This window comes from Leptothoe spongobia TAU-MAC 1115 (assembly GCF_018739885.1).
In the GTDB taxonomy this organism is placed as follows: Bacteria; Cyanobacteriota; Cyanobacteriia; order Phormidesmidales; family Phormidesmidaceae; genus Leptothoe; species Leptothoe spongobia.
In genome coordinates this window covers 1-57,671 of sequence record NZ_JADOES010000031.1, presented here as the reverse complement: position 1 = coordinate 57,671, position 57,671 = coordinate 1, and the positions used below count along the sequence as shown (strand labels likewise).

Below are 57,671 nucleotides of genomic sequence, written 5' to 3'. Positions count from 1 at the left end.
GGCTTCTTTGAATTCAAGCTGTTCGGTTTCTGCTGGGGCCAGTAGCCATTGATTGAGGATTTCTAGGGTGATCATGCGGCCATGACCTCCTTAGTGGTTTTTGTTGCTTGGGTAAGGATATCTGTGGTGAGTGCGCCTGTGAAGGCTTTTTGGAGGATGGATTGTTTGAGTTCGTTGAGAGCAACGAGTTTTTTATGATAGATAGTTTCGAGGCGTTGGGTTTCGAATACAAATGCATCCAGTTTTTTAACAATCGATTGTTGTATAGAAATTTCTGGAAGAGCTACAGGCAGATTCTGCACAATTCCCTTATTAATTTTCTTCATTGTAGGATTAGCTCCATTCGCACTGTTGGTAATTAATTCTCGAAACGCACGAGTACGAAAGTGCCAATAGATAAACTCCATCTTGCCCTTATGCTCAGGCTTAAAATCCCCAATTTTCAACTCAATCGCCACTAAACACCGCAACCGCCGATGAAACAACAGCAAGTCAATAAAATACTCCTGCCCACCCACCTCGAACCGATACTGGTTACCAATAAACGCAAACGCTCCACCCAGCTCAGACAAAAAAGCCCGCAGGTTCCGCACCAACGCCAGCTCTAACTCCCGCTCCGAATGCTCATCCGCCAGTTCCAGAAAGTCAAACGTATAGTTATCTTTGACCGCCAAAGCGGCCTGAGCCTTGATATCATCTGGCACCGTAGCATCAAAATTCGTCTGATTTAGCAGATACTTCTCATAGCTCTTATTATCCACCTGATGCTGCAGCACCGCCTTGGTCCAGCCATAGCGAGCCGTTGCCCGCAGGTAAAACTCCCGCTCTAGATCATCCTTGCAACGACTGAAAATCATCAGGTTTTTCGTCCAGCTAATTTCTGCAACCAGCGGTTGCAGATTTGGCCGATCAGCATAGGAATTATAGAACTCCCGCATATTCCAAAGATTTCGGGCCGAAAACCCATTGCGCCCCGGAAACTCAGCCTGTAAATCCTGTGCTAACGTTTCCACCACTGACTTCCCCCAACCCAGAGCCTGCTGCTTCTGATGGATCAGCTCCCCAATTTCCCAATACAGCTCCACCAGCTCACGGTTTACACTCCGTAGCACCTGCAAATGCCGCTCACGAATGCGCTGCTTCACCTCATGCAAAAAGCTGCCATAGTCCTGGGGCGTCATCTCACTCACAACAGTCTTCCAATCCCCGTCTTCCGCAGAAAATCAATCGTTTTGCCGACACATGGTGCACATCTCCCACAGTAAAAATCCCCGGAACTCCCCTTATCTAAACCACAAATAGAAACTTGCTCTGGTAGTCCAACAACTCCCAGAGCAAGTACATCATAACTAATTCAAACCGTCCTACTCAGCCCCAGTAATCTCTTCCTCAATATATTCCTTCCCAATCCGTTGATACTCTGCCAACGTAAACGAATCAACCTGAATCGCATCTAGTTGCGCCTTCTCTGCAGTTGCCGCCAGGTCAGATTCTGCGCCTGTAATCACCCCAGCCCGCAAGGCCGCTTCCACTCGACCCACAGGCGGCACAATATTCAACTTCCCATTACGAAACGCAGCCTTAATCTTCTTAAACACCGGCATCGCTACGATAGATAGCTGATACGCACGCTCCAGCCGTCCCAATGCCTGTTCCGCATCCGTCGGCACATGCAACCCTGCCGTCAGATGGACCCGACCATCCGGCGTTTGCAACAAACGAGCCACCTCATGACCCTGAACATCCGTCGGCACCACACCAATCGGATTCAACCGGAACCAGGGTAGGGTGGCATGCCGCAACAACCATCCCAAAACAGGAACATCAAAGTTCAACAACAAGCCTTCCAAAGCTCCCTGCACCTGGCTCAAACTGTGATTCATCGCCCAGTGAACTAGGGGCAAATCCTCCTCCCGACGCCCCTCTGCCTCAAACCGCCTCAGCGTCGACGTTGCCAGATACATCCAGGACAGCATGTCCGCAAAGCGCCCGGTGATTTTCTCATGGCGCTTCAGACGACCACCATAGGTGAGCATCGCCAAATCCGACAGAGCTGCAAACGTCGCAGAGGCCCAGGCCAGTTTCTGATAATAGCGAGCTGTTTCTCCACGTACCGGCACTTTCGCCAACCGACCATGGGTCCAACCCAAAACCTTCGCACGGGAGAGATTGCGCAGAATCAGTCCCACATGTCGCCAAAACGCATGGTCAAAGGCTTCAATATTGTTATCTTCTAACGCAGCAATTTCATCCACAATATAGCCATGGCAGCGGATTGCTCCCTGGCCATAGATAATCAAACTGCGGGTGAGAATATTCGCCCCTTCAACGGTAATGGGAATAGGTGTTGCTGTGTAAATATTCGCCAACAGATTCCGAGGACCACGACATATACCAGCCCCGCCGAGAATATCCATGCCGTCATTAATAATTTGACGGGACAGCTCGGTAAATTGATACTTGGCAATGGCGGACACCACTGCAGGCTGTTCCCCCTGATCAACGGCTCCACAGGTATACAAACGCGCTGCATCCATCAGATAGGTGAGACCACCAATGCGTGCCAGGGGTTCTTCCACACCTTCAAATTTGCCGATAGATAAGCCAAACTGCTCTCGCACAACACTGTAGGCACTGGTTACACGAGAGACTAGTTTTGCTACACCAGTCGCAGTAGCTGGGAAGCTGACGCCACGACCAGCCGCAAGGCTTTGCATCAGCATAGTCCAACCCTCTCCAGCTCGTTCTACACCGCCAATAATCTGACTAGCAGACAGAACCACATTTCGACCCGCTATAGGAGAGTTATAGAAGGGCACACCCATAGGATCGTGACGGCGACCGAGTTGAACACCGGGGATATCGGCAGGTACAAGCACACAGGTGATGCCCACATCTGTACCCTTGCCCAGGTAATTGTCAGGGTCATGGAGGCGTACGGCTAGACCGATAAGCGTTGCGATCGCACCCAACGTAATATAGCGCTTCTGCCAATTTAACCTGAGATACAGCTCACCGTCCTTACCCTTAAACACCGTCCCACTGGACTGCAAACTCGCCGCATCCGAACCCGCTGTCGGTTCCGTCAGAGCAAAGCAAGGCATCTCCTCACCAGTCGCCAGCTTAGGCAGATAGCGCTGCTTTTGCTCGGCAGTCCCATAGCGCAGCAATAACTTGGCTGGCCCTAAGGAGTTCGTCACCCCCACCGTGGCCGTATGGGTAAAGGAGCGCGATGCTAGCTTAGTCATCACCGCACTGTAGGCCGTATTCGAAAAACCCCGACCGCCATACTCAGACGGAATCATCATGCCAAAAAAGCGTTCCTGCCGCAGATAGGCCCACACATCTGGGGGCAGATCCTTACGCTGATGAATCTCCCAGTCCGTGGCCATACGACACACCTGTTCCACCGGACCATCTACAAAGGTTTGCTCATCCTGGGTCAGGATGGGGTAGGGCTCTGCCAAAATCCGCTTAAAGTTAGGCTTACCGGAAAACAGCTCACCATCCACCCAAACGGTACCTGCCTCGATGGCCGCCCGCTCTGTGTCTGAAATGGCTGGCAACAAGTTGAACCACTGAATTGTCTTAACAATGGGAGCCGTAATCACCACCTGGCGAATAAACGGCACATTGAAAACAAATGCGATCAGGCCAAATAGTCCCCATAGCCAAATAGGGGCCTGGATTACACCCAACACCAAGGCTCCATAGGCAAACCAAGCCATCATCGGAACATTAACGTAGGCTAAAGCGACAAATAATCCAAAGAACCCAAGTATCAAACCAACGGTCAAGAGAGCCATAATATCTACCCCTTTGGTCACAACTGGACTAGGGCATGTAAAGTGTTGTTTTTAGAATCTCTTGGTGATTAGCAGCCTTAGTATTAAGGAGCATCAAGGAGAATCTTTAATCTTCTTAAAGACAGCTAACGTTAGATAACTGTTTTACGTCCTTTGATAAGCCTAGTCTCGTTATGTCACTCTGCATGAATTAGAGCAACAAATTTTCAAACACACCGGCAGCCCCCATACCGCCCCCAACGCACATGGTGACCATGCCGTAACGGATTCGGCGTCGTTTCATCTCATGGAGCAATGTGGCGGTCAGTTTGGCTCCACTACAGCCGAGGGGATGTCCAAGTGCGATCGCACCCCCATTCACATTGACAATATCCTGGTTGAATCCGAGCTTACGCATCACCGCCAGACTTTGGGCAGCAAACGCTTCATTCAGCTCAATTAACCCAATATCATCCAGACTCAGCCCCACCTGCTTGAGCACTTTAGGCACCGCTTCCACAGGACCAATCCCCATAATCTGAGGTGGCACACCAGCTACGGCAAAGCCGAGTAAGCGGGCCATGGGAGTCAGGTTTAGCTCCCGCACCATAGCTTCGCCCATGAGAATGGTGGCCGCCGCCCCGTCTGACATTTGGGAGGAGTTGCCAGCAGTCACGCTACCGCCTCGCCGGAAGACGGGGGGCAGCGCAGCTAAGGCTTCCAAACTGGTATCAGCCCTGGGGCCTTCATCTATCTGGAATCGGGTTTCATGGGTCTGGGTATCACCATCTTTGTAAACGGTATCGGTGACGGTGAGGGGAATGATTTCGTCGGTGAAGTGACCATTTTTGATGGCATTGAGGGCGTTGTGGTGCGATCGCAACGCAAACGTATCTTGATCCACCCGCGAAATGTCAAACTGCTCCGCCACATTCTCCGCTGTGAGTCCCATGGAGGTATACACCTGGGGCATCTCTGCCATCATCCCTGGGTTAGGACTCCACCGATCCCCCCCCATCGGGATCAAACTCATCGACTCCACTCCCCCAGCCACCATCACATCCGCCTGACCTAGGCTAACCGCCTGGTGAGCCATAGCAATCGTTTGTAAACCAGACGAACATAGCCGATTCACCGTCATCCCTGGCACCGAAGATGGCAACCCAGCCCGATGGGCAATCACCCGTCCCAGGTTATACCCCTGCTCCGCCTCCGGCATGGCACAACCCATAATCACATCTTCAATATGATCCAGGCTCAACCCAGGTAACCGCTCCATCGCCCCCCGGACAACCACAGCCCCCATGTCGTCAGGCCGCATATGACGTAGCATCCCTCGCGGCGCTTTGCCAACAGCTGTCCGCACACTCGCAACAATATAAGCACTTTGGTAGGTATTTCGCATAATGTTCTCCTTGCATACGCAAAACAGAGGGTGGGCAATGCGCACCCGTTTTCAGGATCAATTCCGCAACGGTTTCTTGGTTTTCAACAAATGCATGATTCTCTCTTGTGTCTTCTGTTGTTGCAACAACGGCAAGAACACCTCCTGCTCTAACCGCAACAAATACTCCTCTGACACTCTTGACGGAGCCGTCAAATCCCCCCCCGTCATCACATAGGCCAACCGTCCAGCCAGGAATCGATCATATTCACTCGCAAAGCCTCCCTGCTGCATGGTATAAGCCATATGGTCAAGCACCGCCCGCCCCTGTTGTCCCAATACCCAAAAACTGTCACGGGCAGGTGGTCGATAACCAACCCGGTCTAAACATAGCACCTCTTCCTTAGCCACATACAACCGCTGATCATTATTCATCACAACATGAGTATGGGCAGGCAAAAAGCCTAACTCCATCGCCTCATAGGCACTACCAGCGACCGTTGCCGTCGCCACTGTCTGAAAGGCATTATTCAAAAAGGGCTGAATATGTTGAGCCATTCCACTCAAAGCCTTTTGAGCCGCTAATTTTGCCATACGAGTCGTCCCTGTTGCACCAGGAATCAACCCTACACTCAATTCCACCAACCCAATGTAACTCTCAGCAGCAGCCACCACATGGGGACAGGCCATGACTAACTCACACCCCCCTCCTAAAGCTCGCCCTTGCACCGCCGCCACAATCGGTTTATGGAAGTAACGAATACGCTGCAACAGCGTTTGGAACTTCACCAATAAATCAGCAATTAACTGCCAGTTACCAGTCTGAGCTGCCGTCCCCATCTCGACCAGGTTGGCACCACCACAGAAATGATCGCTGCCGTTACCAATCACCAAGCCTCGATACTGATCGGTTTGAGTCAATATATCGAGCACTGTTTGCAGCCCATCTACGACGGTGGTACTCAGCGTATTGCCCTTAGAACGAAACTCATATAGAACAACACCATCCCCCATATCAAACAATGCTGCTTCTGGATTCTCCCAAATCTTGTTATTCGCAGTTTTTATTAGAGGCACATGAATTTCGTCATCAGCCTGTTCTACGATTTGTTCTCCCATGGGTCCAAGCACAGACTCAGCCATCAGCAAATTACTAGGAACACCATGCTGACTACGGTAAAAATGCCCTTCCCCTGTAGCCGCCATCTCGCTAATCCACTCAGGTACTGTTAAATTAGCAGCCTGCATATCGTAAAGCACCTGATGGAAACCAATGGCATCCCACATTTCAAAGGGTCCAAGCTGCCAGCCAAACCCCCAACGCATAGCCCGATCAACATCTACAGGGCTATCAGCAATTTCTGGTAAACGGCAAGCACTGTAGCTCAATAAAGCCAAAGTAGTCTGGCGAAAAAATTCACCTGCTCTATCAGGCAATTTGTATAACATCCGCAGGCGGTCTATTAGCTTAGGCAACTGTACAATATTTTCTAGTCCAGGTAAGTCAAGCCTTCGAGGCACTTCATAGACAAAAGTTTTAGGATTCACCGAGAGAATCTCTTTACCCACCTTCTTATAAAATCCTTGCCCCGCTTTAGCCCCTCGTGAGCCCGTCTCTACTAGGCTCCTGAGCAACTGAGGCAATTTGAACATCTGCCGTTGCTCGTCCTGGGGAATGGCCGGATAGATATTCTCTGCCACATGTAGTAACGTATCTAAACCCACTAAATCCGCTGTTCTAAACGTAGCTGATTTTGGATGACCGACTAATGTCCCTGTGAGCATATCAATTTCTTCAATGGAATAACCATCATTAGTGAGCGCATGAACTCCTAAAAAAGTGGCAAACAAACCGATGCGATTTGCAATAAAATTAGGCGTATCTTTAGCAACCACTACCCCCTTACCTAAATAGTTACGACCAAACCATGCCATACGTTTGATAACGTTGGGATCAGTCTCTGTCATGGGAATAAGTTCCAACAGCTTCAGATAACGAGGAGGATTAAAGAAGTGAGTCCCCAAAAATCGCCGTCGAAAGTCTACGGAGCGCCCCTCGGCAATCTGAGCAATAGGTAAACCACTTGTATTTGTAGAAATCACAGCATCTGGACGCACTACTTGTTCCAAACGAGTCATCAACTGTTGCTTAATGTCCAATCGCTCAACCACAGCCTCAATCACCCAATCCACCCGACTTAAGCGAGCAAAATGCTCATGATAGTTACCTAGCTCAATCCGGTGGGCCATCTCAGGCGTGAACAAAATGGGTGGCGACAATTTCTTTGCCTTCTTAAAAGCACCGGCTACCACCGAATTTTTATTGCCCTCAGAAGCAGGCAAATCCATCAGTAGCACCTGCAAACCCGCATTTGCTAAATGAGCCGCAATCTGAGTTCCCATAATGCCAGCACCAAGAACAGCAGCTGTTTTGAAAGGAATAAAAGCCATAATGGATCTCCTTTAGGAACGGGAAAAACAATGGAGGATACTATCGAGAGTAGAGGGGCAGGGGAGAGGGGCAGGGGAGAGGAGGAGAGGAGGAGAATAGAGGTATCACCGCAGCTCGTAAGTTGGGTTACGCTCACCAAACCTCAACTCCTCCTCCCAAAAATCAAGCAATATTGGCCGAACGATCATGGTGAAACAACACCCTCAAACGCTCCCATATCCGCCACCTATGATGAAACTTCCTGGGTGACGAATTCTGTGCATTTGCCTCACGATATAGTTCATCAATCTCCTGGGCATACAACCGATAGAGACGCTCGCGCCTAACTCCAGTAACACTCTTGGACTCCACCAGCACAAAGCGCTTAATCATTGACCAATGAGACAAATGAGTATTCACTTGATCAATGAGAGTTTGGCATTGCCTAATTCGATCATTCTTCTCATCACTTCCATCTACCACAGGCACAATCAAAACACCACAAAACTTCTGTCCAGGCCCCACTAGCAAAGCCTGCTGCACCAAAGGCGACCGCTCCAACTGTTTCTCAATCGGACCTGGAGCAACATACTTACCTGTCGACAACTTAAACAAGCCCTTCTTACAACCACGAAGCGTCAGCAGCCCATCAACTGAAAACTCTCCTAAATCCCCCGTATGGAACCAACCATCGGCGTCAATCACTGCATCCGTCGCCGCCGGATTGTGATGATAGCCCTCCATGGTATAGACACTTTTCACCAATACCTCACCATCGGCGGCCAGACGCATTTCCACCCCTGGAATCGGTGCTCCCACCGTGCCTGATCGCAGCCAGCGATCGCGCGTATAACTGAGCACAGAACTCGTTTCCGTGAGACCATAGCCCTGCCTGACCGGAATCCCAAGAGCATTAAAAAAGGTCATCACCTCAGGACGAAGGGCTGCACCACCAGAGAGTAAATAACGAATATTCCCACCAAAAGCTTGATGTAAATTTCGAAACACACCCTGACCTAACACCCAACGCTGTAGTCGATACCAACGCCAATTTTCACAGCTGGCTTGATAAAGGTGAGCCCAATGCCATCCCCAACTCAGCCAGAGATGCTGCCAGCCAGAAGACTGCTGCCGCACACTGTTAATCCGCTCATACACTTTCTCTAGTAGACGCGGTACAGTAATAAAAATAGTGGGCTTAACCATGGCTAAATGTCGAAAAACCCGTTTAGGCGAAGAGAAATAAATGTCATGACCAAACCCAAAGTGGCCGTAAAGAAACGTTCTCGCAAAAATATGATTCAACGGTAGAAACGACAGGGCAACTTCTGAGCCTCCCGGCACCAAGCCAGGCATACTAGTAAAGGCAGCCCAAATATTCCCTGTCAAGCTCCTATGACTCAGCATTGCGCCTTTAGCAACGCCAGTAGCATCAGCTGTATAAACAATCGTCGCTAAAGCATCTGGATAAATAGCATCCTTTAAATCCTGAATCACCTCTGGAGCATGATGACGGCAGCCCTGGCAACGAAGATTTTCCAATGTTGTAATGACCTTATCTTGAGCCCATGACTCAACCCAATCAGGGGTAAGAGACTGATCCACAACAACAATCAGCCTCACCTGATGAAGAGAGTCACAGACATGCTTTAAAGTGCTCCAGTTAGACACCACTAAGGCACACACATCAGAATCTTTAACAATCCAGCTAATGGCATCGACAGACTGACCACCATCAATGGGTACAGTCACCCACCCAGCAAGGAGGCTACCCATATCGGCCAAAGCCCAGTAAATATCATTATCTAGCAACAGGCCAATCCGCCTCGATCCAAGAGAACTCGCAGAACCATTGACCTCCTGAGCTCTTAACCCCAAGGCAAACTCTTCTGTAGCAGTTCGAAACTCTTGATAAGAGTACTTCACCCAACCATGGGAAGACCAGTGGTGTAGAGCCGGAGAATCACTATAGGCACAGCCCATATCCAACAAATCAGGAATTGTATAATGAAGATTTACTGAGCCTTGTGCTGCTGGAGCAACATACAATGCACAGCAGTGACGACATTGATCAACCATTAACTTTAGAGAGAAATATATCTCTCCCCTTAAATACGTTAGGGCTATGCTCAAGCACAAACAATCGCCCAAAAGGCTCTATAAACCTGCCCAAAATAAGAGGAGCGGATAAGGACAGGCCTTCGAGCCATAAAATCTAGACTTTAATTAAAAACAGTCACAAAAACATAATCTACACACAGTCAAGCGCCTCCTACTCAGAAAAGCACATGATGCCGTTACTGATTTAGAGGATAAATCGATCTGTTAGAAATGCTATATAGCAGAAGTTTACAGATGAAACTATGCCAAGAATCAGTAGCGTCTACATGAAACAGGCTTAAAAGCAAAGCCCATCAAACCATGAAGTCAACAACCACTTACTAGACTATGGGCACAAAAAACCAGGCAAAACGACAAAAAACAGCCTAACAAATAGTAACTTCACAGCCACTCTTCCAGCTAATCAACTAAGCAATAGAACAGTCAGAAATTAAGTATCTGCAGAGTAGCTTAGCTGGGGGTAGTTGTATTCTCGAATACATCCATTATAGTGGGATCGCCTATTAGCCAGGAGTTCTCTTAATATGGCTGTAATATTCGTAGTCAATAAACAGCTTCACTGAGTACCATCGATCAAAAATAATATATTTACTAACCCACTATTCTTGATCACTCTATATTGTCTTGACAGATATTTTTACCTCCTATTTAGAGGTATCGCTATGATCACTATTCCCCCGCATAAAATATCAATTGCTATTGATATTGTCCCTCAACCAAGCATTAACATCAGTCATGATTTCCGCCTGATTACTCTCGTTATATAACTCATGATAAGCTCCGCTATAACCAATAAATTTCTTCTGACCTAGGGGTAAATTTTCGAAAAATTTGTGACTCACAGCATGGTCGGCAACCTGATCAGCAGTCCCATGCAACATTAGAATAGGTAGTGTTAAATGGGATTGCTCGGCATAGAGTGATTGCACCGTTTTAAGAAATTCTGTTGCTAAGCGGGCTGTCCCCTTTTGGTGCCGGAGCGCATCATGGGCATAGGCAAGGACCACCGATCGATCTCGCGATGGCAAAATATGCTTAAGTCCTAAGGATAGAGAAAACCGGGGCCAACCGAGGGATAATGCCCGACCAATCTTTAATCGCAAATCAGTCCTAGCATGCGTGCCCAAAGGCAGTGATGCTGCCACAATACCCGCAATTGCTGGATAAGCTGGCTGACTCGGTTCTGACGCATTAAGTTCGACATTATGGAAGCCCCCATGAAGAACATAGTCCAGTGCAATAATGCCACCCAAGCTATGGCTCAGCAAAACGCAAGGCACTGTCGGGTGTTGCTTTTGGACCATAGCAGCAAAGTAAGCTAAGTCATGGCGATAGTCTGCCCAGCGATTAATATAGCCACGTTGCCCTGGCGATCGTCCGTGGCCTCGCAGATCATAGCCGTAGAGAGCATAGCCCTCTGGAATCAAGGCTTTGACAACATTCTGAAATAGACCGCTGTGCCCCCCTAACCCGTGCACTAAAATAATGGTCGCCTTGACAGTGGATGTGGGCAACCAGCTTTGGTAATAAAGGCTTAATCCATCAGCAGCTGTAAACATGCCATCTTGATGCTGAACAGTAATAGTGTGCCATTTCAGTCGAGCCAGCCGCTGTTGAAAGTTATCCAAAACCGGATGTAGCGCATGATTAGATTTCGCACTGATCAGGGTCAAATCATAGGGTAATTGGCTAATAGTCTGTGCATAGGCAGAGAAGCCTCCAGACGTAGAAGCTGCTGCATGTAAATACTGGTCAAAGAACAACACACTCAGTCCGCATAGATAACTATCAATAATCGGTGGAGATAATTTTAGACTGGGTAAATCTGTCTGTCTTGTCAATTGCAGCGTAGATAATAATGTCCGCATATCATGGACATGGGATTTTCCTCGAATCACGGCTAAAAAGCGTTCTTGGCTAGCAATTTTAGGAAACAGCTGCATGGGTTCTAATGCCATGGGTGCGGTTTTATCGCTACTGCCAGTCGCAATGACCGTCGGGATAGTCACTGCAGCTAATCCATCAGGTCCAAACAGACCGCTACCAATGGGGTCCACTGTAAAAATAGCGTGAATTCGTGAATCGTATAGCGGAGTCACCTGAGGTGGCAACGAGAGAGCACGACATTGCAGCAGCAATGAGACATTCAAACTGTCTGAGAGTCGCTCACAACGTTGGGCCAAACCTTCAAAGTCAATGGTGGCACCAGCTAAGGCTAAGGCTGTATAACCACCAAATGACTCCCCTAGAATCCCAACTTCGGTTAAATTGAGCTGATCATTATAGTCACGCGTATTTAACCGTTCTAACTTATCTAATAGGGCACTAATGTCACGGGGACGATCCAGGAACTCCTGGAGAGAGAAAATTTCGTCTACAGTGCCTGATAACAAATTATGAACTTGATGGGTATCACTACCTGGATGCTGAGGGACCGCCACCAGATACCCATGGGACACCAGATGCTTGGCATAGTGATCCACGGTCTGGGGATTAGCCGCTAAACCATGGGAAATAACCACAACAGGCACAGGTGCTGATATTTCTCCCAGGGGTTCGTAAAGAAAAACCTGAAAGGGTTGAGCCGATCTGCGCTGAAGATGCAACACCCTTTGGCGAATTCCCCAAGGCCCTGGAAGGCGAGGATCGACACGAGGAACAACTTGATCTACAGCTTCCTCCTGCATCAGCGCAGTCAGCAAACTCATTAATTCATCAGTTGTATGCAATAGCAGATCTATTTGCTGCGCTGTTGCTAATAAACGGTCAGTCCGTAAGTTACCCGCTATCTGATATAACAAACTCATAATCGAGAGCTGATCAGCTCCCGTAATTTTTTTCACAAGAGCTTGCCGACCAGCCACATCATTAGGCAACTCAATTAGCTGCTCTAGCCTTTGTAATAAGAGCTCACCAATATCAGTCCGCAGCAATCGTTGTAAGGTCTGGGCATCTAGTCTGACTTGGGTTTGCAAAACCTCACGGCAGTGGGTTTGAGCCCTTGTATCTTGACCATTGAGATATAGTTCACAGGTCTTCCGAGCAAGCTGAGGCAACTGTCTTCGCTGCCACAGGTGAGCCACTCGCTGCTGCAACACATGTTGAACGGTAGAGGAAAAAAAGGTCATAGGGAACCTCACAGACAAGAATACTTGCCCGCTCCTCTCCTAGGTTGATCATGCCGCAAATAAACCTAAATCCAGCCAAAACGATAGGGACTTTAATATAGTGTGGCTACATTAACTAGACATATATGGCCTCTAACAATGTCATGTTTTGTTCACATCATGTACGTATTTTTTGACCATGCATCCGGTTATGAGCAAACGCTTTGAATGAGACTGATCATCCGATGAAACATCCGCAAAATCAGACTACAAGCCGTTTGTCAATCAACCAAAGGGTGTAAATACGACTTAGCTATGGTGACTGGTCCCGTTTGAGCACGTCAGCTTTATGGCTGAAAACAGCACGCTGAACGCTTGCTTCATGAAAGTGGAATCCATAAACTACAAACAGGTGTGTTGTATCTAAATGTTACTGAATGAGCGTTTTTCCAAATACCATAGGTGCTTCTCATACAAGCGAAGAATATTGTGAGCAGCTGGTCACTGTAGGCCATTATTTAAAGACCATCCGAACACGACAAGGGTTATCACTCCAGCAAGTGGCTCAACAGACTCATATTCAACCCAATCAGCTACGAGCGATAGAAGCTGGAAACTGGATGAAGTTACCAGAAGCAATCTACGTAAAAGGTTTCTTGAAAAAGTACGCTCAATCACTAGGGCTAGATGGTAAAGCTATTGCAGATAAAGTCTGGGTAAAACCTGCAGCATTCAATCCACAATGGCTCAATAAGTCAGACTTTTGTGCCCGTGAGCCAGTAGCTGGACCATCCCTCAGGACTTGGTGGGCTATAAAAGCTTAAGCTGACTCCTTTGGCATAGTTTGAGCACCCACTGGCGAAATCGTATTCTCTGCTGCTGCCTCATCGACAGAAATTTCTGCCACATCAGACTCAGGCACCGCAGTAGACTCAACTGCAACAGACTCATAAACTGATAAATCAAACCAAAATGTAGTGCCGACACCAACTTCACTGACTAGACACATTTGACTGTTGTGCTTGTCAATAATATTTTTCACAATCGATAGGCCTAAACCGGTACCTTCTAACGTGTGCACGCGGTTTTCAACTCGATAAAAGCGATCAAAGATTGCGTCTTGATCTTCAGGGGCAATCCCAATACCTGTGTCTGAAATTTCAATGCGAACATTGCCTGCAAAGTCTGGGTGGTCCCCTGCCGAGGGAGCTCGATAGGCACGAATGGCCACACAGCCTCCTGCCAAGGAAAATTTCAGACCATTACCCACCAAATTACCAAATACCTGCAGCATCAAATCGTAGTTACCTACGACTGGGGGTAATCCCTCTTCAATATCTTGAATCAGCTCAATGCCTTTATCTTTTGCATTGAGCTGGTAGGTACGCAAAATTTGCTCAATGGGTTGATGAATATCCAATGCGGAGAACTGATAACGTCGATTCGACTCCAATCGGGAGAGATCCAACACATCGTTGACTAGGCGTGTGAGGCGATCAGTCTCATTATTAGCTGTTTCCAAAAACTCTTGGCGTTCCCGTTCTGACAAATCGTCGCCATACTCATACAGGGTTTCAATAAACGATTTGATATTAAATAATGGTGTCCGAAGCTCGTGGGAAATATTGCTAATGAACTGACTTTTGGCAGCATTAAGAGCGACTTCTCGAGTAATATCTTGAACCGTCAGAGCAATCCCTTTGACAGTTTCACCTGACTGGTCCAATACCGAGTTCAGTAATAGACGAATGGTGCGGCTGGTTGGTTCGATCAGGGTAATGCGAAACTCTTGACTGTCAGATGAATCTCCCTTTGCAGCCTGATAGAGAGGGCGAGTCATTTGGACCCTCACCTCCGTGGGCAAATGTTGCAATACATTACCTTCGGGGGGTAGCTTGGCATCCCAACCAAAAATACGACTTGCAGCAGTATTTGCCAACACCACTTCCATATTGGCATCAATCAAAATCGCGCCATCGGCAATGGTAGAAACAAGACGCTCTAGTTTGGCCTTCTCTGCCGTCAGCTCTTCAATATTTTGTTCCTCATAGCGCTCTAAACGCTCTGCCATATAGTTAAAGCTCTGGATCAGTTCACCCAGCTCATCACCACCACGAGATAAGTCAATGCGCTGCTTAAAGTTACCGGCAGCAATATTTTTCACCCCGGTCAAAAGTTCTTTAATCGGTTGCGTAATGGTGAGGGCATTGAATACTGCCCCTAAAATAACCATCACCCAAATACACACAAATACAGCAATAGTGACATCACGGGTTAGATGAGAAGAAGCCACAACCGTAGGATTCGGGTTAATCCCTAAGGCCAAAACACCGAGATAATTACCTTTAGATTTTAAAGGGACAAAGACATCCGTCACTTCGCCCGCTGGTGTCAGGTGTTGTCGTATCATCGGTAGGTCAACACTCTTCACATAGTTCTCAGGCAGCTGCATGCGGCGGCTCAGGGTGAGAGAACTTTTGACAGCCGAATCAGAGTAAGGAATTCCAAAAAAGATATAGCCCTCTTGATTGGCGTAGAGCATGTAACGAATACTCGACGTACTCTCCATAAAACGTCGAGAAAATAGAGCCAGCTCATCCAACTGCTGTGACTCTACCAGGGGTGCCGTATTTGCGGCTAATAGCAACCCTAAATCACGACCAAAGCGGGTGTCATTCAGACGAGCATCCAGTTGTATTGTATTGACTGCCCAAAACGTCAGGCTGCTCATAATCAGAGAAACAACCAGCGTTGCCGCCGCCATTAAACGAGTCTGGAGGGTAAAGTCTTTCCACCAGTCTGCGATTAGTGTGCGAATTTTTTGAAACAGTTCAACCATTCAACCTAGATAGACCTCTCAAAGCTATTGTGACATGAATCCCACAATGGGCAATGGAGTCGATTAGAGGTCACAGCGAACAAGCAGGTGCAGAGAGTTCTAAGTTATGAACCTTGCATGCTGTCTATCAATTAGGGCAACAGTATATACAATCAACCACTCAAAGCTAAGCATGCAAAATTCAAAATTGCGCTCTAACTCTATGCCCAATATCCTTACGGTAATAGGCATTTTCAAACTGAATGGCGTCAACTCCACGGTAAGCATTTGCGATCGCATCTTCAAACCCTGCCCCCAAAGCTGTCACCCCTAACACCCGACCGCCAGTGGACTTCACCACACCTTTTTCCAGCTGTGTCCCAGCATGAAATACCATAGCTCCGGTATTGGTAGCGACATCCACCCCCTTAATCACCATACCCTTGGGATATTTGCCAGGATAACCCTCAGCCGCCATCACCACACAGGCCGCATAACCTGACTTCCACTCAAACGGAGGTAATGTATCCAGACGCTGCTCACAACAAGCCAGCATGATTTTATCCAAGGGTGTATCCAACAAGGGCAACACCACCTGAGTCTCAGGATCGCCAAAGCGACAGTTAAACTCAATCACCTTCGGTTCACCGTCGGGTGTAATCATCAGCCCAGCATAGATCACCCCCCGATAGTCGATACCCCGTTTTCGTAAGGTTTGAACCGTTGGCTCTAACACGTCGGTTTGGATCCGGTCCAATAGCTCTGGAGGCAATACCGGCGTTGGAGCATAGGCTCCCATCCCACCTGTATTGGGACCAGTATCGCCTTCCCCCACTTGCTTATGGTCTTGGGCAGGCATCAGGGGACGAATGGTAATACCGTCGGTGACTGCCAGCACAGAGGCCTCCTGCCCGGTGAGAAATTCTTCAATCACGACCTGACTACCCGCAGCACCAAACTGCCCACCAAAAATAGCTGCGATCGCTTCCTTAGCTTCCTCCAGGGTCATGGCAACGGTCACCCCCTTACCAGCCGCCAAACCATCAGCCTTAATAACAATCGGAGCCCCTTGCTCTTCTACATAGGCAGTCGCAGCCTCACCGTTATCAAAGACAGCGCTCGCCGCTGTTGGGATACTGGCTTCCTGCATCAGGGCCTTAGCCCAAGCTTTACTGGACTCTAACTGCGCTCCGGCTTGATCGGGACCAAAGACCGTAATCCCTTCAGCCCTTAACCCATCAGCCACACCGTCCGCCAAGGGCTGCTCTGGGCCAATCGCGACCAGCCCCATATTCTGAACTAGGGCAAACCTAGCAATGCCTTCTACATCGTCAACAGACATGGCCAAGTTACTACATCCCGGCAGGGTAGCTGTGCCCCCATTTCCTGGAATGCACACCACCGCAGTCACGTTAGGTGACTGTAACAATGTCCATGCCATAGCGTGCTCGCGCCCACCACTACCAATCACAATGGCCTTCACAGTGTTCTAATTCCTGACAAAATTAAGGGGCTTCATTTTCCCATGTCATGGGTGCATTAGGGAAAAGTTGTAATGTTCTATAGGCAATAGCTATTTGAATCAATAGCCATTTATTCATTCGTTTCTTGGGTTGTATCTGCTTTATTATCGTCGCTTTTATCACCATCAGATGCTAATAACTCAGCGGCTGTAATCCCCTCTGTACTGTTACCAAAGCGCCAGAGCACAGCTGCGGCTTCGGCTCGGGTAACGCCCTTCTCAGGTTGAAATAATGTAGTATAGCCCAGAGCTCTGCGGATATTGGCAAACTCCCCATTACCATGATCGGCTAAGACAGCTTTGAGGGCAGCAGGTTCAATTTTTCCAGCATCCTGAAATCCCCAAGCTTCGATCACAGCCTTCCCTGTGGCATCTGGCAAAGTTGAGCGAGTGTCAAGGGGAACTTTCCATAGGATCAGATCCTTACGAGTTAAAGGAGCATCCGGTCGAAACTTCACAGCTGTAGAACTGCCATTTAAAGAACTGGGAATAATCCCGGCCTCCGCTAGACCCTGAATCGCCGAAAAATCAATATTGGTCACCCCAACATCCTGGAACGCGGGCTTACTACTTTCTACTGCTGGACGAATTTTTTTGGCACGCTGATCGCTATAGAAATGATTATTCACCGCTATCAACCAACGGGCATATTCCCGACGAGTAATAATTTCATTTGGCAAAAACTCGTTGGGGTTACGTTCGACATTATCATCCGCTTTAACATCGATCAGCATCAATACATCCAGTAGAACCAAGTCCTCGATATATTGCTGCAGCTCCTCAGGTGCTTCGCCAATATCGGTATAGCTCGCTTGGGTAAATGTAGGAGTGGCAAGTTCCTCGGCCTCCAGGGATTCTGTTTCGTTCGTAGCTTCTGGCTCATCGGCAACTGACGTGCTAGAAGACGTGGCCGTAGAAGCCACGTCTGGCGTACTGGCCGTTTTGCTATTGGCCGTTTCCTCATCCAATAACCGTGGATCGGGCTCTAGATTTTTTTCCAGAGATGTCCCCCAGGGGCTGCCTTCGCAACTGGCCAGCATCAAGCACAGAATAAAACTGAAGGATTTGACGACATGCTGACGAGGAGGGTACTGCATTCAACTACGTCCTATCAAAGCTGCGTTACCACGCTAGCGTATATGATCAAAGACGCCCCAGGCTAGGCAGTACGTTTCCCTGAGTTCAGTCTATGGCTCGTCCACTGATTATTGACTGTGATCCTGGTGTGGATGATGCGATCGCACTTCTGCTTGCCCTAGCTCATCCCACCGAGCTAAATATTCTTGGCATCACCACCGTCGCAGGCAACGTGCCCCTAGACTACACCAGCCAAAACGCCCTCAAAATATGTGCTTTAGCAAATGCGGATATCCCTGTTTATGCAGGCTGTCCCCGGCCCATACTCCGGGAGTTATCCACCGCAGCTGATATTCACGGAGCCACTGGTCTACAAGGCACCGCACTCCCTGAGCCAGCGCAGCCACTAATGGTGCAACATGCTGTTGCATTTTTAATCGACACCCTGCAACAAGCCACTGAACCGATCACGCTGGCCACCCTCGGTCCCTTAACCAACATCGCCGTTGCCCTCATCCAAGCTCCTCAAATCGCCGATAAAATTGACACCATTATCGCCATGGGCGGTGCCATCACCCATGGCAATATGACCCCTGCCGCCGAATTCAACATCTACGTTGACCCCCATGCGGCCCAGGTCGTATTTGCATCAGGCATTCCCATCAAACTAATTACCCTCGATACCACCCATCAAGTCCTGACCACTGCTAAGCATTTAGAAGCATTTAGACATCTCAACACCCCTGTTGGCACTGCCGCCGCCAACCTGCTTGCCCACTACGGTGCCCCAGACAAAGAACGCTACGGCATGGATGGCGCTCCACTTCACGACCCTTGTGTCATCGCCTATCTCCTCAAACCAGAGCTATTTACCTTTAAACCCACCTACACCACCATCGAAACCACCAGCCCAGCCAATCTTGGGCGAACTATTATCGACTGGTGGAACCGCACCGGCAAGACACCCAACGTAGACGTAGCAGCATCCGTGCATACTCCAGGTATATACGACCTATTAACCGAGTCGTTAGCCACCCTGTAACCCCCACTCACCAATCACCATTTCCCCCAATCCTTGAGCAAGTCCGCTACTTTACTGCACAGGCCAACAACGATTGCTAAAATGCCATCAAGCCGCCTGGTAGAGTAATGACCTACACCACCCAGCAACTTATCGACATCCTCGATCAAGAACTCAAAGCCGCCTGGCGTGGAGAACGAGTATTATTATCAACCGATGATCGCTTAGCAAATCCAGTAGTTTCTAAAGCTATTGGGGCAGATAAACTCAGCAAAGTCTTTGCCTTTAAAGACTTTCGCGATCAAATCCATCAGTACCAACGAGAACATAATGTTTCGGGCCTTGTCTGGCATCCCTGCAGCTTTAAAGGCCAGACCATTCGACTCCCCGAAGTGCATCCGGATCTCACTGCCATACCTGCAGACAAAGCTACGCTCGCTGCCGCCAAATCAAGCATTATCCAATTCTGGCATGATTCCATCGCAGGATTACGACTGTGGGCAGCAGGACACGATCCTGTGGAACTAGATGCTGCCACCGTTGAAGCCTATATAAAAGAAACAGAATGGGCTGATATCAGTGCCACTCGTACCGAGTTATACCTAGGTCTATGCTGGGGCAACCCCAAAGATTGCTACTGCGGCTGGGCTTATCCAGAATCAGGCTGTCATCGTATTATTGCCGCCGCCGCCGAGCCTAGTGCAATCAAGGTATAGACAAAGCAACAGTTTATAGATTCCATCCTAAAGTTCTAATGTTATTGAAATTAAGGGTATCAATACCCTGACTCTGCAAATAAAAGGCAGCCTTTAAATCGTCTGTCAGCACTAAATATGAATCCTTGGCTAAATATGAATCCTTGGCTAAAGATGCAATGCCACAATCTGTTAAACCATATTTGTAGAAAGGCCAGTCTTGAATAGCAACCTCAGTACTTGGAATATAGGTTTCCTGCAACACCTTTATATGCCCAGCAAAAAGGTCGTAGCATTGCGAACGTTCTGGTTCAAACAACTGATTAATAAAGCTACTGACTTCAGTCAAAATATTAGGTGTGGTCGCAATTCTTTCAAAAGATTGCAGCAATCGTACAAGTAAATCGTAGTCCTCAGGAATAAATTGCTCAGTACGATTAAATCGTGTGATGCGTTGACGATTTATAGTTCCTACGTAATACAGCAAAAGAATATTGGTATCAACCAGTATCCCCTTCCGGGCATAACGTTCGAGCAATTGCTGAACTTCAGAAATCATAACTGGCGAATTTTAATCGATTCCACCTCTCCGCTGTCGGCATTTACCTTAAGAACTTTATATTCTCTTGTCAAAAGTTGCTGACCAAATAAACCACGATTATCGGGTAAGCCTAATTTAATTTGATTAATAGCAGCCACATCTTTATTATCCGTTGGCTTGTCATAACCTAGAGTAATTAACCAAAAGTTTCTGTCATCTGAGACTTCAGCTTCCTCAAGGCGTATGTTGTCTAACGGTCCACCCAATAAATCCTCAATAGATTGAATATATTTTTGCGCTGTTACCGTAGCACCACGAATATCAATCATAAGAACTTAGCGATATTCACATGAACTGTATTCTCATCATACCTTGAGCAAAAAAGGGAGGCCCTTTCGGGACCTCCCTTTTAAACTTATTCAGCACTTATTCAGTGCCAAACTTATTAAATTAGTAGCGGTAGCCACCACCAGAACCGGGCTTGTGAACGATGAAGCTAAGGATTTGGCACTGCTTCACGTTGTCAAATCCAACTACACGGATAAAGCAGTCGGGATACTCAGAGCGGCAAGCCTGGACTTCGTCCAATACTTCACGGGTGGACTTAGCTGCAAACATAGGCAGCTTCCACATGGTCCAGTAGTAAGTTGTAGGATCAGAATCCTCATTGAACTCAACAGCAGGGAAATAGCCTTGCTCGAGAACGTACTGGATCTGACGCTCGATTTGAGCATCGCTTAGAGGAGGTAAGTAAGAAAGCGTTTCGTAACGACGCTCTTTAGGCAGAGTTTTCATAATCTACTCGTCAGTATTGGTTTACAAGATTATTCAGACTGAGAATCTCTATCATCTGTATCAGCTCCACTCCGCAGCTCTTCAGAACTCATTTGAGTCATCCGCTCCAAATGTTGCTTGCGGTGTTCGATGTTTGCTTGCTGAATACCCGTCACCACCATTTCAGGAAGAAATTCAGTCACTTCTTCTGCCAGGTGTTGACGAACAGTCATGACCCGGAGAGCTAGATCGGCCTGCTCTTGCATCAGTGCAGCAATAAAGGCTTCTCCATCCTGCAATTTTTCTCGGGTTGCAAACTCGTTAAACCAGTAAGACCGAGGTAAGTCGGTCTCCTTTAACTGCCCCATGACCACACGAACCGCTTGATAGGTTAGATAGCTTGTCAGCGTCTTGGCCGTATCCTTTGCAATTCGCTTTAGGTCCATAGGTCAGCTCAATGCATCTGATGCATTAAAGCAGGTTCAAACAGCTGATGCAGTAACCAGGGCAGCAGTTTCTGATGACATGGCCAAATGTATTGGCAATCACAATCATCTCACTGCCCCAGCTATGAAGATTAGATAGTATCCATGGTCTCGAATTCGAACTTGATTTCCTTCCAAAGTTCGCAAGCTGCAGCCAGCTCAGGAGACCACTTACAAGCTTCACGAATGATGTCGCCACCTTCGCGAGCCAAGTTACGGCCTTCGTTACGAGCTTGCACACAAGCTTCAAGAGCAACACGGTTAGCAGTTGCACCAGGAGCGTTACCCCAGGGGTGACCCAAAGTACCACCACCAAACTGTAGAACGGAGTCGTCGCCGAAGATTTCAACGAGGGCAGGCATATGCCATACGTGAATACCACCGGAAGCAACAGCCATGACGCCGCCCATGGCAGCCCAGTCTTGGGTAAAGTAAATACCGCGAGACTTGTCTTGCTCTACATAGTTCTCACGTAGTAGGTCTACGAAACCAAGAGTACCAGCGCGGTCACCCTCAAGCTTACCGACAACAGTACCGGTGTGAATGTGGTCACCACCAGACATACGTAGACACTTAGCCAATACGCGGAAGTGAATACCGTGGTTCTTCTGACGGTCGATTACTGCGTGCATCGCACGGTGGATGTGAAGCAGGACACCATTATCACGACACCAGTGAGACAGAGTGGTGTTAGCGGTGAAACCAGCTGTCAAGAAGTCGTGCATGACGATGGGCTGATCGAGTTCCTTAGCGTACTCGGCCCGCTTGATCATTTCTTCACAGGTGGAAGCAGTCACGTTTAGGTAGTGACCCTTGATTTCGCCAGTCTCTGCTTGAGCCTTAGTAATTGCATCAGCACAGAACAAGAAGCGATCGCGCCAGCGCTGGAAAGGCTGAGAGTTGATGTTCTCGTCATCCTTAGTGAAGTCAAGACCACCCCGTAGGCACTCATAAACTGCACGGCCATAGTTCTTAGCGGACAGACCAAGCTTAGGCTTAATGGTGCAACCCAACATGGGACGACCATACTTGTTAAGCTTGTCACGCTCAACCTGAATACCGTGGGGAGGACCCTGGAAGGTCTTGAGGTATGCAACGGGAATCCGTAAGTCTTCCAGACGCAGAGCACGCAGGGCCTTAAAGCCAAATACGTTACCTACCAGAGAAGTTAGTAGGTTAGTTACGGAACCTTCCTCAAAAAGATCTAGAGGATAAGCAACATAGCAGATGTACTGATTATCTTCGCCGGGTACGGGCTCAATGTCGTAGCAACGACCTTTATACCGATCCATGTCGGTCAAAAGGTCAGTCCATACGGTAGTCCAAGTACCTGTAGAAGATTCTGCTGCAACGGCTGCTGCACACTCTTCAGGAGGCACCCCAGGCTGAGGCGTCATCCGGAAAGCGGCCAGAATATCGGTATCTTTAGGCGTGTAATCAGGAGTGTAATAGGTAAGTTTGTAATCCTTTACACCTGCACTGTAACCAACCTTCGACTGCGTCGACGTCTGAGAGTAAGACATATCTCCCTTCCTGTGAATCAAATTAGATGGCTTAGAACTGTTGCAACGCCTGAAGGGGGCAGCCTAACGAATGCCCACCAAACCAAATCCAAGTTGAAACTTGTCGTTTCTTCCACGACAAAACGACAGCTTTGGACGTGGACAAGGTATTAGTCCCTAAGGCGGCTAAGTTCAAAAATGGTATCGAGCAGCAGACACTGCTAGACAGCCAAATTGACTGTTCTCCTTATTTCCTAGACAGATAACTACTGCCTAATGCTTTAAGAATACTATCAGCGATTTGATAAGTTGAATTTTGGAAGTTCTGTATAGATTCATAACTTTTATTTATGAATCTAAGTACAGTACCATTAAGTTTTCGAAATATGAGGTCACTAATGCAACATGTAGGGGTTTGCTGCTTGTGAGACTTTTAGATAGCACCTTTTCGACAAAATTACTATCCCATAGTTGTTGAGAAAGTCTTTTATCTCCTAATAAAAATTTTAGATTTACTAATGAATGACAGAGTGATTGCGCTTGATTTATCTTGACACAAGCACTTGGGCACGCTATCTAAAGCATCAAGCTACCTGCTGCTGCCGCAGGAGAAATAGACTCATAGCCTATATGGAGACGTCACTGTGATTTCTGCTAAGCCATTGATTAAACTGACCTTAGGCGCAACACTCTTATGGAGTGCCGGGATATCAGCTAGCGCTCAAGAATCAAACAGTACGCCTATTTATACAGATCCGCCCCCAAGAGTTGTTCCCCTCCCTTCTGATCGACCTAATCAAGTCAGTCCTTTAGCCAACGACTTTCAGGTAGGGGCACTGCAGCCAGACTATACAGGCAGTCTTTGGGTGGGGTCTCATCAAGGCTTAGCCCGCATCAATCCAGCAACTGGCACCATTCAGTCTCGGATCAATGTGCCGAATCGCTTTATCGATGCCATGGTCCAAGATAAAGTAGGTCGCATTTGGTTAGGCACGTATAACGGTCTGGTCAGGGTCGATCCACGGATCAATCAGATCACGGCCCAAAATTTCCGCCTACCCTCCAATCGAGTATTGGATATGGCACTGGATGATCGTGGCTTTTTGTGGGTAGGTACCGATCAAGGGTTAGCTATGATTAGTCCTGATCGCGGTCTCTTGATGACCACACTGCAGGAGCTACCAGGTATCAGTGCCAACGCCTTAGCCCTTGACCAGTCTGGTCAGCTATGGGTGGGCACCCTAACAGGATTAGTCCAAGTAAATACAGCCAATGCGTTTATCCTCAATCGCGTATCCAATGTGCCAGGTCGCTCCATTGAATCCATGGCAACTGGGCCGCAGGGTCAACTATGGGTGGGGACATCTCAAGGACTGTTTGTCTTTGATGCAGATACAGGCGCACTACTACGCTCTGTCACGGCAATGCGAGGGAAAAGTGTCACAGATATCGCATTTGATAAAACTCAAAGTCTATGGGTGGGCACAGAGAGTGGATTATTTAAACTCAATCCCTATAACGGTGCCATCGTGAGTCAAGTACCGAACTTGCCCTCATCCCATGTGCTATCGATCGCCACCGATGTGAGCGATAAACTCTGGATTGGCACCACAGAAGGACTAGCTTGGATGAGTTTGACCACAGGCAGAACATTTGCCCATGAGGCATTTGCCAGTCAAAGGGTCCCTCAACAATAAAGCTAGCGGCCTCACACTACCCACAAGAGAAAATTGTTGTCCCCGCGAAATAGTCTATTTGTGGCCTAATTGTAAAAGAGGTGGTTGAATCACCCACTCTTGAAAACTGACTATAGTGCGTGACAGCTATGACCGTAACGGTTTCTCAGATAATCCGTTGGAAACAAGAGAGGCGACCCATAGCGGTGCTGACTGCCTGGGATTATCTCTCTGCACAACTTGTGGATACTGCCGGTGTGGATATTGCCTTAGTGGGTGATTCGCTGGCGATGACAGTGCTGGGGTACGACACGACAGTACCGTTAACCTTGGATGCAATCATGCACCATGCCAAAGCGGTACGACGTGGGATATCCGACGCCATGATGGTGGTAGATTTACCATTTTTAAGCTACCAAGTGAGTTCGGAACAAGCCTTGGTGAATGCTGGAAAAGTCATGAAGGAAACAGGAGCCCAAGCCGTGAAACTGGAAGGCGGTCATCCGGCAATGGTGGCAACGGTGGCTCGTCTGACTCAAGTTGGCATTCCAGTGATGGGACATGTGGGACTAACGCCTCAATCCGTCCACCAGTTTGGGGGCTTTCGGAAGCAGGGCCAGACAGAGGAAGACGCTGAGCAAATCCGACAAGGTGCCTTAGCTCTAGAAAGAGCTGGAGCCTTTGCGATCGTACTGGAACATATTCCAATTACCCTGGCTAAAACAATCACCCAGGAACTGGCCATTCCCACTATTGGCATTGGGGCCGGACCACATTGTGATGGACAGGTGCTAGTCACCTCTGACTTATGGGGCATGTCTGACTGGCAGCCACCCTTTGCAAAGCCCCTGGTAGACTTGCGATCGCAAGCCATTCAAGCCGTCCAACAATTTTGTGACCAAGTTCGTCAAACCGACTGAGTCACCCTGCCCATGGCCAGCAGTTCACAAATACCGCTAAGCTGGTATCGCTAAGCTGGCTATGGAACCTGGCATGAGCTAGTTCAGTCAGATACTCAAAACTTCCCCAGACCTGAGAATTCTTGGGTGAACCTCTATATAAACCTTGTCCACGTCCAGAACTAGAGTTTTTCCGTAGAAGAATCTAAAGGTTTCAACTTGGACGTGGTTTCAGTAACTTCTAAATTGACTTATCTATGGCTAAACTATCCGCTGAACTTCAGCGCTATTTTTTAGATGCTCCGTCGCTGACACCCACACCCCATGAAACAGCAGCGGCTGAAGTTTCCACCACCACCAGCGGCGATGTCACGCTGAATGAACTACTTACCTTGAGTGGGGAACGTACGTTTGGCTTTTTGTTTGTCTTACTGTCATTACCCTCAGCCTTGCCCATCCCGGCACCTGGCTATTCTATTCCCTTCGGCATTGTCATGTTATTGCTGGCAGTGCAGTTGATCATTGGTCGTGAAAAGCCTTGGTTACCGAAAGGCTGGATGGCAAAAGGATTTGAACGGACTAAAGTAGCCGGGTTTATTACAAAAGGATTGCCCTGGCTACAAAAAATTGAGGCGGTGTCCCGACCACGATTATCGATAATTTGCACCAGCCCGGTGGGGCGGTTGGTCTTGGGCCTTGCGATCGCACTAATGTCTACCTGCATGCTGATTCCGATTCCAGGCACCAATACCCTGCCAGCCATTGCCATTTTCGTGATCGGCTTTGGCCTGTTGGATGATGACGGGGCCATTAGCCTAGCCGGTCTGACCATTTGCACCCTAGCCATCGGCCTGGTCGGCTCCATCATATTCTTAGGGGCCGAAGCCGTTGACCAAGGCAAAGACTGGATCAAGGGAATGATTTTTGGTCAGTAAGCCAAGTTCGAAGGAAACCACAAAGGAGCAACTATATACCTCCCCTCCTGGGAGGAGCTCCGGGGTGGGTAACTACATCAGCTCAGGAAACTCATACACCACCACTCCTGAGCCAGGACGATTGGTGACGTCAGCATAGCCAGACCTCACCATGGTTTTCAATTCTGATTCAATCGTCTCAAACGATTGCCCAGTCTCCATCACAGCCTGGGTAACCGTGATCTGACCACCATGCAACTCAGCTAAACGCAGTAGCTGCACCATCAGACTATCTTTGCGCACCTCAGTTGCCACAGCAGGCTGCGCATCAAACTTAGATGGCCGTCCCCCAGATAACTGCCACTGTCGTCGCTCAGCCATGTCAGAGATCAAAACCAGATCAACCAGCTGACCAACACCAAATAAGCCATAGGTAAAGAGCCAGATCACTCCTGACACATATTTACCGTTATAAAGCCGGTGCAGCCCACCCATGCCCAATAAAATTCCGAACCACAGAAGATAGCTCGCTTTTTTACGTTCTTGAACTTGTGGTGGCGCGATCGCAGACATGGCTCAACCAAATTGGGTTCTATTCTTCTAGCTTACAAAAGGAAAACTGAGAGCGTCCATAAAGATACGGTCGGGTTGACCGAACCAAGATGTGTAGGGGCAGTTGGTCAGAAACTAGAAAGTGGTAACTCGCTCCATGACCAACCTACTTATTCCTGCCGCAGTCTTTCCCACAACTCCCTAGCCTCTTCTTCGCTCATGTCTAAGCGATCGCGAGAGTTTTCCCAAAATTGCTCCCACCAATCATCGGGCTCAGTATGGTGACCGTCATACTCGGTTGGACGTCCTTGACGACCGTCTAGTACCAAGCTGCCAACATAGTCAGCATCATCATAGACTTGCTGGATTTGTTCATGGATTTCGCGCATGTCATCAGCGGACACCACACCATTGCTCGTGGCTTTGTAAAACTGCACCGTGACCCGAATCGGGAAGTCTGGATCCCGTTCAATTTCCAGGTTATCGATTTCAGTAAAAGGGCCTTCGACTTCGCCATGGCCAATGACAGCAGCCTCAACATCACTGCGCTGCAAAGCACCAAACTCCGCATCATCAAAGGGTGCAGCTTCCGCAACTACAGCCATCGGAGCTTCAGGCAAAAAGGGTTGTTTTTGCTTGAGGGGGACCTGAATCAGCATGACTAGATTCAAGCCAGCCTTTTCTGCTTCGGTATTTGCAGGACGATCATCCGAGGCTTGAGGCTCACCGCTAGACTCCACTTGAAAATCACTCAGACGTTGCCCCGTGAGGCTAGTCCGCTCACCATTTTGATTAAAAAATAGACGCTGTCCCCAGGTGTGACCCGCATCAAACCCATCCCGCTGATTGTCAATAATGGTGGCACTGGTCCCTTCACGGGTGACCAACAGAGTAAGGACAGCAGGATCACCGGGATAGGACTGGTAGTTAAAGAGTACGGGGTTAAACGTCGCCTCATCTCCCTGGGGAATTGGCAAAAACGCAGCCTGGGCACTCACCAGTACATGGCTATCACGATCCGCCAGCAGTGATTTTTCGGACCCTTTCCACGAATCTGGCTCGCTCAGGTAGCTACGCAAATCTCCCAGCACATCCTTTAAGGACACTCGCCCCAGATCATCGCCATTTTCATTCCCTGTCAGCACATAAAACTGATCCATGGGCACATCCCCCGTCAAATCAGAAAAATTGGGATGGCGGATCACGGGCATCAAATGGAGTGAATATTCGCCAGTGACTGGGTCTTGTTGTTGTACCTGAATGGTCATGTCGCTGATATTAGGACCCACGGCAGAATTATCGTAACGACCCGTGTCTTCCCAAGTCACATCCAGAATATCCAAACCCCATCGATCAGCCAAGGTTTGGCTACCTTGATCATAAATCATCGACTGGGTGCGTTCGATCACCTGACGATAATCCTCAAACTGCCGTCGGCGCACAATCCGAGGCACGTCCTCAGCTGCCGCTGAGACCTCCTCAGCTGTTGCTGAGACTTCCGCAGCCGCAGCCGAGACATCGGACAGTGGCCCATCAGACGGATCAGACGACAAATTAGCTTCTGCCTGATAGGTCAACCCCATCAGTGCCATTGCCCCAAATCCTAATAACCACAACCGTCTAGCCATTGATCGATTTCCTTTTGAACATTAATCCCAGAATAGACAGAGATACAGCAAGATAGAGGCGAGTTACAAAAATTGAAACTGCACACAGTAAGAGCTTCGACGGCGCTCAGCCCTCGAGGATCGACCAGTTCTCTATCAACCATTCCAAATCTTCTACATTAGAAACTGGGTACCTGACGGGCAATAATTACTAAGCGATCTTCCTTCGACAAAATCAGATCGGCAGGAGGATTCACCAGGGTCGTACGTTCTCCCTTTTTCATCGACTCAATGGCCAATAACAAGGCATCGGATTGTTGCTTTAAATGTTGCGCTAAGGTCCAATAGTGTTGACCCACCCAGGTAGTAGGCACCTGCACCTCATAAATTTGATTGCCACTTTGCACCGTCAACAACTCAGCTAGGGCTTCCACGGAACCTTGATTACGAGTAGAAGTGGCAATCAGATGGCTAGCCACTTCTTCTGTGACGATCACATCATCCACCCCGGCTAGTTTGAGTTGGACATCATTACGGCGATCCAGTAACTGGGCACAGGTGTAAATCGAAGGATTGATTTTTTCGATGGTGAGCGCGGCTAGTACTGTACGGGCATCACGATCCTGGTCTGTGCGGGGGTGAGTGGCATCTGCCAATAAAATTGCCCGTGAGGCACAGTTAATACCAATCGTTTCAAGAATATCGATTTTGGTGTAATCCTCTGAGTAAAAATACAGCTGTGATCGATTGAGATGTTTGAGTTCCTGGGACGGTTCGTCAGTGTCTTCGGCCACAATCACAACAGCACAATGCTTCATGTCGCCATCGGCTAACAGTTCTTCAACAATTAGGTGGCCACCGCGATTCCAACCACAAATCACAATATGGTCCTGGAGTTCATCAATTTCTAAGGCTTTGAAGTCCATAAAGGTTTCTAGTTTGCGCATCATTACGGCTGACACAACACCAGTAAACACGGCGAAGGTGGTCAGTCCGCCCATCATTACCATGAGAGCAATTAATCGACCGATATCGGTTTGAGGATCTCCCCCAATCGGCTCTCCAGCTACTAAGGATAAAAAGCTCCACCACATGGAATCTCGCAGGGAGTGAATCCGGGGATTAGACGGCGCTTCAAATAAATAGGTGGCCAAACCGCCGGTGAGGACAATCAGTCCAATCACCATAAAGACGCCGATTTGCATGCCGAGGCTGGTTGCGATCGCACTCGACAAGCGCCCCAAACTACGATTCAGCAAAATCCCAGCCCGCAGCAATCGCAAAATCCGCAGTAATCGCAATAGCCGAAAAGCCGTGATCATCGGCATCACCGCCAGGATATCCAGCCAATAATTACGCCAAAAGCGACGTTTTTTACGGGCTACCCAATAGCGCAGAGTGAGTTCACAAATGAAAACACTGGTCAGCCCAACTTGTAAATGGCGAACCCACAAGATAGTCAGACCTCGGGTTTCCAACACCACCTCGATAACCACCAGCATTACCGACAATAAAATCAGCACTACTAAGGCAATTTCAGTCTGAGGAGCATGCAAAAAGCGATCAATGCGCTCTTTGAAACGCAGGGTACGGGGAGCGCCCACAGTCATGGATATCGGCCAGCTAGGTGAATGGCATTCAGCATACCTGAGGGACTACAAACTTCAATGATTCAATAGTGTACTCGGGTATCAATATTAAGCCGGAAAATCCTGACTGGGTAAGGAGTCAGGAGCCAGGAGCCAGTAAGACACTGAATTCTGACTCCTGAATTCTGTAGGGCTTTGCCCTTCTCGCAGAGTATTCTGCCCTTGGGAAAACGTTCCGCTTTCAGTTGATATCCGTGTACTCGACCATTAGCTAATTTCTGACAGATGGATAGCCCCCGATCTAACCACTTGTCCAATCCCAGCAACGGTTTCACTGCATATATACCGCAAGTCAACCATATTAATAAGACGACCACAATGATGATTTCAGAGCAGCAAGTCGTTATGCTTAAGGCCTAAGCATCTTTACGCAATCGCTCGCTAGTGAAACTATCGTTAAGGTCGCTGATTGCTATTCCTCTGATCACCCAGGTCGTTGTCGTCACAGCGGCCACTGGTTGGCTAGCCTATCGCAACAACCAACAAGCAATTCAGGAACTTGCATACCAGATTCTCGTTGAAACTGGAGACCACTTTGAGCATGAGTTACAGCATCACACTACGATTCCAACCCTGATTACCCAAGAAAATCTGGATACCCTCGAATTACAACTTTTGGACCCGACCAATCTAGAAGGCTGGTTTCCCTATCTGTACCGGCAAATTCAGCGTTTCCCAGAGATTACATACATTTACTACGGTAATACCCAGGGTCAATATGTAGAAATTAATAGGCTTCCAGATGGCGATTTAGAATTTGCCCTCAAAGCTGATCCCCTTGATGAGCGCGTCAAAATTTATCCCATCAGTGACAATGGCCGGGTGCTACCAGCGGAGCCCAAACATCCCTATGATCCTCGTGAGCGCCCCTGGTACAACGTTGCATTAGACCATCAACAAGCTCGTTGGACAAACGTATATGACTTTAATGATCCATCACCTACATATGGCCTCAGCTTTGTGCGGCCATATATCAGCGATGATAAGCTCCAAGGGGTCTTGGGTGCAGATTTTACCCTGAGAGCATTAGAGACATTTTTGACCAACGAACAACCTAGTCGCTCCAGCGTATCGTTTCTGGTGAATGCCGATGGCAAAATTCTTGCCAGTTCCGAGGGGTCCTCTTCATTTAAGCAACCACAAGACTCAGCATCTCCTCAACAGAATAGACAGCAAGCTCTGGTTAGCATAGCTGTGGAACAGGTCCTCCACAAACTAGAGAGTGACGAAAGCCTGACCAGAGAACAACAATTTAAATTTCGGGTCCAAACAGAAAATTATTGGGTGCAAATCACGCCCTTCTCCGATAGCTATGGTCTAAAGTGGTTTGGTGTTTCCTTACTGCCCGAAGCCGATTTTACAAGTCAAATTCGCACCAATAATCGTAATACACTTTTACTCTGCCTTTTGGCCATGGGAGTTGCCAGTGGAGTTAGCCTAGTGATTGCTCGAATCATTAGCAACCCCATGGGGCATCTAGGATTAGCGACTCAGGAAATTACCCGAAACCGTGCTCCGCAATGTATTTTACCCTCTCCTATCCATGAGCTAAATCTATTAATTGATAGCTTTAATCAGATGGAAGAGAATTTAGCTGAATCGAGAGCACAATTAGAAGCTTACTCTCAATGCCTAGAAGAGTTGGTCGAGCAACGCACCCAGTCCCTACGTCAATCAGAAGCGACATTTGCCACAACTTTTCAAGCCAGCCCCAACGCGATCTCTTTAAGCACACTCAACGAAGGGCGATATATCAAAATCAATGAACGTTTTGTTGAGCTGATTGGCATACCGAGAGAAGCAGTAATCGGGCGTACGAGCACAGAGCTAGGAATCTGGGTTGAACCTCAGACTCGTGCAATCTTCCAAAGAGAACTAGAAAATCAAACGCTACGCAACCAAGAATGGTCTTTTCGAAAACCCTCGGGAGAAATCATCACAGTCCTGATCTCGGCAGCAATCATTCACTTTAAAACGGAAACCTGTATTCTTCTGATTGCCAATGACATTGGTGAACGTATCGCTGCACAGACTCGGCTTAGACAAAGCGAAGAACGATGGCAATTGGCTCTAAAAGGAAATAATGACGGAATTTGGGACTGGAATCTAACCACTAATGAGATCTTTTATTCAGCCCGGTGGAAAGAGATTTTAGGCTATGAAGAGTCTGAGATTAGCCCTAATAGAGATGAATGGAAAAGTCGTCTACATCCCGAGGATCGAGAACGGGTTTTGCAAGCCACAGCAGCCCACTTACATCAAGAAACTCCATACTTTACTGAAGAGTATCGCCTACGCTGCAAAAATGGGGAGTACATCTGGATTCTGGACCGAGGTCAGGCACTATGGGACAACGAGGGCAAGGCAATTAGAATGACTGGGTCCCACACAGATATTAGCGATCGCAAATATATAGAAGAAAACCTACGTCGTAGTCAAGCAACTATTCAACAACAGGAACAATTTTTACGCAGTATTTATAATAGTGTAGCTACTGGCATTTTTGTTGTGAGCGTACTGGATGATAGAAAATTTCGATATATTGACTCCAATGCAACAGCTGAGCACATGGCTGGCACCAGCAGACATGCACTGGCTAATGCGACTCCCGAAGATCTTTTCTCACCAGAAACCGCTGCCGAGGTTATCAACAAATATCAATATTGTGTAGACCGTGGTGAAACCCTCACGTTTGAAGAGAATCTACTGATCAACAATCAGTCCACCTGGTGGCTGACGACGCTGAACCCTTTAGAAGATAGTCAAGGTCAGATATATCGAATTATCGGAACTACGTTTAATATTACCCAACGCAGAAATGCAGAGGAAGCGCTTGCCCAACAGGTTAAAAGCGAAAAGCTATTGACCAGTCTCACCCATCAAATACGCCAAAGCCTCGATACACAGAAAACCTATGAAACCACCGTTGATCAGATTGGTCTCGAATTTGGGGTAAGCCGTTGTTGTTTGCTGATTTATAGCGAACAGCCAAAGCCTCACATAGATACCGTTGCCGAATATCTGATTCCTGACTATAGGTCTCGCGGGGATACTGAGGTACCCATTCTAAATAACGCCCACATTCGGGCAGTCCTCTCGCAAGACTTTGCCCTAGTTACCCATGATGTTACTGAGGCTCCCTTACTGGAAGCGGTCTTACCTCTTTTAGACCAGATGCAGATCAAATCTATGATGACGATCCGCACCTCATACCAGGGACAACCCAATGGTGTGATTGAAATCCATCAGTGCGATCGCAAACGCATCTGGCTCCCTTGGGAAATTGAGCTGCTCGAATCTGTCGCGGCCCAAGTCGGCATTGCCATTGCCCAAGCGCGCCTACTAGAACAAGAACATACACAACGCGAAGCCCTCGTCCGTCAAAATATTGCCCTAGAAACAGCCATCCAAGCCGCCGAACAAGCGAGTCGTGTCAAAGGGCAATTCCTCGCCAACATGAGTCACGAACTACGCACCCCCCTCAACGCTATTTTAGGCTTTGCCCAAATTATGCAGCGTACCCTCCAAAATGACCCCCAACGCTTCCAACAAGAGTCTGCAGAACATCTTCAAATTATTCAAAACAGCAGCGACCACCTGCTAACTCTGATTAACGACATCCTAGATATGTCCAAAATCGAAGCTGGACAAATAAACGTCAACCTTCAGCCCTTCAATCTCCACAACCTGCTCCAGGCAATCGAAGCGATGTTTCACGCTAGAGCTCTCGAAAAATCCCTCACCCTCAAATGCAAGCGCGCTCCAGAGGTACCAAAATATATCCAAACAGATGAAGCAAAGCTCCGCCAAATCCTCATCAACCTTGTGGATAATGCCATTAAGTTTACACACCGTGGCTCTATCACCATCAGAGTCTGGGGCCAACAAGATCTTCAGATGGCAGTAGAAGATACTGGCCAAGGTATTCACCCCGAGGAACTAGACTATCTGTTTGACGCCTTTTATCAAGCCGAGGCCGGTCGTCAGACCCAGGGCGGCACTGGTCTAGGTCTAGCCATCAGTCAAACCTATGTCAAGCTCCTGGGAGGGAATCTATCCGTCAATAGTAGCCTTACCCAAGGCAGTGTCTTTCAATTCACGATTCCGATCACGGTGATCGAGCACCCCAACAACAGTATGAATGAATCCTATTTAACTGTTGTGCGCCTAGCCTCCGATCAACCAAACTATCGAATTTTAGTCGTCGAAGACAAATGGGCCAGTCGTACACTACTCATGAAACTCCTAGAATCCACAGGCTTTAACGTCCGTGGGGCAGCCAATGGTAAAGATGCCCTAGAAATTTGGGAGACATGGCAACCCCACCTGATTTGGATGGATATGCGGATGCCTGTGATGGATGGATATGAAGCGACCCAACGGATCCGATCCCATACCCGAGGACAAGCAACAGCCATTATTGCCCTCACGGCCAGCGCCCTAGAAAGTGAGAAACAAATAGTCCTATCCGCAGGTTGTGATGACTTTATCCGAAAACCCTTGCAAGACAAGATTATCTTTGAAAAACTACAGCAACACCTTGGAGTCAAATATATTTATGCACAGCAGACTAGTAGTCCTTTTCACACATCCGACCATTTACCACAAATCACGCCTGCACAACTCTCCAGGCAGCCTCAAGCTTGGTTACAACAGCTCAACTCAGCCGCCAGTCTGGCAGATGCCGAATGGGTCTCTCAATTAATTAACGAGCTACCACTGTCAGACAAGACTCTGGCCAAAGCCCTGACAAAGCTAGTCAAAGGATATCGCTGTGACCTGATTGCAGAATTGTCCACCCTATCTATCAAACAACAAAAGTCCTAGGATGATCATTAAGGAATGCATAGGACATGACCGTTGGACGACTCATTCCTAACGATCGAGTCTACCCCCCAGTACACCACCTAAATTTCATCCCTTTTCCTTGATTCTGAGCATAATGAGCACACCATCAGATACATTCAAAAATATCGCCCTCTTCGGAGACATCTTGGTTGTAGACGATGTGCCGCCAAATCTTGATTTTTTATCTACAGTGCTAGCGCAACAAGGATATAAAGTTCGGAGTGCTATCAATGGTGAAGTAGCCCTCAAAATTGCCAAAGCAGCCCAACCTGATCTCATTCTTCTCGACATCAAAATGCCAGGCATGGATGGCTATGAGGTTTGTCGTCTACTAAAAGCAAGTCCACTCACCCAAGAAATCCCAGTCATTTTTCTCAGTGCGCTGGATGAAACCAATGACAAGGTCAAAGCATTTGGGATGGGAGGTGTAGACTACATCCCTAAACCGTTCCAAGCAGAGGAACTCTTGGCCCGCGTCAGCAATCATCTGAAACTCCGCGCGGCCCAGGCTGAAATCCAAAAGCTCAATACTGAACTAGAGCAACGGGTCATACAACGAACAGCCCAGCTAGAACAAGAAATTGGTGAGCGCCTACGGATGCAAGAAGAAATTGTCCACATGGCAAGCCACGACAACCTCACAGGGCTACCGAGTCAAGTTTTTTTACTCCAGCGGCTACAACAAGCACTCACTCAAACAAACGCTAAGAAAGCTAAAGGACTGGCACTAATCTTACTGCAGTGTAACAACCTGCAATTAGTAAAAAACTCTCTAGGGCATCATGCTGTCGATCAGCTACTCGTCGCCATCACCCGACGATTAGAAACCTTATTGGATTCGAGTTCGCTCCTAGCCAATTCTGGAGAAAATACATTTGCTATCTTACTTGATAATACGAGTGAGCAAAGACAGGTTCTAAACTTTACAAAACGCCTTCAACGAGAATTTAATCATGCTTTTCACATCAACAATCATTCAATTTATGGACAAATTGACATGGGCGTTGCTGTAAACTCTCACAAGTACCAGCAAGCGACCCATATGCTCAGGGATGCCAATACAGCCTTATCTAAAGCTAAAACCGAAGGCATGAGCAAGGTTCAGATCTTTAGTGCTGAAATGCACCAGGACACGCTCTCTTCTTTCCGGATTCAAAATGAACTGCATAGAGCCCTTGAAAATCAAGAGCTAACCCTCGTCTACCATCCGATTATCTCTCTAGCGGACAACTACCTTAACGGGCTAGAAGCCTTAGTTCGTTGGAATCACCCAAACGATGGTATTCTCGCCGCCACAGACTTTATTACAGTAGCCGAAGAAACAGAGATGATTTTGGACATCGACAAATATGTCTTGCGACAAGCTTGTATCCAACTCAAAGCCTGGCAAGAACACAATCTACTCCACTCTTCGTTTAGACTTCATGTGAATATCTCTGCTCAACAACTGGCTGAACATGATTTTATTGATTATTTAGACAACGTCCTAGCAGAAACCCAAATTGATCATCAAAACCTAGCCTTTGATATTACCGAATATGGCCTTATGCAGAAAACGGATACTGTCTTGGCCACCTTAGAACATCTCAAGCGCTATCAAATCATGGTCAGTATTGATAACTTTGGAACAGGATACTCATCTCTCAGCTATTTGTATAGCTTAAAGATTGAAAACCTCAAGATTGATCGTTCCTTTATTCGTCAGATCAATAGCACGGCCAAAGGTCTAAAAGTGATCAAAGCAATTGTGAATCTGGCCCATGAGCTCGGCATGACGGTCACCGCTGAAGGCGTGGAAAACTCAGTCCAGTTGGCCATGCTAGAAACTCTAGGATGTGAGTATATGCAAGGCTATCTATGGGGTAGACCCACCGATGGTAGGACAATCACTGCGCAGTTATAAAATTTGCCTACGATCACTATCGACAGCAAATCTTATTATTAGATCATTTGTATCAAATTCGCCCCTTCGCTATCATAGAAGCGTACCCTGATGCCTCGTTCGGATGGATAGCGCAACTACTAGTCCAGACACGATTCCAGAAATACTGCCAGGGATTGAGCTCAGCGAGGAACAATGGGAGGCACTGCAGGCCATTGAGGACTTTTTGCAGAGTCCAAGCAAACTTTATTTGCTGACGGGATATGCGGGTACGGGTAAAACTACCTTGCTACAGGCTCTGGTCACGTACCTAAGGGATCAGGGATGCGACTGGCCCATTGTCCTAACGGCCTTTAGTAATAAGGCCACGAAGGTACTCAAAACGATGTCAGCCCAGTGGAATATCAAAGATGTAGAATCGGTCACCTGCTGTCGGCTACTGGGATTAAAGCCCGTGATCGATACGGGCAGCGGCGAACAAATTTTTAAGTCAGTCAGCGATCAGCATAACCAGGTGCCAGACTATCGACTGGTGATCGTAGATGAATGCTCCATGATTAACCAGGAGATGTGGAAACTCCTGGTAGAAGCAATTTCTCGGTTAGACATTCCCACCCAGATGCTGTTCGTAGGAGATCCGGCCCAATTACCGCCTGTCAATGAAACAGAGTCCTGCTGCTTTAATCAGATTATGCATCAGTCCTCCCTATCTCAGGTGATTCGCTATGGCGGGGCGATTGGGGTGATTGCTGACGATATTCGACGGAATATTGAGCGGGAGTGGCTACCCAGGTATGAAAGTGATGTCAACGAAGACCGCACCGAAGGCTTTTTTGTCCTCCCTAAATATCCCTGGCGCGACGTCCTTATTCGGGCCTTTACCTGTGATAAATACAAAGCCGATCCCAACTATGTGCGGGTACTGGCCTATACAAACCAGCGAGTGAAAACCTTAAATCGGGTCATCCGCCGAGCCATTTATGGCGACGATTTAGAACAGTTTGTTCCGGGAGAAAGGCTGATCGCCAACAATCCCTGCCTTGAAGAAGGTGGAATTATTCTGCAAACCTCAGAAGAATGTGAGGTCCTGGAAGTCAAGCCTGGCAAGATAGAGGGACTACCCGTATGGCAACTCGTTGTCTACACCGAGGAAGGAAAGTTTCAGGATCTGAATGTACTTCAAGAAGTCAGCGTACCAGATTATGAACGCCGGTCACGGGACTATGCCAACAACAAACAGTGGGAGATTTTCTGGGAGTTTCGGCAACAGTTTCACGATGTGAATTATGCTTATAGTCTCACGGTCCACAAAAGCCAAGGTTCAACGTTTCAGGATGTCTTTATCGACCTACCGGACCTCATGAGAAACTCTAAAATCACTGAGAGAAATCAACTCTGCTATGTCGCATTTACCCGAGCCGCAAAACGAGTTTTCATCCACCAGTAACGCTCGATAACCAGCTGTCTAAAAAGTTAGCAATGGCTGTTACTTCATAACTGGGCAACTCATCATTCCCCGGCAGCACTTTCACCATGGCACTCGGAGCAGCCACTGCAAAGGTTTGGGTTAACTGCCGACTAGTTTCACCCGCCCCTTCTCCCTGGAGAACCACCATCGGCATCGATAGCCCAGCTAATTGAGTCCCAACAATTTCAGGCTCTAAATCCTTGCGTTGACGCTGAAATAGCAGACGACAGGCAGCAGGGTGACGTCTAAGCAGCTGCCTCAGATGATAGTTTTCTAACCATGAAGGAGATCGCCCAGGAATCGGTTTGCGGGCAAAAGGTTTGATCAGAGATAACCACAATCCACCTAAAGGACTGACTAGCCAACGGGCTCGTAGCCAGCGTTTGGGCTCATAGCTCAGACCCTCTGGTTCTAGAACGCATAAACCCTTAACTCGCTCTGGATATCGCAACGCATAACGAGCCGCGATCCAAGCCCCCAGAGAATGTCCCACTAAAACGACCGACTCTAGCCGCAGGGCGTCAAAAAGCTCCGTCAGGGTATTAACCTGCATCCTGATCGAGTACGCTGACTGATCTTTTAAACGCTGGGATTCTCCAAATCCTATCAGATCAGGCACTAAACAATGATATTGCTGTCCCAAAGGCGATAGTATTTTGGTCCACTGGTCACTATCATGCCAGGAGCCATGGAGCAAAACAACGACTGGCCCACGGCCTACTTCTCGCCAAAATAACTGACCGTGCTTGAACTGACGACGCAAGTTGCGTACGGGCAAGCTAGTTTTAGGCCAAAACAGTGGCTCCATTAAAGTAGTCCTGTAGCTGCTGATCATGATCGTGGGCTAGGTTACCACGGGGAATGGCATCCACCGTAAACGCCTCAATTCTCATGACCTCAGCTTTATCTCGAATAAAGAAATTGCCATCTACGTAGGCTTCTAAGGCAACACAAGCAGAATGAAAGCGGGGGTCACGTTCCGGGTCAGAATACACCCCGATCAGGCGACCCACATTGATTAAATCTAGACCTGTTTCTTCCAACAGTTCCCGTTTGGCAGCCGTCGCAATGTCCTCTCCCCAGTCCACCAAACCACCGGGTAAGCCCCAGCAACCGCTATCACGGCGCTGGATCAGCACGATGCGACCATCTGGAAGAATTGGAATCACACATGTACCCACCAGAGGTCGTCGCAAAAGTAACCCTAGTAAAGTACGTACCGGCCGCCAAAATTGTGGCATGAGATTACAGCTCGTCGAGTTCAGTAAGAAGTTCAACCGGATGCTTTTCAGCCTTCACCTTACGATAAATCTTCTCCAAATTGCCATCTGGACCGATCACAAAGGTACTACGGCTTATCCCCATGTATTCCTTACCCATAAATTTCTTGAGACCATAGCTGCCATAGGCGGTCGCTACTTTAGCCTCTTCATCCACTAGTAGAGGAAAGGGTAAGTCGTGCTTATTAATAAATTTTTGATGGGACTTGGCATCATCTGCACTGACACCTAATACCACTACGTCTTTGGCCTGATAGGCTTCATAGTTATCTCGAAACGCACAGGCTTCTTTGGTACACCCAGGGGTGTTATCACGCGGGTAGAAATAGAGCACCACACGGTTTCCTTTGAGCTCAGCTAAGCTGACGGTATTACCATCAGCATCAGCCAAACTAAAGTCAGGAGCTGGATCGCCAACTTGCAATGTCATTGAATCTTAAAAGCCTACTTATCAAGTTTGCCCTTAAGATTGTATACCCTCTCGCTGATTGCTCAGTTTTAAGGTAAATCTATGGCCAATTATGGCAAATCAGTATGACCCATTAGGTAGCGATCGCATTCCCTTGCCGCCCCACGACCTTCATTAAAGGCCCACACCACAAGGCTTTGACCCCGACGGCAATCGCCTGCAGCAAACACTCCAGGAATACTCGTTGTGTACCGGTTATACTCCGCCTGAATATTACTCCGGCCATCCTGCTCCAGACCCAGAGCATCAATCAACGGCTGCTCAGGTCCAAGAAAGCCCATGGCTAGCAGAACTAATTGAGTGGGAATTACTCGCTCCGAACCGGCCACATGCTTCATTTGAAAACGACCACTATCATCTTTTTCCCAGGCCACATCGACCAAATGCACTGCCTTCACATGACCATTATCATCCGTCTCAAACTTAGTCGCCGTCGATAGATAAGCCCGAGGATCATCACCAAACTTAGCTGCCGCCTCCTCTTGACCGTAGTCCATCCGATAAATTTTGGGCCATTCGGGCCAAGGATTATTGGGTGCACGCTCCTCAGGCGGCTTGGGCATGATCTCCAACTGCGTCACACTATTACAACCATGGCGAATAGAAGTCCCTACACAGTCTGTCCCAGTATCCCCACCACCAATAATGATCACATCCTTGCCTTTCGCAGAAATCACCTGGTCATTTTGGGTCGGATCAATCACCGCCTGAGTATTTTTAGTCAGAAACTCCATAGCAAAATGAATCCCCTTAGAGTCACGTCCCTCAATGGGCAGATCTCGAGGACGGGTGGCTCCTGTACACAGCACCACCGCATCATATTCTTTCACCAAGTCCTGAGCCGATAAATCCTTACCAATCTCAGTGTTGCAAATGAAGCGCACTCCTTCTTGCTCCAGTAGCTTGAGACGACGCATCACCACCGCTTCTTTCTCAAGCTTCATGTTCGGAATGCCGTACATGAGCAATCCACCCGGACGATCAGCACGCTCGTAAACTGTCACCAGATGGCCTGCTTTATTTAACTGAGCAGCAGCCGATAAACCGGCTGGACCAGAACCAACAATGGCAACAGTCTTACCAGTCCGTTGGGCGGGAGGCTCAGCAACAACCCAGCCCTCTTCCCAGCCTTTATCAATAATGGCGTGCTCAATATTCTTAATCGTGACTGGTGGATTATTAATCCCTAAAACACAGGCTCCCTCACAGGGAGCTGGACACACCCGACCGGTAAACTCAGGAAAGTTGTTGGTCTTATGTAACCGATCAAGCGCTTCTTTCCACAAGCCACGATAGACCAAATCATTCCATTCAGGAATGAGATTATTGATAGGGCAACCGCTAGCCATGCGGTTAATGGTATTCCCCGTATGGCAAAAGGGCGTACCACAGTCCATACAGCGAGCCGTTTGGTCCCGTAGTTTCTGTTCCGACAGAGGGACATGAAACTCTTGCCAGTGATGAATCCGCATCAGCGGTGCAACATCTGGCGCAATTTCGCGAGCGTATTCGAGAAAGCCTGTTGGTTTACCCATGAGAGAAACTGTAAATGACAAATAATTGATACGTAGGGTGGGCAATGCCCACCGCCTCTCGATATTTTTTGTGGGCCGTGCCCACCCTACAGATTGCTAATTTCCTGCCACCCGCGCAACGTCTTTAATATTCGCTTCAAACGCAGCCGACAGAGCATCATCACCGCTCAAACCATCTTGTAGAGCCTGACGCAGAGATTGAATTACCCGCTTATAATCACGAGGAATTACCTTCACAAACTTAGGTAAGAAACTCTCCCAAGCATCCAGCACGTCTTTCGCCTTACGACTACCGGTATAGCTATGGTGTTTAGCTATCATCTCGTGCAGGTCAGCAATCTCCTCTGCCTCCACAAGACTTTCTAAATCAACCATCTCAGTATTGCAACGAGTAGCAAAGTCTCCGATCTCATCTAGCACATAGGCAATACCACCACTCATACCCGCCGCAAAGTTACGGCCAGTAGAACCCAGGACAACAACCTTACCACCGGTCATATACTCACAACCATGATCGCCCACCGCTTCTACAACGGCATGAACACCGGAGTTACGAACACAGAAGCGTTCCCCAGCCATGCCATATACATAAGCCTCACCACCGGTAGCACCATAGAAGGCCACATTACCGATAATAATGTTGTCTTCAGGCACAAACGTGGAGGCCTTAGGCGGATAAATAACAAGCTTGCCACCACTCAAACCTTTACCCAAATAATCGTTGCCATCCCCTTCCAACTCCAGTGTGACACCAACCGGAACAAAGGCACCAAAACTTTGTCCCGCACTACCCTGGAAAGTGAGATGGACCGTATCTTCCGGCAGTCCTTCCCAGTGTTTCTTAGTAATCTCATTACCAAGAATCGTGCCAACTACTCGGTTAATATTGCAAATCGGCAGAGTAGCCGTTACTTTGTCACCGTTCTCAATGGCAGGCTTACATAGATCTAACAGTGTGGTGATATCCAAAGACTTCTCTAGACCATGATCCTGAGGAATCTGACAATAACGCCCTACACCCTCATCCACCTGGGGTTGTTCCAAAATCTTGGAAAGATCCACACCTTTGGCCTTCCAATGATCCACCGCTGACTGCACATTCAACCAATCCGTGTGACCCACTAGCTCATCAAAGGTACGTACCCCTAGCTGGGCCATAATCTCCCGCACATCTTGGGCGATGAATTGCATAAAGTTCACCACATGGTCAGGATCCCCCATAAAGCTCTTACGTAGACGGGGATCCTGAGTCGCAATGCCCACAGGACAAGTATTCTTCTGACAGACACGCATCATGATGCAACCCAGCGACACCAATGGTGCCGTTGAGAAGCCAAACTCCTCTGCACCTAGCAAAGCGGCCATCACGACATCACGTCCCGTTTTCATTTGACCGTCGGTCTCTACGACAATCCGGCTACGCAGGTCATTGAGCACCAAGGTTTGATGAGTTTCGGCAAGGCCCAACTCCCAAGGCAGTCCCGCATGCTTAATAGACGTTTGAGGCGACGCTCCAGTACCACCATCAAACCCAGAGACGAGAACCACATCAGCATGGGCTTTGGCGACACCAGCAGCAATCGTACCGACACCAACCTCAGACACTAACTTGACATTAATACGAGCGTCTCGATTGGCATTCTTCAAATCGTGAATGAGCTCTGCTAGATCCTCAATCGAGTAAATATCATGGTGGGGCGGCGGCGAAATCAACCCGACACCAGGTGTAGAATGGCGGACCTTAGCAATCCATGGATACACCTTCTTACCAGGTAACTGTCCCCCTTCACCAGGCTTAGCCCCCTGGGCCATTTTGATCTGAATCTCTTTTGCTTGGGAGAGATAAAGACTGGTCACACCAAATCGACCTGACGCGACCTGTTTAATGGCACTATTTTTCGAATCGCCCTGCTCGTTAGTCCAGGTAAAGCGCTCAGGATCTTCGCCACCTTCACCGGTATTGGATTTTCCCCCGATACGGTTCATGGCGATGGCGAGGGATTCGTGGGCTTCCTTAGAGATGGAACCATAGCTCATGGCACCGGTCTTAAAGCGACGGGTGATGGCTTCGATAGGCTCTACTTCATCAATGGAAATAGGCTGACGGGCCTTGAAGTCTAACAATCCTCGCAGGGTAAAGTGCTGCTTACTCTGGTCATTGACCAGATTGGCATAATGCTTGTAGGTATCGTAGTCACCAGCTCGAACAGCCTTTTGCAGCGTATGAATAGTGTCTGGGTTGAACAGATGAGCCTCACCGTCCTTCCGCCACTGATAGTTGCCACCCACATCTAGGACAGGAATATCACCCCGCTCGGCAAAACCATGGCCATGACGAATGATCGCCTCTTGGGCAATGACATCTAAGCCGATCCCCTCAATCCGCGAAGCAGTCCAGGTAAAATACTGATCAATAACGCTTTGGTTGAGACCAATGGCTTCAAAAATCTGGGCTCCACGATAGCTTTGCAGCGTGGAAATACCAATCTTGGAAGCGATTTTGATGGTGCCTTTGGTAACAGCCTTAATGTAGTTCTTACAAGCATCCTCAGCAGTAATGTCCACTAGCATGCCATCCGTGATCATGTCTTCCAGGGTTTCAAAGGCAAGATAAGGATTAATAGCACTACAACCGTAGCCCAGCAACACCGCAAAGTGATGGACTTCACGAGGTTCACCAGATTCAAGGATGATACCGACCCGAGTACGGGTACCCGTGCGGATCAGATGGTGATGCAACCCTGAGACAGCTAAGAGAGCGGGGATAGGTGCATGATCTGGGTCCATGCCACGATCAGACAAGATGACCAGGTTAGTCCCAGCTGCAATAGCACTATCTACCTGGGCAAAAATAGACTCCATTGCCGTTGCCAAACCCTGTTCACCCGCCTGCGGATCAAACAAAATCGGTAGGGTTAAAGAGGCAAACCCTGGCTCATCGATCCCCTGCAGCTTAGCCAGATCGTCATTACTAATCACCGGAGTCTTGAGCTGAATCAAGCGACAGCTCTCAGGCCGAGGGTCTAATAGATTACGCTCTGAACCTACCGTCGTTACCGCCGACGTAATAATTGCCTCACGAATAGAGTCAATGGGAGGATTTGTTACCTGGGCAAACAGTTGCTGAAAATAGTCATACAGCAACTTCGACTTATCCGAGAGCACCGCCAGCGGCGTGTCGGTCCCCATGGAACCAATCGCCTCAACACCATTCTGAGCCATCGGCGTCAACAACATGCGTAGCTCTTCAAAGGTATAGCCAAAGGCCATCTGTCGCTGGCGAAGGCTACCCACTGCAACTGCAGCCCGTGGCGTCTTCGGAGCTAAATCTGACAACATCAACTGATTTTGCTCTAACCATTGACGATAGGGCTGGGCATTAACAATTTCTGCCTTGACTTCTTCGTCACCGACAATACGACCAGCCGCCATATCGACCAGGAACATCCGCCCCGGCTGCAAACGCCCTTTCTCCAGCACCTGTTCTGGCTCTACAGGCAATACACCTGCTTCGGAAGCCATAATCACCCGGTCATCCTTGGTTACGTAGTAACGAGAAGGGCGCAAACCATTGCGGTCGAGTATCGCCCCAATCATAGAACCATCGGTAAATGCAACCGATGCTGGACCATCCCAGGGCTCCATCAGACAAGCATGGTACTCATAAAACGCCTTGCTAGCATCATTCATGGACTCATGCCCGGCCCAAGGTTCAGGAATCATCATCATCACCGCATGGGGCAACGATCTACCGGCCAATACCAGCAGCTCCAAAGCATTATCAAAAATGGTCGAGTCGCTACCATTGATATTGATGACTGGCTTCACTTTGGCCATGTCATCACCGAACAAGGCTGACTCAAACATCGACTGTCGCGCAATCATCCAGTTAATGTTGCCGCGCAGGGTGTTGATCTCACCGTTATGGGCGATGTAGCGGTAGGGGTGGGATCGCTCCCAGCTAGGAAAAGTATTCGTGCTAAAGCGAGAATGGACTAAAGCCAAAGCACTTTCAAAATCAGGATCGCTCAAGTCCGGAAAAAAGTCTTTCACCTGGGGCGGAGTCAACATCCCTTTGTACACCATTGTCCGGCAGGACAGACTGGAAGGATACCAGTAGGTATCATGACCAGACTTAGCAATGGCGTTGTAGGCAAGCTTACGAATGACATAAAGCTTCCTCTCAAAAGCTAAATCATTTTCAAGATCAGCAGCCCGCCCAATAAACACTTGCTGCATAAAGGGCTCACTCACCTGAGCAGTTGCCCCCAGGGTGCTATTGTCCGTGGGTACATCGCGCCATCCCAAAACTTTCTGCCCCATTTGGGAGACCACAGCCTCAAATCGGCGGCGACTCTCAGCTCGCACTGTTGCATCTGGCGAGGTAAAAATCAGACCAACGCCATACTGACCTGCATCAGGCAACTCAAACCCATCTGTAGCAGTTACTTTTTGGAAAAAACGATGGGGAATTTGCACCAAAATACCGGCTCCATCACCGGTATTCACCTCGCTACCACAAGCTCCACGATGCTCCAAATTGCATAGAATCTGCAATCCCTGCTGCACAATGTCGTGGGAAACGACCCCCTTCATTTGCACAACAAATCCGACTCCACAGGCATCGTGCTCAAATTGTGGATCATACAGACCCTGCTTGGGAGGCAATTGATGACTAGTCATAAATGTATGTTGACGAACGCGCAAGTATTGAGAAGAATTAACACGGGCAACACGAGGTGCTTAGCTTGCGAGAGACACAACAACGACGCAAGCTGCTTCATCACACTCACCCAAGAAATTCAATAAGGTCCTCCATTCTCTAATGAGGAAAGCAGTTTTGCAAGATTCCTTAATAAAACTGTCAAGTTATTCAACGCAACGTCATGCAGCGTAAATCTACTTGACGAACCCCTCAGCCCCCTGACCTTGAAGCTTTCCTTAGAATCACCTTAGACAAATACACAAAAGCCCTAAACAAGATTTTAAGTTTTAATACAAAATGCTCTAATTCGTATGGTTTTCTTTGTTCTAGCGACGTTTGACTGATGTGGCCAACTCCTTGGAACACAATGGTATCAATGGCTAAATGGTCAGAATATAGTTAACCCTACCGAAAGGAATCTCATGGAAAAACCTTCTCCAAAAATCATCTATGAGAATTTAAATGATCTAGAAAAAGTCGATGTGGTGACCAGTGCTCGCTATCGTCAATTGGCGCAAGCTGTATTAGCAGATCCCACTGTCAATGAAACCCTACGTCAAAATATTGCAGAACGTCTGCAACAGGCTAACCATCTGCTAGCAATCAAGAGTGTTGATGGAGATGAGAGTTATTAGATAAGAGAACTGTGCAAGCAGGCAGTTTGCTAACCCCTGCTTGCACCAAGTTTATCCTTCGCCAACTTCTTGAGGGTCCTTGTCTGTTTGAGAGGCCCCCTCTTCCTGAGAGGCCCCCTCTTCCTAAGAGGCCCCCTCCTCTTGAGAGGCCCCCTCTTCTTGAGAAGCTTCATCTTCTAGCAACTCAGCCTCGTTGGACTCTGCAAGATCTTCCACGGACTCACTTGCAGCTAAGCCCAATAGTGCATCGATCTGAAACTCTTGCACACTAGTAGAAGTCGTCAGGCTCAAGCTACGGACTGTACCAAAATAGCTCCTCATATCCATTGCCCAAGGATCAGTCGCTTGATTAAAGCCAAATAGGTTGTAAAAGAACGATAGCGTCGATCCCATATTCACGTAAAAATACCCATTATTTGGATTGGGAAAGCTATCTGTGGCATTGCGAAACGTACTGTGGTCGTTGAGAGGATTAAACCCCGCAGGAACAACTAAACGTTCCATGGCACCGTTACCACTGGTAAATGCCAATGTATCGTCTGTTACCCATGTGTGAGTAAGCACGCTATCCATCCTACCGTCATAATTGACGTCATACTGCAAGCTGACCACGGGGTAGTCGGCAATCTTTGCCGAGACAAGAGCCTCCTCACCGAGCACATCATCCAGGGCATCTAGAGCCGTTTCAGCCGCTGGACGGTTGCTCGTTTCCAGTAAAACCCCAGCTTCTAAACCAAGTCCTGGAAAAAAAGAATTTAATAGGCCCGACTGACTAGGAAATAAGAACAGACTATACTCACCATCCATCCAACTCAAAATGTCGGTATCCAAGTCTAGTCCTGTGGCCAGGGAAACCAGCGAACGAGCTGTCTCAATCAAACCACCGGTTACTTCACTCAAGGAAAATGCTGACGATACGTCATTCCAAAAGCCGCCGATATCATAACCACTACCCAAGACATAGGTAGCGGCTGGGATCAGACCCAAAATAGAATGATCGGCATTGGGTGATGGCGGTAGGTCAGGTAACGCTCCTTCAGTATAAAGATGTGCTTCAAGATGTAGTCCTTTCTCCTCAGGAGAGACCAGAACATCAAAGGTGACATTGCCAAACAAGGCTGACATAGCCGCCCGCTCACTCAGACTAGGCTGAGGAATCGGCGGTAAGCCAAAATCCTGAAACGGATTACTAAATTCAAAGTTGAGTAGCTCGCCGACATTGCCATAGACAGTGGCCAAACTACGCTGTGCTGCAGGATGACTTTGGGTTTTTTCAAAACTAGGATTGCTCGTTAACTTAGGCCCCCCCTGGGTCTGATATTCAATCCACTGTCGCAGCGTGTCGACATTCTCGGACATAACAATGTAGTTGCCTAGATGGGCAACGGCATAACCGGGGACGGTATAACCATCAGGGGAATAGGTGCCGTCAGGGAAATAGATATAAGGGGGTTCGGGGTCTTGACGATAGTGATTCCAACCGCTGGGGGGTGGGACTGGAGGAAATTCTTCTAACTCCATTTCTTCTTCAGGAAAATTGTCCCAGGGGAAATCGTAGGCAACAAATTCTGAGGGCCAACTCCAAATGGGAAATTTTCTGTAGGACAGTTGCTCGGGTAATACGTTACGAGCTTCGGCTAAGGTAGGGATAAAGTCAACAAAGGCCTCGGCATCACTAATAGGCACGATGGTAACGGAGCGCTCTACCGGGGCAATCGTACGAAGACTGGGAACAGGGAGAAGTGCGATCGCAACCCCATCCCCAATCCACGGCTGTACATCCTCTACATAGTCAATGGTGTAGGGCAAGAGTGGCAAAGCCTGGGGACTCGGCTCCACCCCAAAAGACTCCGTCAGCTGAGCAAATAGCGCATAGCGCTTTAGCTCTGACCAGGACGCCTGACGGGTATTGACGATCATAGCCGCAGGCGTATTAGCAGGCAGAATGCTAGTAATGATGGGCGGTGGCGGCGCAGTAGTCGGCAAAATTTCAACGACAGCGGCCCGCAGCTCCGTCACATCAACCGGTGGCTCAGTGGGAAATTCCTCAAATGGCTCTTCAAAAGGTCCCTCTAATGGTTCTTCGGCAGCATCAACTGATGAATCAGCCTCAGGCACCTCTTCACTCGGCAGTTCTTGAACCTCACTGGGCGATTCTTCCGGCAACGGAGCTGACGTGGAATCCCCATCTGACACCGAATTTTCTAACGATGGCTCCTGGGCAGCCAAAGGTGCTGTAAAAGCAGCCAAAGGTGTTGCAAACATCGAGATCGCTAATATTGCCGTTCCCCATCGCTTTATCACCAATAAAAACTCCCAAAATATACGACTAAATTCGCAACTAAAGTTAATGCTCAACCATGAACCACGGACATGAAAAACGTAGATTTACTGACACCCTCATGTTGTCTACAACAGTAGTTCATCCTTTACGGTCCCCCCATAACGGTTCGGTCAAAGGTTCGGATTGCCATCCCTGTCCCGTTTTTGCTTTTCTCAGTACTATAAGCGTAATGGCGAAATCAAAGGGTTGAGATAATATGAATCAGTTTAAAACTCTCGCATTACTGAGTATTCTCAGTGCTCTACTAATTAGTATTAGCTACTACACCATTGGTGGCACAGGCGGTGTCATTATTGGCATTGCGATCGCAGCCATGACCAACCTGGGCTCATGGTTTTACTCCGATAAAATCGCCCTAGCCGCCCATAAAGCCCAGCCAGTCAGCAAAGAAGAAGCACCTGAGCTGCACGCCATGGTCGAAAAGCTAGCAGAAAAGGCCGATATCCCAGTTCCTGGAGTGTATATCCTACCGACCCAGTCAGCCAACGCCTTTGCCACCGGTCGTGACCCTGAGCATGCAGCCGTTGCCGTCACCCAAGGCATCATGAAAATGCTGAGCACCGATGAGTTAGAAGGCGTCATCGCTCACGAACTCAGCCACATTATGAATCGTGACACCCTGACTCAGGCCGTTGCAGCGACGATTGCTGGTGCAATTTCCTTCCTAGCTCAGATACTGCAATACTCCCTGTGGTTTGGCGGCATGGGTAATTCAAGCGATGAAGATGGTCCTAACCCCTTAGCTCTACTGGCTACCCTATTTCTAGCCCCTATGGCCGCTACCGTCATTCAGCTAGGCATCAGCCGGACCCGTGAGTTTGCCGCCGATTCAGGTGCAGCTGAGTTAACCGGGAACCCCCGCGCCCTAGCCAATGCCCTCAAGCGCCTTGAAGCCAGCGCCAAACAAATGCCGATGACGGGCAACCCCGCCTATGAGCCGCTGATGATTATGCACGCTGTTCCTAAGCAAATGTTTAGCGGATTGTTTTCCACTCACCCGGCAACAGACAAGCGAGTCGAGCGTTTGCTAGAGCTTGAAAAAGAGTTAGCCACAGTATAAAAGAGAGACTACTTCTAGGGACCGCTCCCAGCGGCCTCTTCTAGAAGAGGCATCCTCTTCTCATAAAAGAGAGACAATAAAAAACTCTTATATTAACCACTGCTGAATTATCAGGAGTGGTTTTCTATCTCTTCCCAACATTTTTCGCCTACCTATCTCCCTCTCCATCAAATCCCATCAGAGGTTCTCACACACTCTATTGGTATACTACCTATCCACATCCATCATCTAAGCTGTGACAACACGACAGACCCCTGGAATACTCAGCAAACCTTCACGTTTTTTATGGCTCACCTTTGATTTCGCGAACAGCCTACCAAATCCTATAGACACCATTACGCCCCAGCTTTTTCTAAACTTGATGACTCACCCGGCTATCAATCAAATCAAACGCTTTACCACTGGAGCTGATAGCCTAGGCCCTGATGATATTGCCGATTGGGAACCAGGAATTTTTACGGTCCAAGCCCACCGCTCTAGCTTATTAGAAGTCTTAAAGCATGTATCCGCTCAATTAATTCCGCAGCTTGTCTCTCGCAGTCAAACTCCAGATCACGTCAACATTACGGTATATACCCAAATAGACGGACGTCATTATCCAGTCACCACCAGCCTCAGTGATAGTGACCTCCAAGCTACCGCAGAGGCTATTGAAACAATGGTACGAGAACATGAGACCGGATAAAAAAACAGACCACACCGATTGAACAGCAAAATAAGGTAGGCCAATGCCATCACAGCACTCACCTACCTTGCTATCGCGTAAAAAGACTATGAACTCGCTATGCTGGCATTAGTTGCAATACTAGTGCACGACGATCAAAAGACTGGATCTTGCCTGCCTCTTTAAGATCTTTCACAATTCTTTCTAACAGTTCAAGCGCCCTATCCCTGTGCTGATGTTCTCGGCCTCGCAAACGCACACGGAATTTAACCGAATCACCTTTACCCAACCATTGAGTCGCTTGGTTGATGCGCAGCTGATAATCAGATTCACCAACGTTAGGGCGAAATTTCACCTCTTTAACCGTGGTACGTGCACTCTGCTTCTGGCGTTTCTTTTGTTGATATTGGAACTTTCCATAGTCCAAGATCTTCGCCACAGGAGCTTGCTTACTTTCAGAGACTAGAACTAAATCTAGCTGTGCCTCTTCGGCCAGCTTGAGCGCATCCCGAGTCTCGGTCAAGCCACGATTATTATTCTCGTGGTCAATAAGCAATACCTGCGGGGCCTTGATCTGACGATTGATCCGATGTTTCTGTACGATGACTCTTTCCCTCTTTCTTAGAACGCAACAGGGGTAAATGGACAGTGTTGTTGCCGAGCTAGAAGTGACTACTATTGGGCAATGGACTCACCATCGCCAATGAGTTCATATCCAGTCTAAGCAATCTAACGAATTTTTATAATCGTAGCTTACCGTTTTAAGAATGAAACGGATCCGAAATAATGATTGTGATTCTGTAAAGAATAATCAATCTAACCTATAGGGAATGTAAGCTCTTGGGGCAATGCTAGTATGCCTCTAATCTGATTGGCTATCGACAGGCAAATGTAGTTGATCAATGAAGCTTAGGACTTCTGGTTCAGTCGCTGAGGCTGAGGCCCAGGTCTGGATAGCGGGTAGTGCCTGAACCGCATCTATAAACATCTGAGCTTGATCTACTAGCTGAATCTGGTAAGTAACAAACCTCAAGGCAACTGGCGCATAGACAACATCTGCCAAGGAAAAGTCTCCAAATAGCCAGGGACCTCCATAGGTGTCATAGGCCTGCGCCCACATCTGTTCGACTCGATCGATTTCTTGCTGGGTAGCTGGGGTCAGAGTCGAACGTATCACGGGTACACGGGCTCGAATGTTTTGAGGTAGCTGCTCGCGGATCCCTAAAAAACCACTGTGCATTTCGGCCGCAATCGAGCGAGCAGTGGCCTCAGCACACTGGTCTGTGGGCCAGCCAATGGCTTTGGGGTGACGAGAGCGCACATAGCCATAGATGGCACTACTATCCCAAACCGCAATATCTCCATCCAGCAATACTGGCACTCGTTTCGCTGGACTATACTGGCCAATCTGCTGCCAAATTTCTGTAAATAAAGGCAGACGCACCTCCTCAAACGGCAACCCACTCTCCATCAAAAATAACCACGCCCGCAATGACCAAGACGAATAGTTCTTGTTGCCAATGATTAGTTTGAAGCTCATAGCCAGCAGCTCAATTAAGTAGACGTGTTGAAGTCCCAGTATGATGACATCACTCAAGTCTAAGGGATAAGGATTTTATAAGAGCCAAAAATTATGTCTGAAGAGGTTGCCATGGCAACCTGTACATCAAAAGATAGAACCTAATGGAATCCTCATTCCTCAGCATATCGGTTAATTGTCTGATGGATTTAGCCCCTAAATCAACAACAGCATAAGTAAAGTGCTACCATCCTTAAACAAATTACAGGCTAAATGAGTTTGACTATGGCGCTCCAGGTTTATGGCATCCCCAACTGCGGCACCTGCAAAAAGGCGTTGCAGTGGCTAGATACCAACGGTATTGACTACGAATTTATCAACACCAAAGAACAACCTCCCAGCCAAGAGCAAATCACTCATTGGGTTACTAGCCTGACCGCTAGACCCATGCGCAATACATCAGGCAGGTCTTACCGAGCACTCGGCGAAGAAAAGAAAACCTGGAGCGATGACCAATGGATAGAAGCTTTTTCAAAAGATGCCATGCTGCTTAAACGTCCTCTCTTTGTCAAAGAAGACAAGGCTGTACTAGTAGGCTTTCGAGCCAGTGAAGCAGAACTGCAGGAAAAGTTAGCCCTTTAATATCTCTAACCGATAGGAGGCCCTCTTATGGGAGAAGCCAAACGCAGAAAGGAAAAGGATCCAAACTATGGGAAAGTGGCCCAAAAACGACGAAAAGCTAAACGTTCTAAGTTTAAGTTCGATCCCAAAAACATCACACCCATAGAAATGGTGCTGTGGGCCTTACTCTTTGGAGGTACGGCAGCCGTCTTTTTTGGTACCTATTTTTTACAGTAAGTTTTGGTTATAGCTCTTTGCCCAAAGCAGTACCGCATTTCTTTCAAAGTGCGGTACTAGCTAAACATAATTAAACTAGGCAACGTTAGCCCAGATTAGCGCCTGGGTCTCTCTTCGCGAGGGCGCGCTTTATTAACTCGGATTTCACGACCGAGCCATTCAGCACCATCCAGTGCTTCAATAGCTGCATCTTCCTCAGCATCGGCAGACATTTCTACAAACGCAAATCCGCGAGGACGGCCAGTTTCACGATCCATAGGAATAGTCACTCGCTTAACGGTACCGTAATCTGCGAATACTTCCTGAATATCTTCTTGCGAAACATTGTAGGCTATGTTTCCTACATAAATGGACATGGAACTTCTCCAAACAGTTGAAATAAAACTCTGGCGATAGTCACTCCCAGAATGACTTAGTCTAGATACGTCTAGGTCAGCTTTCTGGTAAAAATTGACTGCTCATCCAGGGCCAGATTAACACAGAAATTTGGGCCGTAATCGTTGTCTGGGCGACTTGTGAGGAAGGCTTGATATAAAGTTTTTCTATCTAAATCTAAGAATGTTTCTAATATAAAACCAATTTATCCATAATGAAGGACAAAACGTTTATGTCAAAATCACACCTAAATCTCCACAGGGATTCTTCTGCTTGAGATCCAGCATCAGAATTGCCTGGTGTAGCTCACTGTCACTCCAATGGGGATGAGCTGTGCGTAGCGTACGATGGCTCAATTGTTTGAGCGGCTTTTGTAACCAGGTATCTTGAATATTCACGATTTTCAGGTCTTTATTAAGCATGGTGAACCTCCTGATTAGGGGGTTTTATGGGGTTATCTTAGCGATTACTTCAAACGCTGTCGGTCCATTACCGTACGGTTTACCGAAACTTTTTAAGCCCTATCCCATATCTCTAAAGTCGTCCGACTGGCCATCAGACAAGGTCGCAAGAATCGCAAATACTCGATGGGAAATCCACAATCATGACAGTTCTTTATGATAGAGACTGATTTTATTCAAGCGGGCGATAGCTGGCAGAATTGGGTGTTTACGATCACCTATCTCAGCTTTTTACTATTTGTGGTGTGGCGGGTGATTGTGTCATCAGCACCGCCGTCGGACTAAGCAGGATGCATGAACATGGTGGAAAATTCGACAGATATAGCCCAGATACCAGAACGCGTGGCATGGCTCAAAGCAACGACGTGTCTGCATGTGCTAACTGAGGAAGTGCTGGTTGCGATCGCAACCCATCTCCACACCATCACCCTCCAAGCCAATCGTCGTCTGATTTTAGAAGACACCCAACCAGATACCTTATATATCCTGAAAACAGGCCAGCTGGAACGCTATCGGACCCGGCGCACCTCCATGGCCCAGACCGTAGACCTGCAGCCAGGTGCAGTGCTACATCTGCAGGAAATATTGCTAGACCAACCCACCGACTACACCGTCATCACCCTCGAAGACTGTGAACTGTGGCAGCTGTCTGCGGATCGACTCAAGCAAATCGCCTACGAATACCCCAGCCTCAGCCAAGAAATCTCGGAACTCCTCGCCGAAGAAGTCGAACAGCTGTCGGCGCAGCTGCTATACGAACAAGAACGGCAGCAAGAGTTACGCCCTTATCTGGTACCCAAAGTGAGTCGAGGCGTCGTCGGTGCCAGCCGCTATGCCCAACGCTTACGGCAAGATGTGCGAGAAGCAGCTAGCGTCATCCCCAATGACCAAGGACAGCGCGATCCAGTATTAATTTTCGGAGAACCTGGTCTCGAAAAAGATAATCTCGCCGCACTCATTCACTTTGGTTCTGCATCAAAAAAAGAACCTATGATCAAAGTGAACTGCGAAACCCTACGGGCGGTTGACCTATTTGGTCGAGGAGATAGTCGTCCAGGACTCCTGGACTGGCTGGGTAAGGGCACCCTTTTGCTCAACAACATTCAGGACTTGAACTCTGAACTCCGCCCTGCCATCCTCAGGCTAATCAAAACTGGACAATACCAACCCAGCCCCCAGCCAGGAAACGCTCCAGCTGCCGTCAAAAACAGCTCTGCCTGGATCATGATGATCTCAGAAAAGAGCTTGGCCCCCTTTGCCAACCTGGCTCGGCAAAAAATCAAAGTCCCCCCACTGCGGGTGCGTAAAGGCGATATAGAGGCTCAGATCAACTACTACATTCAACTCGATTGCGTCAAACGTGGGTTGCGTAAACCCACACTGACCCCCGAAGCTCTCCGGCGTCTACAAAGCTACGACTTTCCAAGGAATTTGCGTGAACTCGACAGTCTTGTGCAACGAGCCATTCAACAGGCAGCAGGGGCTCCTCGGTTAAACGAAGAAGTCTTCTGGTCCGCCAGTGAGCACGAAGATCGATTTCGTTGGAACCTGCTCAATACATACCCTAAGTTCCGGCAGTTCTTGCGTAGTCCCTGGTGGCCAGATCGCATTAACTTTGGCTTTACCAGCTGGTTTTATATCTTAGTGGTAGCTCTGTTGTTTTTAGGTCCCCAAACCCGTGATGCCAATGTTGCCCTCAATTTCTTTTGGGCCTGGTGGTGGCCGTTGATTCTGTTGTCATTCCCCTTTGTCGGTCGATTATGGTGTGCCGTTTGTCCCTTTATGATCTATGGCGAGATTACCCAAAAGCTATCTCTGTGGTTATGGCCCAGACAGTTAGGAGCATGGCCCAGGCAGTGGGCTGAGCGTTGGGGGGGATGGATTCTTTATGGGGGTTTTGCTGCCATTTTGATCTGGGAAGAGCTATGGGATTTGGAAAATACGGCTTATCTGTCGGCCTGGTTGTTGTTGATCATCACGGCTGGAGCGATGATTTGCTCGGCGCTGTTTGAACGGCGGTTTTGGTGTCGTTATCTGTGCCCCATCGGCGGCATGAATGGCCTGTTTGCCAAACTCTCCATGACGGAATTACGTGGCCAACGAGGCATTTGCTCAGCCAGTTGCAGCACTTACCAGTGTTATAAAGGTGGCCCTGAGAAAGGCGAAGGGCAAGAGACTGGGGGCTGTCCGGTGTATTCTCATCCAGCCCAGCTAGTGGACAATCGCAACTGTGTGCTGTGCATGACTTGTTTGAAGGCCTGCCCCCATCGGTCGGTGGAGTTTAATTTGCGACCACCTGGGATTGAGCTGTGGACCACCCATACACCGGTTGGGCATGAAGTGGCTCTGATGCTGTTGCTGTGGGGGGCGGTGTTTGTGCATCGACTGCCGGAGGTGGCGGATTGGTTAGGGGTTTCAGAGATGATTGTGGGATTTGGGGGGCATGCGATCGCAACCACAATCCTACTGTTCTTCCCCCTGCCCCTCGCCTGGATCGCCCATAAACTGACCCAGCTGATTCAACCTCGTCTCAAAGCTCGCCCATTCATCCAGGTCGCCTATGGTTGGCTACCCATCGTTCTATTGAGCAGTCTGGCTCATTACCTTACTTTGGGACTGACCGAAGCAGGGCGGATTGTCCCCGTTTCCCTGGCTAGTTTCGGCCTCGCCAGTACAGGCCCCGTAATCGTGGCACATCCAGCAATCATCGCCTTCTTACAAGGTATATGTTTGATTTTCGGCGCGTTTCTCAGTGTACTACTCACCCAGCGGATTGCCCGACACCCTGGACTGAAGGTACTGCCTCTCCATGGCCTGACTATTGGCATGACGGCTGTACTCTATCGACTGATTGTGTAGGGTTATCGAAAAAACTTTTACCCACGGACATGGTTAATGGGCAAGCTGGCTTCTAGGCATAATCTATAAATTGCTGGCAGGGCGACATTCGGCCTATAACCCAGCAATAGCAAGCTTCATCGCCCTTTCGCCACGTTGATATTCGGGGA

44 protein-coding genes (1 of these 44 running past the window's edge) are annotated in these 57,671 nt (G+C 48.3%); 16 read left to right on the top strand and 28 right to left on the bottom strand.

Going from position 1 to position 57,671, the window contains the following annotated elements:
• From IXB50_RS14960 to IXB50_RS14930, 7 genes are all read right to left on the bottom strand, one after another.
• A protein-coding gene (locus tag IXB50_RS14960; protein WP_215609787.1) for an ATP-binding protein crosses the window boundary here: on the bottom strand, positions 1–75 show its 5' portion. 1,344 nt of this gene lie to the left of the window's left edge; the window shows 75 of its 1,419 coding nt (coding positions 1–75); it begins with the start codon at positions 73–75; the stop codon falls past the left edge of the window.
• Positions 72–1,181 carry a PDDEXK nuclease domain-containing protein gene (locus IXB50_RS14955; RefSeq protein ID WP_246564537.1) on the bottom strand — a complete coding sequence of 370 codons (1,110 nt, stop codon included), beginning with the start codon at positions 1,179–1,181 and terminating at the stop codon, positions 72–74. Before IXB50_RS14955 ends, IXB50_RS14960 begins: the two co-directional genes overlap by 4 nt.
• Before the next feature lie 183 nt (positions 1,182–1,364).
• On the bottom strand, positions 1,365–3,806 hold the full coding sequence (locus tag IXB50_RS14950; protein WP_215609785.1) for an acyl-CoA dehydrogenase: 2,442 nt from the start codon (positions 3,804–3,806) through the stop codon (positions 1,365–1,367).
• Positions 3,807–3,996: 190 nt separating this feature from the next.
• Positions 3,997–5,190 (bottom strand): acetyl-CoA C-acyltransferase, encoded by a 1,194-nt coding sequence (locus IXB50_RS14945; protein WP_215609784.1) that lies wholly within the window; start codon positions 5,188–5,190, stop codon positions 3,997–3,999.
• A gap of 57 nt (positions 5,191–5,247) precedes the next feature.
• A complete protein-coding gene (locus IXB50_RS14940) occupies positions 5,248–7,620 on the bottom strand; it encodes a 3-hydroxyacyl-CoA dehydrogenase/enoyl-CoA hydratase family protein (protein WP_215609783.1) in 2,373 nt (790 codons plus the stop codon).
• A gap of 163 nt (positions 7,621–7,783) precedes the next feature.
• The gene (locus IXB50_RS14935; protein ID WP_215609782.1) at positions 7,784–9,679 is read right to left on the bottom strand and encodes an AMP-dependent synthetase/ligase; all 1,896 of its coding nucleotides are present in this window, start codon (positions 9,677–9,679) and stop codon (positions 7,784–7,786) included.
• A gap of 731 nt (positions 9,680–10,410) precedes the next feature.
• Entirely contained in the window at positions 10,411–12,849 is a 2,439-nt protein-coding gene (locus IXB50_RS14930; RefSeq protein ID WP_215609781.1) for an alpha/beta fold hydrolase, read from the bottom strand.
• A gap of 416 nt (positions 12,850–13,265) precedes the next feature.
• On the opposite strand from IXB50_RS14930, the gene IXB50_RS14925 reads away from it, so the two are divergent.
• The gene (locus IXB50_RS14925) at positions 13,266–13,652 is read left to right on the top strand and encodes a helix-turn-helix domain-containing protein (RefSeq protein ID WP_215609780.1); all 387 of its coding nucleotides are present in this window, start codon (positions 13,266–13,268) and stop codon (positions 13,650–13,652) included.
• Here IXB50_RS14925 and nblS read toward each other — a convergent pair.
• The 3 genes from nblS to IXB50_RS14910 form a co-directional block, all read right to left on the bottom strand.
• Positions 13,649–15,667: a two-component system sensor histidine kinase NblS gene (nblS, locus tag IXB50_RS14920; protein WP_215609779.1), complete on the bottom strand. Its 2,019-nt coding sequence runs from the start codon at positions 15,665–15,667 to the stop codon at positions 13,649–13,651. The two genes, IXB50_RS14925 and nblS, sit on opposite strands and share 4 nt — an antisense overlap.
• Positions 15,668–15,848: 181 nt before the next feature.
• A complete protein-coding gene (gene purD / locus IXB50_RS14915; protein WP_215609778.1) occupies positions 15,849–17,129 on the bottom strand; it encodes a phosphoribosylamine--glycine ligase in 1,281 nt (426 codons plus the stop codon).
• A 110-nt stretch (positions 17,130–17,239) separates the two neighbouring features.
• Positions 17,240–18,265: an S-layer homology domain-containing protein gene (locus IXB50_RS14910; RefSeq protein WP_215609777.1), complete on the bottom strand. Its 1,026-nt coding sequence runs from the start codon at positions 18,263–18,265 to the stop codon at positions 17,240–17,242.
• Between the two features lie 92 nt (positions 18,266–18,357).
• Here IXB50_RS14910 and IXB50_RS14905 point away from each other — a divergent pair, with 92 nt between their 5' ends.
• Positions 18,358–19,287, top strand: coding sequence for a nucleoside hydrolase (locus tag IXB50_RS14905; RefSeq protein WP_215609776.1), 930 nt, complete (start codon positions 18,358–18,360; stop codon positions 19,285–19,287).
• Between the two features lie 107 nt (positions 19,288–19,394).
• Complete coding sequence (locus IXB50_RS14900; protein ID WP_215609775.1) at positions 19,395–19,982, top strand: hypothetical protein; 588 nt, start codon at positions 19,395–19,397, stop codon at positions 19,980–19,982.
• A 13-nt stretch (positions 19,983–19,995) separates the two neighbouring features.
• Here IXB50_RS14900 and IXB50_RS14895 read toward each other — a convergent pair whose 3' ends face one another.
• The 5 genes from IXB50_RS14895 to IXB50_RS14875 form a co-directional block, all read right to left on the bottom strand.
• A complete protein-coding gene (locus tag IXB50_RS14895; RefSeq protein WP_215609774.1) occupies positions 19,996–20,520 on the bottom strand; it encodes a PIN domain-containing protein in 525 nt (174 codons plus the stop codon).
• The gene (locus tag IXB50_RS14890) at positions 20,517–20,831 is read right to left on the bottom strand and encodes a hypothetical protein (protein ID WP_215609773.1); all 315 of its coding nucleotides are present in this window, start codon (positions 20,829–20,831) and stop codon (positions 20,517–20,519) included. The genes IXB50_RS14895 and IXB50_RS14890 overlap by 4 nt, the downstream gene beginning before the upstream one ends.
• 121 nt (positions 20,832–20,952) lie before the next feature.
• The gene (locus tag IXB50_RS14885; protein WP_215609772.1) at positions 20,953–21,297 is read right to left on the bottom strand and encodes a ribulose bisphosphate carboxylase small subunit; all 345 of its coding nucleotides are present in this window, start codon (positions 21,295–21,297) and stop codon (positions 20,953–20,955) included.
• Positions 21,298–21,326: 29 nt separating this feature from the next.
• A complete protein-coding gene (rcbX, locus tag IXB50_RS14880) occupies positions 21,327–21,722 on the bottom strand; it encodes a RuBisCO chaperone RbcX (RefSeq protein ID WP_215609771.1) in 396 nt (131 codons plus the stop codon).
• A gap of 131 nt (positions 21,723–21,853) precedes the next feature.
• A complete protein-coding gene (locus tag IXB50_RS14875) occupies positions 21,854–23,284 on the bottom strand; it encodes a form I ribulose bisphosphate carboxylase large subunit (protein WP_215609770.1) in 1,431 nt (476 codons plus the stop codon).
• Between the two features lie 623 nt (positions 23,285–23,907).
• Between IXB50_RS14875 and IXB50_RS14870 the strand changes: the two genes are divergently transcribed.
• From IXB50_RS14870 to IXB50_RS14860, 3 genes are all read left to right on the top strand, one after another.
• Entirely contained in the window at positions 23,908–24,960 is a 1,053-nt protein-coding gene (locus tag IXB50_RS14870; protein WP_215609769.1) for a ligand-binding sensor domain-containing protein, read from the top strand.
• 128 nt (positions 24,961–25,088) lie between these two features.
• Positions 25,089–25,859, top strand: coding sequence for a 3-methyl-2-oxobutanoate hydroxymethyltransferase (gene panB, locus IXB50_RS14865; RefSeq protein WP_215609768.1), 771 nt, complete (start codon positions 25,089–25,091; stop codon positions 25,857–25,859).
• A gap of 236 nt (positions 25,860–26,095) precedes the next feature.
• Positions 26,096–26,773 (top strand): exopolysaccharide biosynthesis protein, encoded by a 678-nt coding sequence (locus tag IXB50_RS14860; protein ID WP_215609767.1) that lies wholly within the window; start codon positions 26,096–26,098, stop codon positions 26,771–26,773.
• A 72-nt stretch (positions 26,774–26,845) separates the two neighbouring features.
• On the opposite strand, the gene IXB50_RS14855 is transcribed toward IXB50_RS14860, so the two are convergent.
• The 3 genes from IXB50_RS14855 to IXB50_RS14845 all read right to left on the bottom strand — a co-directional run bounded on the left by IXB50_RS14855 (position 26,846) and on the right by IXB50_RS14845 (position 30,521).
• Complete coding sequence (locus IXB50_RS14855) at positions 26,846–27,325, bottom strand: TM2 domain-containing protein (RefSeq protein WP_215609766.1); 480 nt, start codon at positions 27,323–27,325, stop codon at positions 26,846–26,848.
• A 149-nt stretch (positions 27,326–27,474) separates the two neighbouring features.
• On the bottom strand, positions 27,475–28,932 hold the full coding sequence (locus tag IXB50_RS14850) for a hypothetical protein (RefSeq protein ID WP_215609765.1): 1,458 nt from the start codon (positions 28,930–28,932) through the stop codon (positions 27,475–27,477).
• Positions 28,933–29,090: 158 nt separating this feature from the next.
• Complete coding sequence (locus tag IXB50_RS14845) at positions 29,091–30,521, bottom strand: ion transporter (RefSeq protein ID WP_215609764.1); 1,431 nt, start codon at positions 30,519–30,521, stop codon at positions 29,091–29,093.
• 423 nt (positions 30,522–30,944) lie between these two features.
• Between IXB50_RS14845 and IXB50_RS14840 the strand changes: the two genes are divergently transcribed.
• The 3 genes from IXB50_RS14840 to IXB50_RS14830 all read left to right on the top strand — a co-directional run bounded on the left by IXB50_RS14840 (position 30,945) and on the right by IXB50_RS14830 (position 38,737).
• The gene (locus IXB50_RS14840; protein ID WP_215609763.1) at positions 30,945–35,387 is read left to right on the top strand and encodes a PAS domain-containing protein; all 4,443 of its coding nucleotides are present in this window, start codon (positions 30,945–30,947) and stop codon (positions 35,385–35,387) included.
• A 115-nt stretch (positions 35,388–35,502) separates the two neighbouring features.
• The gene (locus IXB50_RS14835; protein ID WP_215609762.1) at positions 35,503–37,311 is read left to right on the top strand and encodes a two-component system response regulator; all 1,809 of its coding nucleotides are present in this window, start codon (positions 35,503–35,505) and stop codon (positions 37,309–37,311) included.
• A 103-nt stretch (positions 37,312–37,414) separates the two neighbouring features.
• Positions 37,415–38,737: an ATP-dependent DNA helicase gene (locus IXB50_RS14830; protein ID WP_215609761.1), complete on the top strand. Its 1,323-nt coding sequence runs from the start codon at positions 37,415–37,417 to the stop codon at positions 38,735–38,737.
• Here the strand turns inward: IXB50_RS14830 and IXB50_RS14825 are convergent.
• From IXB50_RS14825 to gltB, 5 genes are all read right to left on the bottom strand, one after another.
• Entirely contained in the window at positions 38,724–39,566 is an 843-nt protein-coding gene (locus IXB50_RS14825) for an alpha/beta fold hydrolase (RefSeq protein WP_215609760.1), read from the bottom strand. The genes IXB50_RS14830 and IXB50_RS14825 overlap by 14 nt on opposite strands.
• Positions 39,544–39,999 (bottom strand): NUDIX domain-containing protein, encoded by a 456-nt coding sequence (locus IXB50_RS14820; RefSeq protein WP_215609759.1) that lies wholly within the window; start codon positions 39,997–39,999, stop codon positions 39,544–39,546. The genes IXB50_RS14825 and IXB50_RS14820 overlap by 23 nt, the downstream gene beginning before the upstream one ends.
• Before the next feature lie 4 nt (positions 40,000–40,003).
• Positions 40,004–40,468, bottom strand: a complete 465-nt coding sequence (bcp, locus tag IXB50_RS14815; RefSeq protein WP_215609758.1) for a thioredoxin-dependent thiol peroxidase — start codon at positions 40,466–40,468, stop codon at positions 40,004–40,006.
• 89 nt (positions 40,469–40,557) lie between these two features.
• Complete coding sequence (locus IXB50_RS14810) at positions 40,558–42,042, bottom strand: glutamate synthase subunit beta (RefSeq protein WP_215609757.1); 1,485 nt, start codon at positions 42,040–42,042, stop codon at positions 40,558–40,560.
• A gap of 96 nt (positions 42,043–42,138) precedes the next feature.
• Positions 42,139–46,725: a glutamate synthase large subunit gene (gene gltB, locus IXB50_RS14805; RefSeq protein WP_215609756.1), complete on the bottom strand. Its 4,587-nt coding sequence runs from the start codon at positions 46,723–46,725 to the stop codon at positions 42,139–42,141.
• A gap of 444 nt (positions 46,726–47,169) precedes the next feature.
• Between gltB and IXB50_RS14800 the strand changes: the two genes are divergently transcribed.
• Positions 47,170–47,382: a hypothetical protein gene (locus tag IXB50_RS14800; protein ID WP_215609755.1), complete on the top strand. Its 213-nt coding sequence runs from the start codon at positions 47,170–47,172 to the stop codon at positions 47,380–47,382.
• Between the two features lie 123 nt (positions 47,383–47,505).
• On the opposite strand, the gene IXB50_RS14795 is transcribed toward IXB50_RS14800, so the two are convergent.
• Positions 47,506–49,647 (bottom strand): DUF3352 domain-containing protein, encoded by a 2,142-nt coding sequence (locus IXB50_RS14795; RefSeq protein ID WP_215609754.1) that lies wholly within the window; start codon positions 49,645–49,647, stop codon positions 47,506–47,508.
• 275 nt (positions 49,648–49,922) lie between these two features.
• Between IXB50_RS14795 and IXB50_RS14790 the strand changes: the two genes are divergently transcribed.
• Both IXB50_RS14790 and IXB50_RS14785 read left to right on the top strand, forming a co-directional pair.
• Complete coding sequence (locus tag IXB50_RS14790; protein WP_215609753.1) at positions 49,923–50,786, top strand: M48 family metalloprotease; 864 nt, start codon at positions 49,923–49,925, stop codon at positions 50,784–50,786.
• Between the two features lie 361 nt (positions 50,787–51,147).
• Positions 51,148–51,471, top strand: coding sequence for a hypothetical protein (locus tag IXB50_RS14785; protein ID WP_215609752.1), 324 nt, complete (start codon positions 51,148–51,150; stop codon positions 51,469–51,471).
• 97 nt (positions 51,472–51,568) lie between these two features.
• Here IXB50_RS14785 and infC read toward each other — a convergent pair whose 3' ends face one another.
• Both infC and IXB50_RS14775 read right to left on the bottom strand, forming a co-directional pair.
• Positions 51,569–52,036, bottom strand: a complete 468-nt coding sequence (gene infC / locus IXB50_RS14780; RefSeq protein WP_326520811.1) for a translation initiation factor IF-3 — start codon at positions 52,034–52,036, stop codon at positions 51,569–51,571.
• A 276-nt stretch (positions 52,037–52,312) separates the two neighbouring features.
• Positions 52,313–52,990, bottom strand: coding sequence for a glutathione S-transferase family protein (locus IXB50_RS14775; protein WP_215609751.1), 678 nt, complete (start codon positions 52,988–52,990; stop codon positions 52,313–52,315).
• Positions 52,991–53,254: 264 nt separating this feature from the next.
• Between IXB50_RS14775 and IXB50_RS14770 the strand changes: the two genes are divergently transcribed.
• On the top strand, positions 53,255–53,611 hold the full coding sequence (locus IXB50_RS14770; RefSeq protein WP_215609750.1) for a Spx/MgsR family RNA polymerase-binding regulatory protein: 357 nt from the start codon (positions 53,255–53,257) through the stop codon (positions 53,609–53,611).
• Between the two features lie 27 nt (positions 53,612–53,638).
• On the top strand, positions 53,639–53,827 hold the full coding sequence (locus tag IXB50_RS14765) for a hypothetical protein (RefSeq protein WP_215609749.1): 189 nt from the start codon (positions 53,639–53,641) through the stop codon (positions 53,825–53,827).
• Between the two features lie 95 nt (positions 53,828–53,922).
• Here the strand turns inward: IXB50_RS14765 and IXB50_RS14760 are convergent, their stop codons facing one another.
• Both IXB50_RS14760 and IXB50_RS14755 read right to left on the bottom strand, forming a co-directional pair.
• The gene (locus IXB50_RS14760) at positions 53,923–54,183 is read right to left on the bottom strand and encodes an RNA recognition motif domain-containing protein (RefSeq protein ID WP_215609748.1); all 261 of its coding nucleotides are present in this window, start codon (positions 54,181–54,183) and stop codon (positions 53,923–53,925) included.
• A 249-nt stretch (positions 54,184–54,432) separates the two neighbouring features.
• On the bottom strand, positions 54,433–54,624 hold the full coding sequence (locus IXB50_RS14755) for a hypothetical protein (RefSeq protein WP_215609747.1): 192 nt from the start codon (positions 54,622–54,624) through the stop codon (positions 54,433–54,435).
• A 195-nt stretch (positions 54,625–54,819) separates the two neighbouring features.
• Here IXB50_RS14755 and IXB50_RS22505 point away from each other — a divergent pair, with 195 nt between their 5' ends.
• Positions 54,820–54,948, top strand: a complete 129-nt coding sequence (locus IXB50_RS22505; RefSeq protein ID WP_281413284.1) for a hypothetical protein — start codon at positions 54,820–54,822, stop codon at positions 54,946–54,948.
• A 15-nt stretch (positions 54,949–54,963) separates the two neighbouring features.
• Positions 54,964–57,522, top strand: a complete 2,559-nt coding sequence (locus tag IXB50_RS14750) for a cyclic nucleotide-binding domain-containing protein (RefSeq protein ID WP_215609746.1) — start codon at positions 54,964–54,966, stop codon at positions 57,520–57,522.
• Positions 57,523–57,671 lie beyond the last annotated feature (149 nt).

What these genes read in the sequence shown, in the direction of transcription:
- IXB50_RS14830 (WP_215609761.1), top strand. Translation starts at nt 37,415, where the DNA reads ATGGATAGCGCAACTACTAGTCCAGACACGATTCCAGAAATACTGCCA.
- IXB50_RS14750 (WP_215609746.1), top strand. Translation starts at nt 54,964, where the DNA reads ATGGTGGAAAATTCGACAGATATAGCCCAGATACCAGAACGCGTGGCA.
- IXB50_RS14820 (WP_215609759.1), bottom strand. Translation starts at nt 39,999, where the DNA reads ATGCCACAATTTTGGCGGCCGGTACGTACTTTACTAGGGTTACTTTTG.
- IXB50_RS14800 (WP_215609755.1), top strand. Translation starts at nt 47,170, where the DNA reads ATGGAAAAACCTTCTCCAAAAATCATCTATGAGAATTTAAATGATCTA.
- panB (WP_215609768.1), top strand. Translation starts at nt 25,089, where the DNA reads ATGACCGTAACGGTTTCTCAGATAATCCGTTGGAAACAAGAGAGGCGA.
- IXB50_RS14795 (WP_215609754.1), bottom strand. Translation starts at nt 49,647, where the DNA reads ATGTTTGCAACACCTTTGGCTGCTTTTACAGCACCTTTGGCTGCCCAG.
- IXB50_RS14890 (WP_215609773.1), bottom strand. Translation starts at nt 20,831, where the DNA reads ATGATTGATATTCGTGGTGCTACGGTAACAGCGCAAAAATATATTCAA.
- IXB50_RS14810 (WP_215609757.1), bottom strand. Translation starts at nt 42,042, where the DNA reads ATGGGTAAACCAACAGGCTTTCTCGAATACGCTCGCGAAATTGCGCCA.
- IXB50_RS14755 (WP_215609747.1), bottom strand. Translation starts at nt 54,624, where the DNA reads ATGCTTAATAAAGACCTGAAAATCGTGAATATTCAAGATACCTGGTTA.
- IXB50_RS14885 (WP_215609772.1), bottom strand. Translation starts at nt 21,297, where the DNA reads ATGAAAACTCTGCCTAAAGAGCGTCGTTACGAAACGCTTTCTTACTTA.
- IXB50_RS14955 (WP_246564537.1), bottom strand. Translation starts at nt 1,181, where the DNA reads ATGACGCCCCAGGACTATGGCAGCTTTTTGCATGAGGTGAAGCAGCGC.
- IXB50_RS14825 (WP_215609760.1), bottom strand. Translation starts at nt 39,566, where the DNA reads ATGGAGCCACTGTTTTGGCCTAAAACTAGCTTGCCCGTACGCAACTTG.
- IXB50_RS14785 (WP_215609752.1), top strand. Translation starts at nt 51,148, where the DNA reads ATGACTCACCCGGCTATCAATCAAATCAAACGCTTTACCACTGGAGCT.
- IXB50_RS14905 (WP_215609776.1), top strand. Translation starts at nt 18,358, where the DNA reads ATGGCTCGTCCACTGATTATTGACTGTGATCCTGGTGTGGATGATGCG.
- IXB50_RS14935 (WP_215609782.1), bottom strand. Translation starts at nt 9,679, where the DNA reads ATGGTTGATCAATGTCGTCACTGCTGTGCATTGTATGTTGCTCCAGCA.
- IXB50_RS14900 (WP_215609775.1), top strand. Translation starts at nt 19,395, where the DNA reads ATGACCTACACCACCCAGCAACTTATCGACATCCTCGATCAAGAACTC.
- IXB50_RS14845 (WP_215609764.1), bottom strand. Translation starts at nt 30,521, where the DNA reads ATGACTGTGGGCGCTCCCCGTACCCTGCGTTTCAAAGAGCGCATTGAT.
- nblS (WP_215609779.1), bottom strand. Translation starts at nt 15,667, where the DNA reads ATGGTTGAACTGTTTCAAAAAATTCGCACACTAATCGCAGACTGGTGG.
- IXB50_RS14765 (WP_215609749.1), top strand. Translation starts at nt 53,639, where the DNA reads ATGGGAGAAGCCAAACGCAGAAAGGAAAAGGATCCAAACTATGGGAAA.
- IXB50_RS14760 (WP_215609748.1), bottom strand. Translation starts at nt 54,183, where the DNA reads ATGTCCATTTATGTAGGAAACATAGCCTACAATGTTTCGCAAGAAGAT.
- IXB50_RS14875 (WP_215609770.1), bottom strand. Translation starts at nt 23,284, where the DNA reads ATGTCTTACTCTCAGACGTCGACGCAGTCGAAGGTTGGTTACAGTGCA.
- gltB (WP_215609756.1), bottom strand. Translation starts at nt 46,725, where the DNA reads ATGACTAGTCATCAATTGCCTCCCAAGCAGGGTCTGTATGATCCACAA.
- IXB50_RS14775 (WP_215609751.1), bottom strand. Translation starts at nt 52,990, where the DNA reads ATGAGCTTCAAACTAATCATTGGCAACAAGAACTATTCGTCTTGGTCA.
- IXB50_RS14945 (WP_215609784.1), bottom strand. Translation starts at nt 5,190, where the DNA reads ATGCGAAATACCTACCAAAGTGCTTATATTGTTGCGAGTGTGCGGACA.
- IXB50_RS14835 (WP_215609762.1), top strand. Translation starts at nt 35,503, where the DNA reads ATGAGCACACCATCAGATACATTCAAAAATATCGCCCTCTTCGGAGAC.
- IXB50_RS14930 (WP_215609781.1), bottom strand. Translation starts at nt 12,849, where the DNA reads ATGACCTTTTTTTCCTCTACCGTTCAACATGTGTTGCAGCAGCGAGTG.
- rcbX (WP_215609771.1), bottom strand. Translation starts at nt 21,722, where the DNA reads ATGGACCTAAAGCGAATTGCAAAGGATACGGCCAAGACGCTGACAAGC.
- IXB50_RS14895 (WP_215609774.1), bottom strand. Translation starts at nt 20,520, where the DNA reads ATGATTTCTGAAGTTCAGCAATTGCTCGAACGTTATGCCCGGAAGGGG.
- IXB50_RS14950 (WP_215609785.1), bottom strand. Translation starts at nt 3,806, where the DNA reads ATGGCTCTCTTGACCGTTGGTTTGATACTTGGGTTCTTTGGATTATTT.
- IXB50_RS14770 (WP_215609750.1), top strand. Translation starts at nt 53,255, where the DNA reads ATGGCGCTCCAGGTTTATGGCATCCCCAACTGCGGCACCTGCAAAAAG.
- IXB50_RS14850 (WP_215609765.1), bottom strand. Translation starts at nt 28,932, where the DNA reads ATGGCTAGACGGTTGTGGTTATTAGGATTTGGGGCAATGGCACTGATG.
- IXB50_RS14790 (WP_215609753.1), top strand. Translation starts at nt 49,923, where the DNA reads ATGAATCAGTTTAAAACTCTCGCATTACTGAGTATTCTCAGTGCTCTA.
- IXB50_RS14940 (WP_215609783.1), bottom strand. Translation starts at nt 7,620, where the DNA reads ATGGCTTTTATTCCTTTCAAAACAGCTGCTGTTCTTGGTGCTGGCATT.
- IXB50_RS14855 (WP_215609766.1), bottom strand. Translation starts at nt 27,325, where the DNA reads ATGTCTGCGATCGCGCCACCACAAGTTCAAGAACGTAAAAAAGCGAGC.
- IXB50_RS14910 (WP_215609777.1), bottom strand. Translation starts at nt 18,265, where the DNA reads ATGCAGTACCCTCCTCGTCAGCATGTCGTCAAATCCTTCAGTTTTATT.
- IXB50_RS22505 (WP_281413284.1), top strand. Translation starts at nt 54,820, where the DNA reads ATGATAGAGACTGATTTTATTCAAGCGGGCGATAGCTGGCAGAATTGG.
- bcp (WP_215609758.1), bottom strand. Translation starts at nt 40,468, where the DNA reads ATGACATTGCAAGTTGGCGATCCAGCTCCTGACTTTAGTTTGGCTGAT.
- IXB50_RS14925 (WP_215609780.1), top strand. Translation starts at nt 13,266, where the DNA reads ATGAGCGTTTTTCCAAATACCATAGGTGCTTCTCATACAAGCGAAGAA.
- IXB50_RS14860 (WP_215609767.1), top strand. Translation starts at nt 26,096, where the DNA reads ATGGCTAAACTATCCGCTGAACTTCAGCGCTATTTTTTAGATGCTCCG.